54 protein-coding genes and 1 pseudogene (1 of these 55 running past the window's edge) are annotated in these 55,294 nt (G+C 72.5%); 24 read left to right on the forward strand and 31 right to left on the reverse strand.

From position 1 onward, the window contains the following. Window positions 1-519 carry the 5' portion of a hypothetical protein gene (locus AB0I79_RS42135; protein WP_357885760.1) on the reverse strand. 432 nt of this gene lie to the left of the window's left edge, so 519 of the gene's 951 nt are visible here — the first part of the coding sequence; the start codon lies at window positions 517-519; the stop codon falls past the left edge of the window. A 112-nt stretch (window positions 520-631) separates the two neighbouring features. On the opposite strand from AB0I79_RS42135, the gene AB0I79_RS42140 reads away from it, so the two are divergent. Next, window positions 632-1,096 carry a VOC family protein gene (locus tag AB0I79_RS42140; protein ID WP_357885762.1) on the forward strand — a complete coding sequence of 155 codons (465 nt, stop codon included), beginning with the start codon at window positions 632-634 and terminating at the stop codon, window positions 1,094-1,096. 117 nt (window positions 1,097-1,213) lie between these two features. Here AB0I79_RS42140 and AB0I79_RS42145 read toward each other — a convergent pair whose 3' ends face one another. Both AB0I79_RS42145 and AB0I79_RS42150 read right to left on the reverse strand, forming a co-directional pair. Next, on the reverse strand, window positions 1,214-1,867 hold the full coding sequence (locus AB0I79_RS42145; protein WP_357885764.1) for a DNA starvation/stationary phase protection protein: 654 nt from the start codon (window positions 1,865-1,867) through the stop codon (window positions 1,214-1,216). A 247-nt stretch (window positions 1,868-2,114) separates the two neighbouring features. Beyond that, window positions 2,115-2,891 (reverse strand): SDR family oxidoreductase, encoded by a 777-nt coding sequence (locus tag AB0I79_RS42150; protein WP_357885766.1) that lies wholly within the window; start codon window positions 2,889-2,891, stop codon window positions 2,115-2,117. Between the two features lie 57 nt (window positions 2,892-2,948). Here AB0I79_RS42150 and AB0I79_RS42155 point away from each other — a divergent pair, with 57 nt between their 5' ends. Continuing rightward, a complete protein-coding gene (locus AB0I79_RS42155) occupies window positions 2,949-3,818 on the forward strand; it encodes an MBL fold metallo-hydrolase (RefSeq protein WP_357885768.1) in 870 nt (289 codons plus the stop codon). A gap of 179 nt (window positions 3,819-3,997) precedes the next feature. Here the strand turns inward: AB0I79_RS42155 and AB0I79_RS42160 are convergent, their stop codons facing one another. From AB0I79_RS42160 to AB0I79_RS42170, 3 genes are read right to left on the reverse strand one after another with little or no spacing between them, the layout of a single operon-like run. Next, a complete protein-coding gene (locus AB0I79_RS42160) occupies window positions 3,998-4,855 on the reverse strand; it encodes a geranyl diphosphate 2-C-methyltransferase (protein WP_357885770.1) in 858 nt (285 codons plus the stop codon). A 40-nt stretch (window positions 4,856-4,895) separates the two neighbouring features. Then, window positions 4,896-6,041 carry a family 2 encapsulin nanocompartment cargo protein terpene cyclase gene (locus AB0I79_RS42165; protein ID WP_357885772.1) on the reverse strand — a complete coding sequence of 382 codons (1,146 nt, stop codon included), beginning with the start codon at window positions 6,039-6,041 and terminating at the stop codon, window positions 4,896-4,898. 27 nt (window positions 6,042-6,068) lie between these two features. Beyond that, on the reverse strand, window positions 6,069-7,463 hold the full coding sequence (locus AB0I79_RS42170; RefSeq protein ID WP_357885774.1) for a family 2B encapsulin nanocompartment shell protein: 1,395 nt from the start codon (window positions 7,461-7,463) through the stop codon (window positions 6,069-6,071). Between the two features lie 147 nt (window positions 7,464-7,610). Here AB0I79_RS42170 and AB0I79_RS42175 point away from each other — a divergent pair, with 147 nt between their 5' ends. The 3 genes from AB0I79_RS42175 (at window position 7,611) to AB0I79_RS42185 (ending at window position 9,984) form a co-directional block, all read left to right on the forward strand. Beyond that, window positions 7,611-8,411, forward strand: a complete 801-nt coding sequence (locus AB0I79_RS42175; protein WP_357885776.1) for an SDR family oxidoreductase — start codon at window positions 7,611-7,613, stop codon at window positions 8,409-8,411. Continuing rightward, on the forward strand, window positions 8,396-8,683 hold the full coding sequence (locus tag AB0I79_RS42180) for a hypothetical protein (protein ID WP_357885778.1): 288 nt from the start codon (window positions 8,396-8,398) through the stop codon (window positions 8,681-8,683). Before AB0I79_RS42175 ends, AB0I79_RS42180 begins: the two co-directional genes overlap by 16 nt. A 131-nt stretch (window positions 8,684-8,814) precedes the next feature. Continuing rightward, on the forward strand, window positions 8,815-9,984 hold the full coding sequence (locus tag AB0I79_RS42185; RefSeq protein WP_357885780.1) for a phospholipase D-like domain-containing protein: 1,170 nt from the start codon (window positions 8,815-8,817) through the stop codon (window positions 9,982-9,984). Between the two features lie 124 nt (window positions 9,985-10,108). Here the strand turns inward: AB0I79_RS42185 and AB0I79_RS42190 are convergent, their stop codons facing one another. The 3 genes from AB0I79_RS42190 to AB0I79_RS42200 form a co-directional block, all read right to left on the reverse strand. Continuing rightward, on the reverse strand, window positions 10,109-10,876 hold the full coding sequence (locus AB0I79_RS42190) for an alpha/beta hydrolase (protein ID WP_357885782.1): 768 nt from the start codon (window positions 10,874-10,876) through the stop codon (window positions 10,109-10,111). Between the two features lie 180 nt (window positions 10,877-11,056). Further along, window positions 11,057-11,848 carry a maleylpyruvate isomerase family mycothiol-dependent enzyme gene (locus AB0I79_RS42195; RefSeq protein WP_357885784.1) on the reverse strand — a complete coding sequence of 264 codons (792 nt, stop codon included), beginning with the start codon at window positions 11,846-11,848 and terminating at the stop codon, window positions 11,057-11,059. Between the two features lie 62 nt (window positions 11,849-11,910). Next, complete coding sequence (locus tag AB0I79_RS42200) at window positions 11,911-12,876, reverse strand: MBL fold metallo-hydrolase (protein ID WP_357885786.1); 966 nt, start codon at window positions 12,874-12,876, stop codon at window positions 11,911-11,913. Between the two features lie 76 nt (window positions 12,877-12,952). On the opposite strand from AB0I79_RS42200, the gene AB0I79_RS42205 reads away from it, so the two are divergent. Next, a complete protein-coding gene (locus tag AB0I79_RS42205) occupies window positions 12,953-13,621 on the forward strand; it encodes a TetR/AcrR family transcriptional regulator (RefSeq protein ID WP_357885788.1) in 669 nt (222 codons plus the stop codon). A 14-nt stretch (window positions 13,622-13,635) separates the two neighbouring features. On the opposite strand, the gene AB0I79_RS42210 is transcribed toward AB0I79_RS42205, so the two are convergent. Together AB0I79_RS42210 and AB0I79_RS42215 are read right to left on the reverse strand one after the other, a co-directional pair. Next, entirely contained in the window at window positions 13,636-14,232 is a 597-nt protein-coding gene (locus AB0I79_RS42210; RefSeq protein ID WP_357885790.1) for a TetR/AcrR family transcriptional regulator, read from the reverse strand. Between the two features lie 61 nt (window positions 14,233-14,293). After that, the gene (locus AB0I79_RS42215) at window positions 14,294-15,517 is read right to left on the reverse strand and encodes an MFS transporter (protein ID WP_357885792.1); all 1,224 of its coding nucleotides are present in this window, start codon (window positions 15,515-15,517) and stop codon (window positions 14,294-14,296) included. A 74-nt stretch (window positions 15,518-15,591) separates the two neighbouring features. Here AB0I79_RS42215 and AB0I79_RS42220 point away from each other — a divergent pair, with 74 nt between their 5' ends. The 3 genes from AB0I79_RS42220 to sigJ all read left to right on the forward strand — a co-directional run bounded on the left by AB0I79_RS42220 (window position 15,592) and on the right by sigJ (window position 18,645). Continuing rightward, a complete protein-coding gene (locus tag AB0I79_RS42220) occupies window positions 15,592-16,164 on the forward strand; it encodes a CGNR zinc finger domain-containing protein (RefSeq protein ID WP_357885794.1) in 573 nt (190 codons plus the stop codon). Between the two features lie 139 nt (window positions 16,165-16,303). After that, complete coding sequence (locus AB0I79_RS42225; RefSeq protein WP_357885795.1) at window positions 16,304-17,692, forward strand: amino acid permease; 1,389 nt, start codon at window positions 16,304-16,306, stop codon at window positions 17,690-17,692. A gap of 68 nt (window positions 17,693-17,760) precedes the next feature. Then, the gene (gene sigJ, locus AB0I79_RS42230) at window positions 17,761-18,645 is read left to right on the forward strand and encodes an RNA polymerase sigma factor SigJ (protein ID WP_357885797.1); all 885 of its coding nucleotides are present in this window, start codon (window positions 17,761-17,763) and stop codon (window positions 18,643-18,645) included. A gap of 9 nt (window positions 18,646-18,654) precedes the next feature. Here the strand turns inward: sigJ and AB0I79_RS42235 are convergent, their stop codons facing one another. Further along, window positions 18,655-19,233 (reverse strand): XRE family transcriptional regulator, encoded by a 579-nt coding sequence (locus AB0I79_RS42235; RefSeq protein ID WP_357885799.1) that lies wholly within the window; start codon window positions 19,231-19,233, stop codon window positions 18,655-18,657. 94 nt (window positions 19,234-19,327) lie between these two features. On the opposite strand from AB0I79_RS42235, the gene AB0I79_RS42240 reads away from it, so the two are divergent. Then, a complete protein-coding gene (locus AB0I79_RS42240; protein WP_357885801.1) occupies window positions 19,328-20,932 on the forward strand; it encodes a bifunctional NAD(P)/FAD-dependent oxidoreductase/class I SAM-dependent methyltransferase in 1,605 nt (534 codons plus the stop codon). On the opposite strand, the gene AB0I79_RS42245 is transcribed toward AB0I79_RS42240, so the two are convergent. Both AB0I79_RS42245 and manA read right to left on the reverse strand, forming a co-directional pair. Beyond that, a complete protein-coding gene (locus AB0I79_RS42245; RefSeq protein WP_357885803.1) occupies window positions 20,913-21,602 on the reverse strand; it encodes a flavin reductase family protein in 690 nt (229 codons plus the stop codon). The genes AB0I79_RS42240 and AB0I79_RS42245 overlap by 20 nt on opposite strands. Before the next feature lie 61 nt (window positions 21,603-21,663). Continuing rightward, window positions 21,664-22,836: a mannose-6-phosphate isomerase, class I gene (gene manA, locus AB0I79_RS42250; protein WP_357885805.1), complete on the reverse strand. Its 1,173-nt coding sequence runs from the start codon at window positions 22,834-22,836 to the stop codon at window positions 21,664-21,666. A gap of 144 nt (window positions 22,837-22,980) precedes the next feature. Here manA and AB0I79_RS42255 point away from each other — a divergent pair, with 144 nt between their 5' ends. Together AB0I79_RS42255 and AB0I79_RS42260 are read left to right on the forward strand one after the other, a co-directional pair. After that, complete coding sequence (locus AB0I79_RS42255; RefSeq protein WP_357885807.1) at window positions 22,981-23,610, forward strand: helix-turn-helix domain-containing protein; 630 nt, start codon at window positions 22,981-22,983, stop codon at window positions 23,608-23,610. Next, a complete protein-coding gene (locus AB0I79_RS42260) occupies window positions 23,607-24,509 on the forward strand; it encodes an ABC transporter ATP-binding protein (RefSeq protein ID WP_357885809.1) in 903 nt (300 codons plus the stop codon). Before AB0I79_RS42255 ends, AB0I79_RS42260 begins: the two co-directional genes overlap by 4 nt. A gap of 80 nt (window positions 24,510-24,589) precedes the next feature. Here the strand turns inward: AB0I79_RS42260 and AB0I79_RS42265 are convergent, their stop codons facing one another. The 5 genes from AB0I79_RS42265 to AB0I79_RS42285 all read right to left on the reverse strand — a co-directional run bounded on the left by AB0I79_RS42265 (window position 24,590) and on the right by AB0I79_RS42285 (window position 32,011). After that, the gene (locus AB0I79_RS42265; protein WP_357885811.1) at window positions 24,590-25,918 is read right to left on the reverse strand and encodes a cytochrome P450; all 1,329 of its coding nucleotides are present in this window, start codon (window positions 25,916-25,918) and stop codon (window positions 24,590-24,592) included. Then, the gene (locus tag AB0I79_RS42270; protein WP_357885813.1) at window positions 25,915-27,015 is read right to left on the reverse strand and encodes an FAD-dependent oxidoreductase; all 1,101 of its coding nucleotides are present in this window, start codon (window positions 27,013-27,015) and stop codon (window positions 25,915-25,917) included. The genes AB0I79_RS42265 and AB0I79_RS42270 overlap by 4 nt, the downstream gene beginning before the upstream one ends. Continuing rightward, window positions 27,012-27,938: a hypothetical protein gene (locus tag AB0I79_RS42275; protein ID WP_357885815.1), complete on the reverse strand. Its 927-nt coding sequence runs from the start codon at window positions 27,936-27,938 to the stop codon at window positions 27,012-27,014. Before AB0I79_RS42275 ends, AB0I79_RS42270 begins: the two co-directional genes overlap by 4 nt. 72 nt (window positions 27,939-28,010) lie before the next feature. Further along, complete coding sequence (locus AB0I79_RS42280; protein WP_357885816.1) at window positions 28,011-28,991, reverse strand: hypothetical protein; 981 nt, start codon at window positions 28,989-28,991, stop codon at window positions 28,011-28,013. 164 nt (window positions 28,992-29,155) lie between these two features. Beyond that, on the reverse strand, window positions 29,156-32,011 hold the full coding sequence (locus AB0I79_RS42285; RefSeq protein WP_357885818.1) for a BTAD domain-containing putative transcriptional regulator: 2,856 nt from the start codon (window positions 32,009-32,011) through the stop codon (window positions 29,156-29,158). A 267-nt stretch (window positions 32,012-32,278) separates the two neighbouring features. Here AB0I79_RS42285 and AB0I79_RS42290 point away from each other — a divergent pair, with 267 nt between their 5' ends. Beyond that, window positions 32,279-33,379, forward strand: coding sequence for a ThiF family adenylyltransferase (locus AB0I79_RS42290; RefSeq protein ID WP_357885820.1), 1,101 nt, complete (start codon window positions 32,279-32,281; stop codon window positions 33,377-33,379). Next, complete coding sequence (locus AB0I79_RS42295) at window positions 33,376-34,650, forward strand: hypothetical protein (RefSeq protein ID WP_357885822.1); 1,275 nt, start codon at window positions 33,376-33,378, stop codon at window positions 34,648-34,650. Before AB0I79_RS42290 ends, AB0I79_RS42295 begins: the two co-directional genes overlap by 4 nt. A 312-nt stretch (window positions 34,651-34,962) precedes the next feature. Here AB0I79_RS42295 and AB0I79_RS42300 read toward each other — a convergent pair whose 3' ends face one another. Continuing rightward, window positions 34,963-35,541, reverse strand: coding sequence for a hypothetical protein (locus AB0I79_RS42300; protein WP_357885824.1), 579 nt, complete (start codon window positions 35,539-35,541; stop codon window positions 34,963-34,965). A gap of 138 nt (window positions 35,542-35,679) precedes the next feature. On the opposite strand from AB0I79_RS42300, the gene AB0I79_RS42305 reads away from it, so the two are divergent. Beyond that, window positions 35,680-36,378, forward strand: coding sequence for a MarR family transcriptional regulator (locus tag AB0I79_RS42305; RefSeq protein ID WP_357885826.1), 699 nt, complete (start codon window positions 35,680-35,682; stop codon window positions 36,376-36,378). Between the two features lie 369 nt (window positions 36,379-36,747). After that, window positions 36,748-37,224 (forward strand): hypothetical protein, encoded by a 477-nt coding sequence (locus tag AB0I79_RS42310; protein WP_357885828.1) that lies wholly within the window; start codon window positions 36,748-36,750, stop codon window positions 37,222-37,224. A gap of 275 nt (window positions 37,225-37,499) precedes the next feature. Here the strand turns inward: AB0I79_RS42310 and AB0I79_RS42315 are convergent, their stop codons facing one another. Further along, window positions 37,500-40,370 (reverse strand): BTAD domain-containing putative transcriptional regulator, encoded by a 2,871-nt coding sequence (locus tag AB0I79_RS42315; RefSeq protein WP_357885830.1) that lies wholly within the window; start codon window positions 40,368-40,370, stop codon window positions 37,500-37,502. Between the two features lie 144 nt (window positions 40,371-40,514). Between AB0I79_RS42315 and AB0I79_RS42320 the strand changes: the two genes are divergently transcribed. The 3 genes from AB0I79_RS42320 to AB0I79_RS42330 are packed head-to-tail and all read left to right on the forward strand — an operon-like array spanning window position 40,515 to window position 42,992. Next, window positions 40,515-40,967: a carboxymuconolactone decarboxylase family protein gene (locus tag AB0I79_RS42320; protein ID WP_357885832.1), complete on the forward strand. Its 453-nt coding sequence runs from the start codon at window positions 40,515-40,517 to the stop codon at window positions 40,965-40,967. Continuing rightward, window positions 40,961-41,665 (forward strand): SDR family oxidoreductase, encoded by a 705-nt coding sequence (locus tag AB0I79_RS42325; protein ID WP_357885834.1) that lies wholly within the window; start codon window positions 40,961-40,963, stop codon window positions 41,663-41,665. Before AB0I79_RS42320 ends, AB0I79_RS42325 begins: the two co-directional genes overlap by 7 nt. Window positions 41,666-41,687: 22 nt before the next feature. Beyond that, the gene (locus AB0I79_RS42330; protein ID WP_357885836.1) at window positions 41,688-42,992 is read left to right on the forward strand and encodes an FAD-binding protein; all 1,305 of its coding nucleotides are present in this window, start codon (window positions 41,688-41,690) and stop codon (window positions 42,990-42,992) included. Window positions 42,993-43,071: 79 nt separating this feature from the next. On the opposite strand, the gene AB0I79_RS42335 is transcribed toward AB0I79_RS42330, so the two are convergent. The 4 genes from AB0I79_RS42335 to AB0I79_RS42350 form a co-directional block, all read right to left on the reverse strand. Continuing rightward, window positions 43,072-45,999 carry an NEW3 domain-containing protein gene (locus AB0I79_RS42335; RefSeq protein ID WP_357885838.1) on the reverse strand — a complete coding sequence of 976 codons (2,928 nt, stop codon included), beginning with the start codon at window positions 45,997-45,999 and terminating at the stop codon, window positions 43,072-43,074. A gap of 179 nt (window positions 46,000-46,178) precedes the next feature. After that, on the reverse strand, window positions 46,179-46,505 hold the full coding sequence (locus tag AB0I79_RS42340) for a DUF1048 domain-containing protein (protein ID WP_357885840.1): 327 nt from the start codon (window positions 46,503-46,505) through the stop codon (window positions 46,179-46,181). Between the two features lies 1 nt (window position 46,506). Next, window positions 46,507-46,863, reverse strand: coding sequence for a DUF1048 domain-containing protein (locus AB0I79_RS42345; RefSeq protein ID WP_357885842.1), 357 nt, complete (start codon window positions 46,861-46,863; stop codon window positions 46,507-46,509). Continuing rightward, window positions 46,860-47,186, reverse strand: coding sequence for a PadR family transcriptional regulator (locus AB0I79_RS42350; protein WP_357885844.1), 327 nt, complete (start codon window positions 47,184-47,186; stop codon window positions 46,860-46,862). The genes AB0I79_RS42345 and AB0I79_RS42350 overlap by 4 nt, the downstream gene beginning before the upstream one ends. Window positions 47,187-47,353: 167 nt before the next feature. Between AB0I79_RS42350 and AB0I79_RS42355 the strand changes: the two genes are divergently transcribed. The 3 genes and pseudogenes from AB0I79_RS42355 to AB0I79_RS42365 all read left to right on the forward strand — a co-directional run bounded on the left by AB0I79_RS42355 (window position 47,354) and on the right by AB0I79_RS42365 (window position 48,877). Further along, the gene (locus AB0I79_RS42355; RefSeq protein WP_357885846.1) at window positions 47,354-47,812 is read left to right on the forward strand and encodes a GNAT family N-acetyltransferase; all 459 of its coding nucleotides are present in this window, start codon (window positions 47,354-47,356) and stop codon (window positions 47,810-47,812) included. Window positions 47,813-47,852: 40 nt separating this feature from the next. Then, window positions 47,853-48,227: pseudogene (locus AB0I79_RS42360) on the forward strand (hypothetical protein); the annotation flags it as partial. Window positions 48,228-48,544: 317 nt separating this feature from the next. Beyond that, a complete protein-coding gene (locus tag AB0I79_RS42365) occupies window positions 48,545-48,877 on the forward strand; it encodes an STAS domain-containing protein (RefSeq protein ID WP_357885848.1) in 333 nt (110 codons plus the stop codon). Window positions 48,878-49,022: 145 nt separating this feature from the next. Here the strand turns inward: AB0I79_RS42365 and AB0I79_RS42370 are convergent, their stop codons facing one another. The 4 genes from AB0I79_RS42370 to AB0I79_RS42385 form a co-directional block, all read right to left on the reverse strand. Then, window positions 49,023-49,706 carry a CBS domain-containing protein gene (locus tag AB0I79_RS42370; protein ID WP_357885850.1) on the reverse strand — a complete coding sequence of 228 codons (684 nt, stop codon included), beginning with the start codon at window positions 49,704-49,706 and terminating at the stop codon, window positions 49,023-49,025. Between the two features lie 9 nt (window positions 49,707-49,715). Continuing rightward, window positions 49,716-49,976, reverse strand: coding sequence for a BON domain-containing protein (locus tag AB0I79_RS42375; RefSeq protein ID WP_357885852.1), 261 nt, complete (start codon window positions 49,974-49,976; stop codon window positions 49,716-49,718). 60 nt (window positions 49,977-50,036) lie between these two features. Then, window positions 50,037-50,969 carry a hypothetical protein gene (locus tag AB0I79_RS42380; RefSeq protein WP_357885854.1) on the reverse strand — a complete coding sequence of 311 codons (933 nt, stop codon included), beginning with the start codon at window positions 50,967-50,969 and terminating at the stop codon, window positions 50,037-50,039. Window positions 50,970-51,087: 118 nt separating this feature from the next. Beyond that, a complete protein-coding gene (locus AB0I79_RS42385) occupies window positions 51,088-51,375 on the reverse strand; it encodes a Fe-S cluster assembly protein HesB (RefSeq protein WP_357885856.1) in 288 nt (95 codons plus the stop codon). A gap of 369 nt (window positions 51,376-51,744) precedes the next feature. On the opposite strand from AB0I79_RS42385, the gene AB0I79_RS42390 reads away from it, so the two are divergent. Continuing rightward, a complete protein-coding gene (locus AB0I79_RS42390; protein WP_357885858.1) occupies window positions 51,745-52,101 on the forward strand; it encodes an STAS domain-containing protein in 357 nt (118 codons plus the stop codon). A 102-nt stretch (window positions 52,102-52,203) separates the two neighbouring features. Here AB0I79_RS42390 and AB0I79_RS42395 read toward each other — a convergent pair whose 3' ends face one another. Next, entirely contained in the window at window positions 52,204-53,139 is a 936-nt protein-coding gene (locus AB0I79_RS42395) for a LysR family transcriptional regulator (RefSeq protein ID WP_357885860.1), read from the reverse strand. 166 nt (window positions 53,140-53,305) lie between these two features. On the opposite strand from AB0I79_RS42395, the gene AB0I79_RS42400 reads away from it, so the two are divergent. Further along, complete coding sequence (locus AB0I79_RS42400) at window positions 53,306-54,394, forward strand: tartrate dehydrogenase (RefSeq protein ID WP_357885862.1); 1,089 nt, start codon at window positions 53,306-53,308, stop codon at window positions 54,392-54,394. 98 nt (window positions 54,395-54,492) lie between these two features. Here AB0I79_RS42400 and AB0I79_RS42405 read toward each other — a convergent pair whose 3' ends face one another. Then, on the reverse strand, window positions 54,493-55,236 hold the full coding sequence (locus tag AB0I79_RS42405) for a GntR family transcriptional regulator (RefSeq protein ID WP_357885864.1): 744 nt from the start codon (window positions 55,234-55,236) through the stop codon (window positions 54,493-54,495). Window positions 55,237-55,294 lie beyond the last annotated feature (58 nt).

Genomic DNA, 55,294 nt, shown 5'->3' on the forward strand with positions numbered 1-55,294 from the left:
GACCGTGATCAGGGCGTTCTCGATGCGGACGAACCGCGCCTTCAGCGAGGGCACGTCGATCAGGACGATGCCTTCGGAGCGCGGCTCGTCGCCCGGCTCGAAGACGTTGACCAGCAGGTGCCGGCCGTCGGGGGACCAGGTGGGCCAGAGGGTGTTGAGATGGCTGCCGGCGCGCTCGGGGTCTTCGGGGACGGGCAGCTTCACCTCGCTCTCGCGGCCGGTCCGCCGGTCCGCGAAGCGCACGGAGGGAGGGCCGGGCGTGGGGCGCCTGAGAAGCGTGGCCTCCCACCGCTCGCCGGGGGAGACCGTCAGCGGGCCGTCCGTCTCGACGAACGCCTTCTTGGCCGGGTCCCAGGCCCACCGCTTGTCGGGGACGACACCGGCGTAGTAGCTGAGCTGGACGGGGCGGCCCGCGAGATCGGCCACGATCTTCGCGTCGGTGCCCGGCAGTTCCGTGCCGGCGGGCGGGGCGCCGAGCACGGCGGTCAGGGCCAGCGCGGCGGTCAGGTTCGTGAGCACTTCGTCCTCCAGGGCGCGGCAAGAATTCCAAGATCATAGCCGTGGGGATGAAGTGACAGGGCCGCCCGGTTGTTACGGGAGAAAGCGCAAGCCCGTGAAGGAGAGCCCGCCCATGACCACGCACCCCACCACCCCGGACGGCCCGGTCCGCCAGCTCAGGCTGGTCGTCGAGGCGGAGGACTACGAGGCCGCGCTGGCCTTCTACCGCGACGTGCTGGGCCTGCCCGAGCAGGCCGCGTTCTCCGGCGGGGACGGCGCCCGCGTGACGATCCTCGACGCGGGCCGCGCCACGCTGGAGATCGCCAACCCGGCGCAGAAGGTCATGATCGACGAGGTCGAGGTGGGGAGGCAGGTGGCGCCCAAGATCCGGGTCGCGTTCGAGGTGGACGACGCCAGGGGCACCACGCAGCGGCTGGTCTCGGCGGGCGCGACCGAGGTGGCGCCGCCCACGGTCACGCCGTGGGAGTCGCTGAACGCCCGGCTCGACGCGCCCGCGGGGCTGCACATCACGGTCTTCCAGGAGCTGCGTACGCAGGAGGAACGCGAGTCGCTCGACGGGTTCGGCGTGGAGAGCTGACCCCCGTGGCCGAGCCCGGCGGCCGCCGCCTGCCGAACCCGGTCAGTGAGCGCGTCTTCCGCCCCCGGGGCGGCGAGGCGGTCGTCATCCGGCTGGAGGCCGCCGCGAGGGCTGAGGCTATTTGGAGGAGCGGGCGGCGCGGCGTGGCGCGCGCCCATGCCCGTTGTGCGGCGTCTCCACGAGCGGCGTGTCCACCAGGTGCTCGACCAGGAACCAGGTCTGCAGTTCCCCGGTCCTGATCACGTCGGAGACCAGCAGGTCGTTGGTGCCGTCGTCGCCCAGCTCCTGGGCGCGGGTGGCGGCGTCGTGCGAGGCGATGAGGATCGTCTCGTGCGCCTCGATCAGCCGCGACAACATCGCCGGCACCTCCTCGGCGCCGTTCGGCGGGCGCGGCACCACGGTGATCTCCGCGACGTGCCGCGGGTCGCCCACCGCGATGCCGCCCAGCGTCTGTACCCGCTCGGCGATCAGGTCGACCAGCTTGAGCTGCTCCTCGGCGTGCTTGTCCAGCAGCAGGTGGAGCTGGTAGAAGGTGGGGCCGCGCATCAGCCAGTGGTGCTTCTTGTAAAGCGCGTAGAGGATCTGCGTGTCGGCCAGGATCTGGTTCAGCCGCTCGCAGGAGTACTCGCGGGCCTCGTCCGACAGGCCCAGCGGCCACGTCCTGACGGTGCCGAACTCCTGGATCTCGGTGCCGTCCACGTGCAGCCACGGCTGGCTGCTCGACTGCTTCTTCGTCGTCGCTCTGGTGCTGCTTCTGGGTTTGGCGGGCACGATCATCTCCGGTCCGGTGAGGTTTGAGCCGATCCGACCTCGAACCTTCCCGTACGCCCGCCGAACGACCCTCGGCCCGGACCACGGCATGGCAAAGGTTCGCACAGCTCAGATACTCGATTGCCCGCCTGGCCCACCACCCCTCCGGCGAAGCGAAGGCGACGGCGACCCGCTGATCCGCCTGCCGGGGACCGGGCCCGTGCAGACCGCCGCTGGACCGGACGTCGTGGTCCCTGCCTCGGGCCCGCTAGCCGAGGCCGCCGTTGCTCATCAGGAGCTGCCCGTTGATCCACTGGCCCTGCGGCGAGCACAGGAACGACACGAGGTTCGCGGTGTCGTGCGGCGTGCCGAGGCGGCCGAGCGGGGTGAGGCGCAGCATCTGCTCGCGGACCTCCTCCGACATCCAGCCGGTGTCCACCGGCCCCGGGTTGACGGCGTTGGCGGTGACGCCCAGGTGGGCGAGCTCGTGCGCGGCGGCCAGAGTGATGCGGTCCAGGGCGCCCTTGCTGGCGCCGTAGGGCAGGTTGCCGACCGTGTGGTCGCTGGTGAGCGCGACGATCCGGCCGGTGCCGTGCGCGCCGGTGAAGCGGCGGCCGAACTCGCGGATCAGCAGCCACGTGGCCCGCGCGTTGACCGCGAAGTGCCGGTCGAAGCTCTCCACGGTGGTGTCGAGCAGGCCGGAGTCGACCGACTCGCAGTGGCACATCACCAGGGCCGTGACCGTGCCGAGGCGGCGTTCGACCTCGTCGAAGACGGACGCCGGGGCGTCCGGGTCCGACAGGTCCGCCTCGACGGCGGCGGTGGCCGCGCCGTGGGCGGCCAGGGCTTCGGTGATGGCGCCGGTCGCGCCGGGCTCGACGCCCCAGGTCATGCGCTCGTCGTACGGGGTCCAGAAGGTGAAGGCGACGTTCCAGCCGTCCGCCGCGAGCCGTTCGGCGATGCCCGCGCCGATGCCGACCGTGCGGCCGACACCGGTCACCAGCGCCAGCGGGCGGGGGACGTCGCTCTCATGTGCAGTCGTCACACGGCATGATCCTGGAAGGCGTGGCGCCCCCTTGGCAACCGGATTTCAGGAGACACGATGATCCACCGCTTCACGGTCGGCGACCTGTCGTGCGCCGTCATCAGCGACGGCCAGCCCGAGCCGCCCTGGGAGCCGCCGCTGGCCGAGTTCTACACCCCCGGCACGGGGGTGCCGGAGCACGAGCTGCGGGCCGCCACGGCGGAGGAAGGGCTCGGCAGGACCACGCTGACCTGCGGGTACAACTGCCTGTGCGTGGAGACCTCCGGCGGCCTGGCGGTGATCGACACCGGGCTCGGCCAGGGCTTCCCCGGGTACGGGCCCGCCATCGAGCCGCTGGTCGGCCGGTTCGGCGCGGGCCTGGCGGAGGCCGGGTTCAAGCCGTCCGACCTCGCCGCCGTCGTCTTCACCCACCTGCACGAGGACCACGTCAGGGGCGCCACCTGGCCGGGCGAGCTCGCGTTCCCCGAGGCGGTCGGGTACGCGCACTCCGCCGAGGTGGCGTTCTGGTCCGGCCGGAGCGGTGAGCTCCCCGACGAGCAGCGACGGCCCGCGCAGGAGGTGATCAGGCTCTTCGGCGAGCGGCTGCGCCCCGTCGAGTACGGCATCGAGCTCCTGCCCGGCGTGCACACCGTCGACGCCGCCGGCCACACCCCGGGACACACGGCGGTCCTGCTGCGCTCGCGCGGGGAACGGCTGCTCTGCCTCGGCGACACCTTCTACGACCCGCTCCAGCTCGCCCACCCCGCGTGGCGCACGCCCTGGGACCACGACGCCGCCCGCTCGGTCGGCAGCCGCCGCCGGCTGCTGGCCTGGGCCGCCGACGAGAGCCTGCTGGTGCACGCCTACCACCTGCCCTTCCCCGGCCTGGGCCGGATCGAGCGCCGGGCGGACGCCTTCGCCTGGAGACCGCTCGCCGCCGGATCATGACATCGACGTGAAAGATCTCTCACCGCAGGCCGCCCTCATGGCCTCCATCCGGAGACCACGGGCCGTCGTGCGGTCGCCGCGTTCCTGCCGGCACACCGATGGCCCGGCAGGGGCGCGTCGCCGCGTGGAGGGCTGCCGGGTGAAGGGGGAAGGCCAGGGGAGGGGGGCAGGCCGGGGCGTCAGACCCGGTCGGCCGCGATCAGCAGGTACTGGAAGCTGCCGCTCTTGTACGCCTCCAGGAAGGCGTCCTCGATCCCGGTGGCCAGATGCGTCCTGGCCCGCAGCTCCCAGTACGGGATGGTCGCCGCCGTGAGGTCCACCACGCTCACCGGCACGAGGCGGTGGGCGGCCAGCTCCTTGAAGTAGGTGCTGCGCGAATGGATGTCGCAGATGTAGTGGGCGTTGATCTGGCTGATGGCGCGCGAGGGCAGGCCGTAGGCGTCGTTGTAGCAGCCGGTGATGCAGACGTAGCGGCCGCCGCGGCGCAGCAGCCTGGAGTGCTCGGCGAACAGCAGCGACAGCTCGACGTACATCGTGCTCTCGTTGTTCCAGATGGCCTGGAAGTCACCGGTGGGGAAGCCGGTGTCGAGCATGTTGCGGAAGTGGAAGCGCACCTTGTCGTCCACGCCGCGCTCCTTGGCCTGCTGGTTGGCGAAGGCGACCTGGGACTCGGAGATCGACACGCCGTCCACCTGGCAGCCGGTGCGCAGGTTGGCCAGGAAGCTGGAGCCGCCGCGGCCCGACCCGGCGTCCATGACGCGGTGCTCGGGGCGGAGCGGGCCGAGATGCGCGATGAGCGTCTCCGCCTGCGCGCTCTCCAGCCGGTGCAGCTCGTTGACGACGCGTCTCTCCCTGGTCTCGGCGGGGCCGTCGAGCACCGACCAGTCCACCTCACCGATGCCGTAGTGGTGGTGGTACAGGCCGTCCACCTCTCCCAGGCGCAGGTTGACCGGATTCTCCTCGGCATTCCAGTAGTCGGCGACGGATTGCTGGTAGAGGCTGCTCAGAACGGGGACAGCGTTCGGGGTGACGGTCACCTCGGGCTCCTTCCTGGTTGTGATCAACGGGGTCGTCGGGTCAGGACTGGTAGCGGCTCGTACTGCCGTGCCACTCGATGCCCCCGGCCATCCACGCCTGCGCGCCGCGCAGGAAGCGCTTCAGCTCGGGGGAGGGCAGGGCGGACAGCTCCCGCTGGCTCTGCTCGAACCCGCGGACGAACTCGTTGTGCAGGTGGACCGTGCGCTCGACGGCCTCGCGGGTCGAGCAGCCCTCCTCGGCGGCCATGAGCAGCACCACGTTGGAGTCGGGCAGCTCGTCGGCCGCCTCCTTGGCCGCCGAGTGCAGGTCGTTGACCAGCACGGCGGCGGTGCCCGCCTGCATGAGGGCGGTGTGGAAGCGCCGTTCCGCGAACAGGTGCGGCGACAGCTCGTAGCCGCCGACGATGTCGATGAGCACCATGGAGGTGTAGAAGCTGTCGTGCTGGCGGGCCGCCAGATAACGCCACACCGGTGGCGGCGTCTCCAGGAAGCGCCAGGCGGCGTAGGCCGTCCAGCTCACGTACATCTGGCTGGTGATGTTGCACAGCCGCATGACCTGCGCCGACGTGGCGTGGCGGGCGGCGTGGCTGGTGGCCGAGCGCAGCGCGACCAGCACGGGGTCGCTCCTGATCGCCTCCTCGAGCTGCTCGGTGTAGCCGCCGGCGTCCGGCGGCGGGTCCATGGCCGACATGACCAGCGCCAGCCTCGGCGGCAGCTCGGTGGGCGTGGCGCCCAGATCGGTCTCGTCGGCGTAGTAGTCGTCGGCCGCCCACCAGGCGCTGTTCATCTGCGCCGCGATCAGCAGCATGTCGGGGTCGTCGGTGTCGGTGTGGGTGAGCATGGCCAGCCGCCCGAACCCCGTCGAGGCGAACTCCGCCATCCGCCCCTCGTGCAGCCCGATCCGCTCCGCCCACGCCACCAGCCGCCGGTCCACCTCCGCGCCCAGCACGTCGTCCACGCGGTCGGCCTCGGGACAGTAGAGCGGCGGGTACGTGCCGTCCCCCCAGTCGCGCTCCCGGTAGGGCAGCGGCGACAGGCTGAGGCCGCCGAGCCTGCCGGAGCCGCCGCTGGAGGGCGGCTGGTGCCCGTCCCCCTCCTCGAACGTGTGCCGGTACGGCCGCAGCGCCGAGCGCAGGCTGAGCGTGTACGAGCCCAGGCCCGTCGGCCCGGCTGGGATGTCAGACATAACGCGCCTCTTCCTGGGGCGGGCGGGTCACGAGCGCGGGGCGGCGACGTCGACGTCCTCGAGGATCCCGATCGCGTCGGGCACCAGGATCGCCACCGAGTAGTAGGCGCTGACCAGGTACGACATCACGGCCTGCGCGTTGATGCCCATGAAGCGCACGTTCAGCCCCGGCTCGAACTCCTCGGGGATGCCCGTCTGGTAGAGCCCGACCACACCCTGGTCGTCCTCGCCCGTCCGCAGGGCCAGGATCGACGTGGTGCGATGCGGCGAGATCGGGATCTTGCCGCAGGGGAAGATCGGGATGCCCCGCCACGCCGGCACCTCGTGCCCGTTCACCTCGGTGCTGCCCACGACCAGCCCGCGCTTGTTGCACTCGCGGAAGAACGCGGCGATCGCCTTGGGATGGGCCAGCAGCAGCCGGGTCTTGCGCCGCATGCTGATCAGCTCGTCGAGGTCGTCGGGGGTGGGCGGGCCCGACCAGGTGTAGATGCGCTGGTCGTAGTCGGTGTTGTGGAGCAGCCCGAACTCGCGGTTGTTGAGCAGCTCCGACTCCTGGCGCTCGCGCAGCTCGTGGATGGTCAGGCGGAGCTGCTGCTCGATCTGGTTCATCGGGTCGTTGAACAGGTCGGCGACCCGGGTATGGACCCGCAGGATGGTCTGGGCGACGCTCAGCTCGTACTCGCGGGGGTGCAGGTCGTAGTCCACGAACGTGCCGTCGATGACCGGCTCGCCGGTGTGACCGGCCGACAGGCGCACGGCCGCCTCGCCGCGGCGGTTGACCGGCCTGCGCAGCGTGTCGAGGTATCCGGCGAGGTGCTCGCGCAGCGCGGCCGAGCGATCCGCCACGCGCCGCAGGCCGTCGCGCGGGGCGAACAGGACCGTGCACGGCGTGGCGGCCCTGAACGTGCACGGCCAGCGGGCCTCGTCCTCGACGAGGACCTCGTCGCCGAACTGGTCGCCGTCGGCGATGACGCCGAGGAACTGCGTGGCGCCGTACCGGCCGGTGGACAGGCGCTCGACCCGGCCGTGCGCGATCACCCAGGCGCCGGTGACGGGATCGCCCTCCTCGGCGACGACGTCTCCGGGCCGCAGCTCGCGCACCGCGAACTCGCCGGCGATGGCCGTCAGCACGCCGTCGTCGCCGAAGCCGCGCAGTGCGGGGATCTCCGTCAGCGTCCCCGGCACGATCCGCACGTCGCCGGCTCCGCCCGGCACCACGCCGACGCGCCCGCGCCCCGGCCGGTGCGTCAGCCGCCGGTTGACCCGGTACGTCCCGCCGCGCACGTCGACCCAGGGCAGCATGCGCAGCAGCCAGCGGGAGCTGACGGCCTGCATCTGCGGGCGGGTCTTGGTGGTCGTGGCCAGGTTGCGCGCGGCCCGGGTGTCCAGGCTGAGCCGGGTTTCCGTCGGGTCCGTGGGCATTCTTCCTCCGGGGGGTCGGGCAGGCAGTCGCTACTAAAAGTAGTTATATGGCCACGCAGCGTAGAGTCTCTTGATCGATAGGAATGCTGTCGGGCAGGTGAGCCCGATCTGGCTTGCAGGTCAGTACCTGCGACAACCGGAGGGAACATGAACGACGCGTACGACACAGTGGCCATCGTCACGGGAGCCGACTCCGGCATCGGCAAGGCCACCGCGGTGGCGCTGGCCGAGCAGGGCTTCGACGTCGGCATCACCTACCGCTCCGACCGCGACGGCGCGGAGGAGACCGCCCGCCTCGTCCGCGACCACGGGCGGGCGCCCGCGATCCGGCAGCACGACCTGACCGACCCCGTACGGGCCGCCGCGGTCGTGGACGAGCTGGCCGGCGAGCTGGGCGGGCTCGGCGTGCTGGTGAACAACGCGGGCACCGGCAGCCACGAGCCGCTGCTGGAGATGGCGTACGAGCGCTGGCGGGAGGTCCTGGCCGTGGACCTCGACGGCGCGTTCCTGTGCGCCCAGCGGGCGGCCAGGCGCATGGTGGCCACCGGGCGGGGCGGCCGGATCGTCAACGTCACCAGCGTGCACGAGGAGTACCCGAAGATGGGCTCGGGCCCGTACTGCGCCGCCAAGGGCGGGCTGCGCATGCTCACCCGGGTGCTGGCGCTGGAGCTGGCCGCCCACGGCATCACCGTCAACACGGTGGCGCCGGGCGAGATCGCCACCCCCATGACGGGGCAGGAGGACCTGCCGCCGCAGGAGGGCAGCCGGCCGGGCAACCCGATCCCCAGGCCGGGCGACGCCCGCGAGGTCGCGGCCGTCGTGGCCTTCCTGGCCGGGCCGGCCGCCTCGTACGTCACGGGCGCGACGGTGTTCGTGGACGGCGGCATGACGCTGATGGGCCCGCAGGGCGCCTCGGCCCTGGGTTCCGGCGAGTGGCGCAAGCTCTAGCCTCCAGCGTCTTCGCGTACGCGGGCGGTGAGCGGGCCTTCCGCGCCCTCGCCGCCGCCCACGGCCGGCGATGCCTGCTCGACCCGGTGCTGAAGCACCCGTTCTCGCGCGGCACGCGCGCCGACCACGTCGAGCGGCTGGCCGGCCTGCGCGCGTACATGGAGTGGGCCGTCCAGGAGGTGCTCTCCTGCTCGCCGCCCGGGGCGCGGGTGCCCTCAGGGCTGCCGGTGCCGCGCTGGTCCTGGGACGGCCCGGCGGGGCTCGCGGGGTAGATGATGTTCATCGACCGTTCAGTGCGCTGACCGCGGCCCGTCACCGTGATCGCAACCGGGCGCTCCACCCTCGTTTCGGACCAGTCCCGAAGCACCGATCAAGGCTGGCCGTAACGCTGGAGGAGCCCCGCATGCCGAGCACGTCCCTGTCCGTCCTGGCCGCCGGAGTCGCCGTGGCCGCCGCCGCGCTCGCCGGAGCGGGGCCGGCCACCGCCGAGTCGTCCGGGTCGTCCGCCTGCGCCGGCGCTCCCACCGGACCGGTGACGACCGGCGCGGTGTTCAGCGAGCCTGTCGGCGGGGACCCGGTCGCGATCGTGCGGACCCTCTGCGGTCTGGTCAAGCAGACGCCCGCGGGGGCGAGCATCCAGATCGCCCACTTCGTCATGTCCGGCACGGCCGGCGCCGAGTTCGCCGCCGAGCTGCTCGAAGCCCACCGGCGCGGCGTCAAGGTCCGGGTCGTGCTCGACGGCGACCAGCGGGGCGCGGCCGTGGCCGCCCAGCTCGCGGCCGGGCTCGGCACCGACCTCACGGGCGACTCGTGGCTGCACGTGTGCACCGGCCCGATGTCGGGCGGCACCGCCGCCTGCATCGGCGACAAGGGGCAGCACAACAAGTTCTACCTGTTCTCGCGGGCCGGCCGGGCCTCCGACGTGGTGGTGCAGTCCTCGGCCAACCTGACCGACCTGAACTCCACCACGTACTGGAACAACGCCCTCGTCCTCACCGGCGACAGGCGCCTGTACGCCGCCTACGACTCCTACTTCGCCGACCTGGCCGCCGAGCGGAAGAACCTCGACTACTACCGCGTCGTGCAGACGCGCAGCGCCCGCGCGCACTTCTTCCCCACGGCGGACGGCGACCCGATCGTGGACCACCTCGGCAAGGTCTCCTGCCGGCGCGGCACCACGATCAGGGTCGGCATGTCCGAGTGGGACGCCTACCGCGTCGCCATCGCCGAGCGGCTGCGCGACCTGGCCGGCAACGGGTGCCGCGTGCAGGTCGTGTACGGGATCGCCGCCGACGAGGTCAAGGCCGTCCTGGAAGCGCAGCCGCGCATCGAGCTGAGCACCCTCGGCTCCGGCAGTGCGCTGCCCGGCCGCATCCACTCCAAGTACCTGCTCATCGAGGGCTCCTACGACGGCGACCGCGACGCGCGCTGGGTCCTGACCGGCAGCCACAACTACAACGAGACCTCGCTGCGCCGCAACGACGAGACGCTGCTGCGGCTCAACGACAGGAACGTCTACCGGCAGTACGTGGCCAACTTCGAGCGCATGCGGGCCGCCGCCTCCCAGACCTGACAGCCGCCCGGGCCCGGCGGCCGGCACGATCCAGGCGGCCGGCACGATACCGGCGGCCGGCACGATCCAGGCGGCCGGCACGATCCAGGCGGGATCTGCCGGCCGCCTGCCGAGGGAACCTGGCTCACCAGCCCCGGCCGCGCAGGAAGGCGGCGCACCGCGCGGTCCAGTCGCCCACGACCGGGTCCTCCTCCGCCAGCCCGAGGCCGTGCCTGCCGCTGGGGTACACGTGCACCTCCTGCGCGACGCCGTGCCGGGCCAGCGCCTGGGAGAGCGACAGGGTGTTCTCGACGGGCACGGACTCGTCGTCGGCGGTGTGCCACAGGAACACGGGCGGCGTGTCCCCGGTCACCCGGTTCGCCAGCGAGAGCTCCTCGCGTACGGACTCGGGGGCGTCCGCGCCGAGCAGGTTCTCGGCCGACCCCCGGTGCGCGGCCGGGCCGGTCAGCGTGGTGACGGGGTAGCACAGCACCGCCAGCCCGGGCCGGGGATCGGCCTCGTCCACGGCGTCGTGCGGGCCCTCCGCCAGCATCGGGCCGGTCCCGGTGGCGAGCAGCCCCGCCAGGTGGCCGCCCGCCGAGAACCCCAGCACCCCCACCCTGGCCGGATCCACGCCGGCGCCCTCCGCGTGGTGCCGCACCCAGCGCACCGCCCTGGCGGCGTCGAGGAGGGGGAGCGGGTGGCGGTGCGGCGCGATCCGGTAACGCAGCACGAACGCCGCCACACCGAGCGAGTTCAGCCACCGCGCGACCGGGGCGCCCTCGTGGTCGGCCAGGTGGTGGTAGGCGCCGCCGGGCAACACCACGACCGCCGGCGCGGGGCCGCCGCCCGGCGCAGGGAAGGCGGTGATGGTGACCTCGCCGGTCGTGGGCCACAGGGGGTGCTCGCTCATGTTCCGTGCCTTTCGTGTCGATCGAGGACGGATAGTAGCGAGTGCGACCGGCCGGCACGTTGCCCGCCATGCTGGACGGTCGCGACGGGGATCGGCTGGGCCGTCGCCGCGTCACGCCTGCGGCCCGGCGACCGGCCTGCCCGGCCCGCACCGGGCGGGGGCGGGACGGTCTCGGCTCGGCTAGTAGCCGGGGAAGACGCGGCGCAGCAGGTCGAGGTCGGCGGCGCCGGTCGTGGCGACGCCCTCGGGCGTGTGGCGCGGCGCCAGGCGGCCCGCCACGAGTCGCAGCCACGACTCCGCAGGCAGCAGCAGCGTGCCGTCGGCCGTGCCGGGAACGTCGAAGTCCACGCTGACGCGCTCGCCCAGCCGTAGCGCGAAGTCCGACGCCGGGTCCGTCGTGGTGACGTGCACGACCGCGCGCCGGCCTTCGAGCCATTCCGGCTTGGCGGCCCAGCCAAGGAGGTCGGGCGCCCCGTGCAGGAGCTCGCGGGTGGCGTCCGGCGCCAGGGTGGCGTGCTCGTCGAAGGCGACCTGTACGTCCCACGCGTGCAGGGTCAGCTCGCTGAGCCGCATCCGCCCGGCCGTGGCCACGTCGACCGGCTCCGGCAGGAAGCCCAGGTCGATGCGCAGGCTCGTCCGCGTGTCCTGGTCGAGCGACTCGTAGAGCTCGGTCAGGGCCTGGCTCGACCGGAGGAAGCCGTCGGCGCGCTGCCGGCGCGTCATGGCGTTCCACCGGTCCCAGACCGGCTGCATGAAGTCGCGGCCGGGACCCGGCTCGCCGTCGAGGGCGGCGCGGAGGGTGGCACGCGTGATCTCGGCGCCGCTCCCGAGGTGGCTGAGCACCTCCGAGACGTCCCATTCGGCCGAGCCCGAGCGCCGGGCCAGGTCGTCGTCGGCGAACGAGGACACGGTCGCGGCCAGGGAGTCATGTCCGGTACGAAGTGCGGTGATCACCGCGTCAGGGCTGGTCATCTGGTCTCCAAGGGGTGAGTACGGAGCCCGTCTCCGCCGGGGCTCTCGGTAGGGCGGTGCGCTCAGGCCGTGGCGACGGCCTCGTAGAAGCTCCTGGCGGTGAGCGCGATCCACTCGGGCCGCTCCCAAGTGTCCCAGCGGTCACGGGCCTCCCGGTCGATCTGCGCCGCCGCCTCGCCGGCGGAGAGACCGGCCGCGCGCAGGCGCCCGGCCTCGTCGCGTACGTAGGCCAGGTAGTCGCGGACCTCCGTGATCAGCGAGGCGCCGGTCACCTCCCCGTGCCCCGGGACGACGATCTCGGGGCCGAGCCCGGCGAGCCGGTCGAGCACGCCGATCCAGCCGGCGCCGTCCACGTCGGCGTCGTGCGGCGGGAAGTACGGGGTGATCGGGAAGATCCGGGTCTCGAACAGGTCGCCCCCGAACAGGACGCGATCATCGACGAGCACCACCTGGTCGGAGGCGGTGTGCGCCGGGCCGACGGGACGCAGCCGCGCCAGCCGGCCGCCGAGGTCGAGCTCGGCCTCGCCGTCGTGGACGAGGTCCGGGCCGGTGAGTTCCACGCCTTCGAGCTCGGCAGCCACGCTCGCGCCCAGCCCCCGGAACATGTCCAGGTAGGCGCGGCCCTTGCGGCGCAGCTCGTCGCGCTGGCCCCGGTTGTAGACGATGGTCGCGGCGCCCTTGAAGGCCTGCGCGCCGAAGCCGTGCTCGGGATGGAAGTGGGTGACGGTCAGGTACAGGCGGCGGTCGCCGGCCAGGCGGCGGGCCTGCTCCAGGACGTACGCGCCGTTGCGCGGGCCCAGTCCGGTGTCGATGACCAGCGCGGCCTCGTCCCCGACCACGATGCCGACGTTCGGCACCAGCTCCACGCGCCGGTCGGGGATCACGAAGACGCCGTCGGCGACCTGCACCGGCTCGCCCGCCACGACCGGTGGCGGCGCGCCGGTCAGGCCGGGCGCGCCCGGCGCGGTGTTCGGCGTGGTGTTCGGCGTGGTGTTCGGCGTGCCGGGCGGGTGTTCGGTGGGGCACATCCCAGGCTCCGATCTGATCAGCGTTCAGATTGCATCGCGAGCCTAACATCGATCTGAGCACTGTTAAGATCCGGGCATGGGCAAGCGGCGGTACCACCACGGAGAGCTGCGCGGCGCGCTGCTGGACGCCGCCGAGGCGCTGGTGCGCGAGCGCGGAGCCGACGGCTGGTCGCTGCGGGAGGCCTCGGCGCGGGTCGGAGTCAGCCCGAGCGCCGCCTACCACCACTTCTCCTCGCGCGACGCGCTCGTCCACGCCCTGTCGGAGTGCGTCCTCGCCCGGCTGGGGGAGCGGATGGCCGCCGCCACGGCCGCCGCCGGGCGCGGTTCCGATCCGCTGCGGCGCCTGGTCGCCCTGGGGTGCGGCTACGTGCGCTGGGCCGTGGAGGATCCTGCGGTCGCCCGCCTCGCCTTCGGGGCCGGCGCGACCGGCCCCGCACCCGCGATCACACCCCACCCGCACGACGTCCTCGACGCGGAGCTGGACCGGCTCGTCGAGGCGGGCACCCTGCCCGCCCCGTCGCGCGCCGGCGCGGAGTTCGTCGTCTGGGCGGCGCTGCACGGGCTCGCCGTCCTGCTCATCGACGGGCTCGTGCACCTCGACGGCCCTCAGGCCGTGGACCAGGAGGCGGACCGGGTCGTCCGGGCCGTGCTGAACGGCCTGGCCCAGGAGCCGCCACCGCCGCGGGAGCGACCGGCTCCCCGCTCCGCCCACACGGAGCGCCGCGCCGGGCGCTCCGCCACCTGACGCTCAGCGCGCCGTCACGGCGCCGTCACGGCGCCGTCGAGCACCGAGGCGACGACCGAGCGGACGTCCTCGGGCCAGAGCGGCAGGCCGTCCAGGCCGGCGAACAGCAGGTGCGCGGCCCCCACCAGCGTGGGAGCGAGCCGGTCGACCTCGGCGCCGGCCGCGATGCGGCCGAGGTCCTGCTCGGCGGTGAGGTAGTCGGACAGGATGATCCCCATCTCCGTCAAGACCGGGACGCCCCCGACCGGTCTGGCCTCGCGCAGCCGGACGCGCACCTGGTTGTGGAAGGTGACCAGGGCGACGATCGACACGGCGACCGGGTCGAAGAGCTTGATCAAGGCGTCGGAGAGGTTGTCGACCACGGTGCCCGTCCCGGCGGAATCCCGCAGGACGGCGCCCTGGGCCTGCATCAGGCCGATGCGGTCGAGCACGAACTCGGCGAGAAAGGCGTCGAAGGACTCGAAGTGCCGGTGCAGGACCCCCTTGGCGCAGCCGGCCTGCGTGGTCACCGCCCGGCTGGTCAGCGCGTCCGGGCCGCCCTGCCGCAGGACCTGCTCGGCCGCGGCGAAGAGCTGGTCCCGCGGGTCGCGCAGGTGCACCCCTGTCGGCATGGTCGATCCTCTTCCGGCCCCTGGACGACGCCGCCCGCCTTGACGAACGGGCGCATGCCCACTATTGTGGGCCTACGCCCACTATAGCGCAGGAGTCCTGCGCGCTGCCCTGCCTGCGCAGCAAGGGCCTGATCACGGTGAGCTGCGCCGCGGCCAGCAGCAGGCACGCGAGAGCCAGCCCGCCCCACAGACCTCCCGGTCCGGCGCGCTCCAGCAGTTGCGTGCCGCAAAGAGGCGCCAGGACGGTGGCGAAACCCCAGCAGGTGCCGAAGACCGACAGGTAACGCCCCCGCGCGTCCCGGGGCGCGATATCGACGACGAGGGCGTAGCTGCGCCCGAACATCAGCACGTCACCGGCGCTCCACACCACCGTGGCGGCGAGGTGGCCCGGCAGCCCGTCCGCGGCGGCGTAGCCGGCCAGCCCCGTGGCGAGCAGCAGGTAGCCGGACGTCATCGCCGCATGGTGGGACAGCCCGGCCGTCCACCGCAGCAGCGGCTGGCAGAGCACCATCACGACGGCCGAGACGGCCGACAGCAGCCCGGCGTCGGCCGCCTCCAGCCCGCGCCGTACCAGGGCCAGCGGCATCGCCATCCCGACCTGCATGAAGATCACCGCGAAGAGCGTGCCGGAGAGCAGGAGCGCGAGGAGCCTGCGGTCGCGCCAGGCCGACCCCCTGCCGGCCGCCTGCCCCCCGGCCGGGCGGGCGGCAGGCGGCGGATCGGCGGGCAGCACGAGGCGGATCACGGCCGCGCAGATCAGGCAGCTCACGGCGTCCGCGACGAACAGCCAGCGCAGGTCCCACCGGCCCAGGCCCGCGGCGATCAGGCCGGCGCCCATGCCGCCCACCGCCAGAGCCGTGTTGAACAGGCTGAACGCCTGCGCCTGCTGGGCGGGCCGTACCGCGTCGGCGATCATCGCCTGCGACGGCGGCTCGTAGATCTCGAAGACCAGCCCGAGCAGGACGGCGAACACCGCGACCATCGCCACGGAGCCGGAGACCGCGATGCCCGCCTGCGCCAGCGCGCACCCCGCCAGCCCGGCGACGATCGTGCGGCGGCGGCCGAACCGGTCGGCCAGTACGCCGCCCAGCAGCCGCGAGGGGATCGTGGCCAGGCCGAAGGCGGCGGAGATCGCCCCGGCGGCGACCACGCCCACCCCGAAGTCGCTGGTGATCAGGACGGTGAGGAACCCGATGGAGAAGGCTCCCAGCCGGTTGACCGCCCGTGCCAGGACGAGCCACCACACCGTACGCGGCAAGCGCCCCGCACCCCTGGTGATCGGCACGTTCACCTCCCATGTGACCGACGAACCTGATAACGTCAGTCACGGACACTAGGGCGGAAGGAGTGACCAGTCAAGTGTTGTTCGATAGTCACGTGGCGATCCTGCTCGACACCGCGGTATCGCTCGTGAACGTGCTGACCGACGGCGGCGACCGCGGCAAGCCCTACGTCGCGCCCAAGGGCGACTCGCTGCCGGACATGATCCGCGCCGTGCTGCCGGGCAACGTGACGGTGTCCATGGAGGAGGCTCTCTACCTGGCCGGGACCACGCTCAAGGTCCGGCGCGTGTTCGAGGCCATGGACGCCCGGCGGGAGGACGACGCCGCCGCCGTCGTCAACGCGCTCGTCATCAGCACCGGCGCGCGGCCCCAGCTCGACCGCGCTCCCGGCGAGCCGTGGCAGGTCCACTTCCACGGCGCCGACGACAGCCTCGCCGTGGGGTGGAGCGCGGGCATCGCCTCCGCGCTGACGCTGGCCATCGGCAGCGACCTCGGCGGGCGCCTCGGGGTCTGCCAGGCCAGGCAGTGCGACCGCGTGTACGTGGACGCCTCCCGCAACGGGGTGCGCCAGTTCTGCTCCCGCTCCTGCCAGAGCCGGATGAAGGCGGCGGCCTTCCGCGCCCGCTCGACCGCCCGCCACTCCGGCTGAGGCGGTCGTCTTCCGGAGCGCTGCCCAAGACCTTCACCGGCAAGATCCAAAGAACGTCCTCGGGCAGCGCGCCGCAGGTTAACCGCCGTCCGGAAGGGAAGGTCGCACCCACGGAGCGGACATCGGCAGTGGGGGCGTCATGGTCACTTCGCGCAGCGTCTTCCGGCGCAAGCCGGTGGCGCAGATCGCCACGGAGCACGAGGGGGAGCTGTCCAGGTCGCTCGGGCTGTGGCAGCTCACCGCCATCGGCGTGGGCGGCATCATCGGCGCGGGCATCTTCGCCCTGGCCGGCGCGGTCGCCCACGAGAGCGCGGGCCCGGCCGTGCTCGTGTCGTTCCTCATCGCGGGCATCGCCAGCGCCGCCGCCGCGCTCTCCTACGCCGAGTTCGCCGGCCTGATCCCGAAGGCCGGCTCGGCCTACACCTACGGGTACGCGGTGCTGGGGGAGATCGTCGGCTGGTTCATCGGCTGGGACCTGCTTCTGGAGTACACCGCGATCGTCGCGGTCGTGGCCATCGGCATCTCCGGCTACTTCGGTTTCCTGCTCCAGCACCTCGGCATCACGCTGCCCGCCTGGTCGCTCGGCGCGCCCGGCACCGGGCCCGGGCACGTGGTGGACCTGTTCGCGGCGGTGCTGTGCCTGCTCATCGCGGCGCTGCTGAACCTCGGGATCCGCGCGGCGGCCAGGTTCGAGACGTTCGTGGTGGCGATCAAGGTCGCGGTCGTGCTGCTGGTCATCGTGGTCGGCTTCTTCTACATCAACACCGCCAACTACACGCCGTTCTTCCCGTTCGGGGTCGGCGGCGCCATCACCGGCGCCGCCACCGTGTTCTTCGCGGTGTTCGGCTACGACGCGATGAGCACCGCGGCCGAGGAGTCGCGCGACGCGACGCGGCACATGCCCAAGGCGATCATCTACTCGCTGGTCATCTCCATGGTCCTGTACGTGCTGGCCTGCCTCGTCCTGACCGGCATGCAGAACTACCGGGAGATCGACCCGGAGAGCGGCTTCTCCTCGGCCTTCGCCGCCGCCGGGCTGTCGGGCCTGGCGACGGTCATCGCGGTGGGCGCCATCGTCGGCATCCTCACCGTCATGTTCACGTTCATGCTCGGCGTCACCCGGGTCTGGTTCTCGATGAGCAGGGACGGGCTGCTGCCGGCCTGGTTCGCCAGGCTGCACCCCGTGCGCAGGGTGCCCACGCGCGTCACCTGGATCGTGGGCGTCGCCTCGGCGCTGATCGCCGGGTTCCTGCCCATCCAGGAGGCGGCCGAGCTGACGAACATCGGCATCCTGCTGGCGTTCGTGGTGGTGTGCGTGGCGGTGATCGTGCTGCGCTACCGGCAGCCGGACCTGCCGCGCTCGTTCCGCACGCCGTGGATGCCCGTGGTGCCGGCCGTGGGGGTGCTGTTCTCGATCTGGCTGATCACCTTCCTCGCGCCGGTGACGTGGCTGCGCTTCGCCGCCTGGTTCCTGCTCGGGCTGATCGTCTACTTCGCCTACAGCAAGCGGCACTCCGCGCTGGAGTGAGCGCGTCACATCGGGCCGCCCGCGAACGTCAGTGTGGTGACGGACGGACGACAGCGAGACGAGGCCCGATGAACGATCGTGAATTCCTGGCAGGCCGGTTCGAGGCGCACCGGGGGCACCTGAAGGCGGTGGCGTACCGGATGCTGGGCTCGCTCAGCGAGGCCGAGGACGCCGTTCAGGAGGCGTGGCTGCGGCTGAGCCGCACCGGCCCCGGCGACGTGGAGAACCTGGCCGGCTGGCTGACCACGGTCGTCGGCCGGGTGTGCCTCGACATGCTGCGCGCCCGCACCTCGCGCCGCGAGGAGTCGCTGGAGGCGCGCATGCCCGACCCCGTGGTGAGCCCCGCCTCCGGGCCCGACCCCGAGCAGGCGGCGCTGCTGGCCGACTCCGTCGGGCTGGCGCTGCTGGTGGTGCTGGAGTCGCTCACCCCGGCCGAGCGGCTGGCGTTCGTGCTGCACGACATGTTCGCGGTGCCGTTCGAGGAGATCGCGCCGCTCGTCGGGCGCTCCCCGGCCACGGCCAGGCAGCTCGCCAGCAGGGCCAGGCGGCGGGTACGCGGCGCCGCGCCGGTGCCCGACCCCGACCTGTCCAGGCAGCGGGAGATCGTCGAGGCGTTCATCGCGGCCGCGCACCGCGGCGACTTCGCGGCGCTGGTGGCCGTGCTCGACCCCGACGTGGTGCTGCGTGCCGACGCCGGCGCGCTGACCGGCGGCCTGGCGGAGGTCCGCGGCGCGGCGAACGTCGCCGGCCAGGCGCTGACGTTCCGCCGCTACTCGCCGTCCACCGCGCACTCGGCGCTGGTCAACGGACTGGCCGGGGTGGTCAACACCGTGGACGGCAGGCCGTCGGCGGTCATGAGCTTCACGATCACGGACGGCCGCATCGTCGAGATCGACATCCTCGCCGACCCGGAGCGGCTGGCCGAGCTCGACCTGGCGGTGCTCGGCGACTGAGCCGGGGCGTCACTTGGCGGCGGGGCGGGCCCGCACGTGCATGCGCTCGCCCTGCGGGCCGAAAAGCGCCAGCACCTCGGTGGGCTCGTCGGCCTCGTTGACGAACGCGTGCGGCGTGCGGGTGTCGAACTCGGCCACCTCGCCCGCCCCCAGCACCACGTGATGCTTGCCGAGCAGCAGGCGCAACCGCCCTGAGAGCACGTACAGCCACTCGTAACCCTCGTGGACCTGCTGCTCCGGCTCGTAGCCCGGCCACCCCGGCGGGTAGATCTGCTTGAACGCCTGCAGCCCGCCGGGCCGTCGGCTCAGCGGGACGTACGTCATGCCGTGCCGCTTGAGCGGCCGCATGTGCACCCGCGGGTCACCCGTCACCGGGGCGTCGATCAGCTCGTCGAGCTGCACCTGAAAGGCGTCGGCCAGCAGCAGCATCAGCTCCAGCGTGGGCTTGCGCCCGCCGGACTCCAGCCGCGACAGGGTGCTGACCGAGATGCCGGTGCTCTTCGACAGCTCCGCCAGCGTCGTGCCCCGCTCCTGGCGCATCGCCCGCAGCCGCGGGCCGACCGCCTGCAGCACCACCTCGAGTTCCACCCGCCCTACTTTGCCATTTCAGCAAGGAAGTTTGTCAACCGGGGCGCGGCTGGCGCACAGTGGCGCTGCAGTGAACGAGCGAGAGGAGCCGCGCATGGACGCGACATACGACGTAGTGGTGATCGGCGGCGGGGCCGCCGGGCTGAGCGGGGCCCTCGCGCTGTCCCGGGCGCGCCGCAAGGTGCTGGTGATCGACTCGGGACAGCCCAGGAACGCCCCGGCGCAGGGCGTGCACGTGCTCCTGGGCCACGAGGGCGTGCCGCCCCGCGAGCTGCTGGCCACCGGCCGCGCGGAGGTGACCGGGTACGGCGGGCAGATCGTGACGGGCACCGTCACCGCCGCGGAGCGGCTCGGCGACGGGCGCTTCCGCGTGGGCCTGGCGGACGGCTCCGCGGTCGAGGCGGACCGGCTGCTGGTGGCCACCGGCCTGGTGGACGAGCTGCCGCCGGTGCCGGGGCTGGCAGAGCGGTGGGGCCGCGAGGTGCTGCACTGCCCGTACTGCCACGGCTGGGAGGCCCGCGACCAGGCCATCGGCGTCGTGGCCACCAGCCCGCTGGCCACGCACCAGGCCCTGCTGTGGCGGCAGTGGAGCGACGACGTGATCCTCTTCCTGCACACGGCCCCCGAGCCGGGGGAGGAGGCCCGCGAGCAGCTCGCCGCCAGGGGCGTCACCGTGGTCGAGGGCGAGGTGACCGGGGTCGTGGTGACCGGTGACCGCCTGGCGGGCGTGCGGCTGGCCGGCGGCAGGGAGGTGCCGCGGCAGGCGCTGGCCGTCGGCACCCGCCTGAACGCCCGGCTGGACGGGCTCGAAGGGCTCGGGCTGGAGACGGCCGACCAGGAGATGAACGGGTTCGTCATCGGCACGTACATCCCGGCCGACCCCATGGGCAAGACCGGCGTGCCGGGCGTGTACGTGGCGGGCAACGTGAACAACGTGGTCGACCAGGTCGTCAGCGCCTCGGCGGCGGGCGTGCGGGCCGGCGCGGCCATCAACGCCGACCTGGTCGCCGAGGAGGCCCGCGCCGCCGTGGCCGCCCGCCGCGCCGCGATCGCGGCGGCCCCGCCGGGGCACATCCCCGGCGAGGTGACGGACGAGGAGTTCTGGGACGGCCGCTACCGCCAGAGCGAGAAGATCTGGAGCGGCGAGCCCAACGCCGCGCTCGTCCGCGAGGTCTCCGCCCTGCCGCCGGGCACCGCGCTCGACCTGGGCAGCGGCGAGGGCGGCGACGCCATCTGGCTGGCCCGCAAGGGCTGGCGGGTCACCGCCGCCGACATCTCCGGCGTCGCGCTGCGCCGCGCCGCCCGCCACGCCGAGGAGGCGGGCGTGGCCAAGCAGATCGACTGGCAGCGGCACGACCTCGCGCAGTCGTTCCCCGAAGGCGCCTACGACCTCGTCACCGCCTGCTACCTGCACTCCAGCAAGGACATGCCGCGCGAGCAGATCCTGCGCAGGGCCGCCGCCGCGGTCGCGCCCGGCGGGGTGCTGCTGGTCGCCGGGCACGCCGGCTGGCCGGCCTGGCAGCAGCACGACCACCCGGACATGCACTTCCCCACGCCGCAGGAGGTGTTCGACTCCCTGGAGCCGGCGGAGGGGGAGTGGGAGGTGCTGCGCAGCGAGGAGTTCGAGCGCACCCAGAACGGCCCCGACGGCCGGCCGACGACCCGCACGGACAACGTGCTCATGATCCGGCGGTGTTGAGCGCTGTGTCGGGTGCTGTGTCGGGTGCTGTGTCTAGTGCCGTGTCGAGTGCTGGCGCAGGGGTCTGGCTGCGGTAGGAGTGGCCGAGCTGGGGGCCGAGGCCGAAGTAGTGGCGGAAGTTGTAGATGAGCGGGCTCCACGCGGCCGGGTCCACGTGCTGGGTCCCCGGCACGACGAGGCGGGGGTCGGCGTGCACCCGGGTGACGACGGCCTCGACGATGACGAACGAGGCGGAGACGTCCTGGCGCACGCGCTGCGCCCGCGCCTCGAACTGCAGGGGGCACTCGGCCACCCGCGGCGGCCGCACCCCGTCGGACGGTTCGGGACGCAGGCCGGCGGCGCCGAACTTGTCGGGCTCGAAGCGGCACCCGGCGTGCTTCGTGGCCGGTACGGGGTGGCGGCCGGTCAGCGGAGCCAGGCGCTCCACCGCCTCCCACTGGTGCGGGGCGGGCAGGTTGATCACCAGCTCGGGCCGTTCGGCGAGGTTGCGGGCGCTCTGTCCCTCCTCGCCCAGCCCGAGCACGATCACCTTGTCCAGGGCCCAGGCCGACGACATGGGGGCGAGGTTGAAGGTGCCGTCCGGGTTCTCGGTCGAGAGCAGCGCGACAGGGGTGCCGAAGTACAGGACGCTGGGCTCGATGGTCACGTGGTCGATCGCGGGGTCAGTCACGGCCGCAGCCTAGGGACGGGACGTTCAACCGGCGGTCGAAACGTTCCCGCCCCTCGGTGATCTACTTTGTAAAGGCGCCGGGCTGGGCGAGATAAACCGTGCCCTTTCCGGAAACCCGCGTCGAAGGGACGGCGGCCGGGACGAAGGCGGACTGTCCCGGCCGTAGCGTCAGGTCGTCGCCGAGCCTGGCCTCGCCCTCGACGCAGAGCACGATCCCCGGCACACCGCCCGGCAGGGTGTGGGCGCCGGCCCCGGTCAGCTCGTACCGGGTGAGGGCGAACTCGGGGGCGGGCGGCCGGTAGCCGTAGGCGCCCGAGCCGTCGGCCACCGGCTCGACGCGGTGCGGGTCGGACGGGGTGAAGTCCACGACGCGCATGAGCTCCGGCACGTCCACGTGCTTGGAGGTGAGCCCGCAGCGCAGCACGTTGTCGGAGTTGGCCATGATCTCCACCCCGATGCCGCCGAGGTAGGCGTGCGGCACGCCGGCGCCCAGGTAGAGCGCCTCGCCGGGCCGCAGCGTGACGTGGTGCAGGAGGAGCGCGGCCACGATGCCGGGGTCGCCGGGGTAGGCGCGGGCGATGCCGGCGTAGGCGGCCAGGCCGGGGTCCGGCGACTCCAGCAGGGCCGCCTCGGCCTCGGCGCGCAGCGGTCGCGCGGCGTCGTCCAGCATCGCGGCGAACACGGTGCGCAGCGCCTGGGCCGGCTCCCCGGCGCGCAGGGTCTCGCTCCAGGGGTTGAGGCCGGGCACGCCGAGCCGGTCGAGCAGGCCGGCGGCGGCCTCGGGGGAGCGGAAGCCGCACAACCCGTGGAACGGGGTGAGGGCGCAGACCATCTCGGGCTTGTGCGAGGCGTCCTTGTAGGTGCGGGCGAAGTCGTCCAGCGGGATCCCGCGGGCGTTCTCGTCGGCGTACCCGGCCTCGGCCTGCGCGGTCGTGGGGTGGACCTGGAGGGAGAGCGGCCGCTCGATGGCCAGCACCTTCAGCAGGTAGGGCAGGACGGGGCCGAACCGCCCGGCGCAGCGCTCGCCGAGGGTGGCGGCGGGGTCGCGGGCGATGAGCTCGTTCAGCGGGACGCCGCCGGCGGTGGAGGGGGCTCCGGGATGGGCGCCCATCCAGAGCTCGGCCTGCGGCTCGCCGGTCGGCTCGGTGCCGAACAGTTCGGGCAGGGCGGTGACCGACCCCCAGTCGTAGGGGCGGATGGTGGTGGCCAGGCGCATGGGCGTGGCGTGTGGCACGGCGGTGGCTCCAATCGTCGTCGTGTGGAGCGTAGAACGTGGCGGTGACGTGCGTGTGGCCGGGTGCTGGACGGGCGACTATACGTGGGTATAGTTTGCTTTTCGTCAGAACAGTTCACTGTACGAGCGAACAGGAGGGGCGGGGTGACGACGACCGCGCCGGATCCCGAGGACCTCACGGCCCGCGCCCGCATCAGGGACGCGGCGCTGCGCCACTTCGGCGAGCACGGCTTCGAGCGGGCCACGATCCGCGGCATCGCCGAGACCGCGGGCGTGTCCCTGGGCCTGGTGCGCCACCACTTCGGCTCCAAGCAGGCGCTGCGCGAGGCGTGCGACGAGCACCTGATGAAGATCATGCACCGGCTGCACGAGGAGGCCGCGAGCCGGCCGCTGGGCGGGCTCAATCCCGTCGCGGCCATGGGCCCCTACCGCGACTACCTGGCGCGGGCGCTGACCGAGGGGTCGGCGGCGCCGTTCTTCGACGAGATGGTGCGCATCGGCGTGCAGTGGCTCGAAGAGGCCGACCGGCGCCTGCCGGATCCGCCCGGCGTCGGCCCGCGGGCGCGCGCGACGGTGATCGCCGCGATGGCGCTGTCGTTCAGCGTGCTGACGAAGCACGTCGAGCGCGGCCTGGGCGTGTCGCTGGAGAGCACAGAAGGACAGCACGAGCTGCTGCGGGCCCTGCTGTACGTCTACTCCCATCCGCTGCTCACCCCCGAAGAGGCCGCGGAGGCCCGCGCCGCCCTCGATCGACGCGAACGGAGCACCTCATGACCGACGCCATCACCGTCTCCGGGCTGCGCAAGCGGTTCGGGCGCACCAGCGCGCTCGACGGGCTCGACCTCACCGTGCGGGCGGGCGAGGTGCACGGCTTCCTGGGGCCGAACGGCGCGGGCAAGAGCACCACGATCCGGATCCTGCTCGGCATGATGCGCGCCGACGGCGGCACCGCCAGGCTGCTCGGCGGCGACCCGTGGAGGGAGGCGGCCGAGCTGCACCGGCGCCTGGCGTACGTGCCCGGCGACGTGACGCTGTGGCCGGGCCTGACCGGCGGCGAGACCATCGACCTGCTCGGCCGGCTGCGCGGCGGGCTGGACCGGCGGCGCAGGGCCGAGCTGCTGGAGCGCTTCGACCTCGACCCGCGCAAGAAGGCGCGCACCTACTCCAAGGGCAACCGGCAGAAGGTGGCGCTGGTGGCGGCGCTGGCCTGCGACGCGGAGCTGCTGATCCTGGACGAGCCCACCTCCGGTCTCGACCCGCTGATGGAGGAGGTGTTCCGGGACTGCGTCAGGCAGGAGCAGCGCCGCGGCGACCGTACGGTGCTGCTGTCGAGCCACATCCTGGCCGAGGTCGAGGCGCTGTGCGACCGGGTGACGATCGTCCGCGACGGCCGCACGGTGGAGACCGGCACGCTGGCCGGGCTGCGCCACCTGACCCGCACCTCGATCGAGGCCGACCTGGCAGGGCCGGCCGACGGGCTGGCGGGCCTGCCGGGCGTGCACGACCTGAGCACCGCGGGCAGCCGGGTCCGGTTCACCGTGGACACGGCGGAGCTGGACCCGGTGCTGCGCCGGCTCACGGCCGCGGGCGTGCGCGGCCTGGTGAGCCGGCCGCCGACGCTGGAGGAGCTGTTCCTGCGTCACTACGACAGGACCGCCGCGCGGGCAGGCTGAGACCGGCGGCTCAGCGGGCGCGCGCACGGGCCGGGACCCGATGGCTCAGCGGTTGCGCGGGCGGGCCGGGACCCGATCGCTCAGCGGGCGCGCGGGCCGAGCACGACCGGCATCGTCCGCGTGCTGTTGCCCAGCAGCGTGTCCAGCGGCGGCAGCTCCTCCACCGGCCGGGCCAGCGCCATGTCGGGGAACGCCTCGAACAGCGCCTTGATCGCGATCTCGCCCTCCAGCCTGGCCAGCGGCGCGCCCAGGCAGAAGTGCGGCCCGTGCCCGAAGGCCAGGTGCGTGAACTGCGGCCGGGTGATGTCGAAGACGTGGGCGTCGTCGCCGTACTGCTGCGGGTCCCGCCCGGCGGAGGCGAAGCAGGCCAGCACGGGCTCGCCGGTGCGCAGGCGCACCCCGTCGATCTCGGTGTCGCGCACGGCGTACCGCATCGGGAAGTAGGCGATCGGCGAGTCCCAGCGCAGCGTCTCCTCCACCGCGGCGCTGTAGGGGCACTGCCCGGAGCGCAGCAGGTCGAGCTGCCCCCGCTCGGTGAGCAGCGCGCCGATGGCGTTGGTGATCAGGTTGACGGTGGTGACGTGGCCGGCGATGAACAGCAGCTCGATGGTGGCGAACAGCTCGTCCTCCGACAGCCGCCCGCCGTCCTTCTCGTGCAGCGCGAACAGGTCGCTGATGAGGTCCTCTCCGGGCGTGTCGCGGCGCTCGTCGATGATCTGGTCGAGCAGCTCGCGCAGCTCCTTGCGCAGCCCCGGCGAGTCCTCCAGGCCGCCGACCTGGGCGACGGCGTCGGTGAGCCGGTGCAGCTCGTCCTGGTGCGCGGCCGGGATGCCGATCAGCTCGGAGATGACCTCGCGCGGCAGCGGGTAGGCGAACTCCAGCCTCAGGTCCACCGGCTGGTCGGGCGGCATCGTGGCGAGCCGGTCGATCAGGCGGGCGGTGAGCTCCTCGATGCGCGGGCGCAGCCCGTTCAGCCGCCGCTGCGAGAACGCGGTGGTCAGCGGCATGCGCAGCCGGCGGTGGCGCTCTCCTTCGGCGTTGAGCAGGGAGGTGTCGGTGACGATGCGGTCGATGGCCGTGCCGGGCGGCATGGCGTGCCGCGCGGTCCAGTGGTGCAGCTCCCTGGACAGGTCCGGGTGGGTCAGGACGGTCAGCAGCGTGGCGTACTGGGTGGCGGCCCAGGCGGGCACGCCCTCGGCGGTGACGGGCACGAGCGGGCCCGCCTGCCGCAGCCGGTCGTTGTCGGCGTGCATGTCGGCGGTGGCCGGGTCGAGCACGAAACGATCCCCCTGCTCGACGCGGCCGGCGCCGTCGGGGCCGTCGGGGCCGGTGGCGCCGGTGGCGCCGTCCGGGTGGCGCGGCTGGTCTGAGCGCTGGCCTGAGCGCTGGTCTGCGCGTTGGTCGGTCATCGCGTCAGCCCCGTCCGTGTGGGGCCGACCGCCAGCGCGGTCACGTCCATGCCCGGGTCCCGGTCGAGGTAGAGGTCGCGGACCAGCTCGCCGGCGGCCGGCGCGTTGCACAGGCCGTGGCCGGAGAAGCCGGTGGCGTACAGGAACGCCGGCGGTCCCGGCTGGTGGCCGATGAACGCGGTCTTGTCCGGGCTGGCGTCGCGCAGGCCGGTGACGGCGGTGTGCAGGCCGAGCCCGGCCAGGCTCGGGTACGTCTCGGCGAGCCGCGCGGCCACGTCCCGGCGCCAGGACTCCCGGTCGGGGCCCGGATAGCCCATGCCGATGAGCAGCCGGTCGCCGCGATTGCGGATCAGCAGGCCGCTGGCGGCGTGCAGCGTGACCGGGACCTCCGGAGTGCCGGGCGGCAGCGGGTCGGTGGTGAGCAGCTCCTGCTCGATCGGCTCGGTGAGCGGCATGTCCACGCCCGCGCACCGCACCAGCGAGGCCGACCAGGCGCCGGCCGCGCACACGATCGCGTCGGCGGACAGCTCCCCGTCGGCGGTCTGCACGCGCCCGGCCTCCGGGTCGATGGCGGTGACGGGGCAGCCGGTACGCAGCGCCGCCCCCGCCTGCTCGGCGGCCCGCGCGTAGGCGGTGACGATGGCGGCGGTGTCGGAGATGTAGGCGTCGGGCGAGTACGCGGCGCCCAGCAGCGGCAGGTCGCCGATGAGCGGGTTGCGCTCTCTGGCCTCCTCGGCGCTGATCAGCTCGACGTCCACGCCGGCGGCGCGCTGGGCCGCCAGGTCGGCGTTGAACGCGGCGAGCTGGTCGGGCTCGGTGAACAGCACCAGGTAGCCGACCTGCCGCAGCGGCAGCTCGGTGCCCGGCCTGGTGGGAAAGGCCCGGTACGCCTCCAGGCTGCGGACGGCCAGCGACGAGCTGACCGGGTTGCCGGCGAAGTACGAGCGGACCACGTCGGCGGTGGCGCGGGAGGCGCCGGAGCCGAGCGTGCCACGCTCCAGGAGCGTCACGTCGACCCCGGCCTCGGCCAGGTGGAAGGCGATCGACAGCCCGATGACGCCGCCGCCGATCACCACCACCCGCGAGCCCGCGCTCATGTGGCCGCCACCGTTCTGCGCAGGTGGGCGCCCGCCTGCCACGGGAACAGGTGCAGGTTCCAGCCGCCGAGGCAGTTGCAGTAGAGCGCCATGTGGGCCATGATCGCGACGAAGTCCTCGTGGTCGTCGAGCCGCTCCAGCCCCGACAGCAGCCGCTGCGTGAAGTCCCACAGGCGGTCGAGGCCGCAGTAGCCGAGGAACTCGGCGGGCGTGTGGGCGAGCTGCCTGGTCATCTGGCGCAGCCACGGCATCGGCATGCCGTCCAGGGCGGCGCGCACGAGGCCGCCGTAGCAGCTGTAGCCGAGCGGGCGGGTCTCGCCGTTGACGAACAGCAGCGTGGTCAGGACCGTCTCGTAGCTGCCCGCGCCCGACGGGATGCGGCCCTGGTGCAGGTCGAGCAGCTCCTGCGGCGGGTCCAGCCAGATGCGCTCGGTCTCGGCGTGCACCTCGGTGGCGAGCCGGTTGAGCTCCGGGTCGCCGATGGGCAGGCGGGGCAGCACGTGGCCGCCCCGCTCGCCGGCGCGCCGCACCTCGGCGATGACGGGCTGCTTGGTCTCGTAGACCGAGCGCCACACCTCGCGGCCGGCCTGGACGAGGGCGTCGAGGTCGGAGTCGACGACCTTGCCGATCGGGGTGGCCTGCATGGGCTCGGTCAGCTCGCCGTACTTGATGCCCAGGTGCTGCAGCCGGGAGCAGAACAGGGTGCCGTCGGGCACCGTGCGCCGGTCCACCTTGTACTCGGCCGGGGTGTGCAGCAACGAGTGCACCGGAGCGACGTGGTACAGGTGGTATCCGGCCACGAGGGCGTGTCCCTGGAGGCTCTGGTAGGGCAGCCCGTCCCACAGGGCCTGGGCCAGGGAGGGGTTGCGCTGGTCGAGTTCGGCGGCCACGGTGATGCCGATGCCGGGCCAGGTGATTTCCACATGCTTAGTATCGTTCACAGTACGTCACTCTAACGTCACGCTTTGTGGCGATAGTGTGCAGGGCTGGGGTATTTACCGGGAAATGACTTCGCCGGGAATCAGCAGGTCGCGGCTGCGTTCGTCGCCCCAGATCGACGCGGGGTCGACGTACGGCCGGATCAGCGCGGTCAGCGCGGGATCGCCCCTCCCGGCGAGCTCGTCCAGCGCGATCCTGCGGGCCACGCCCGCCATCACGTCGGCGACCTGCACCCGCTCGTCCAGTTCGGAGTCGACCAGCCACAGCCCGGCCATCCGGCCGCCGAGGATCTCCCGCATCTGGGCGATCCGCTCGTCGGTCAGCGTGGTCTGCCTGTCGTGCACCACGGTCACCGGCCCGCCCGCGCCCCAGAACGTGACGGCTCGGACGATGGCGGGGATGAGCGGGTCGAGGGCGGGGAAGACGTACGGGTCGTCCAGCAGCCGCTCGCGGAAGGCCGCCACGCGCGGCCTGGCCCGCCACAGCTCCTCCATGATCTCGCCCGCCGGCCCGCCCGCTCCGCGCAACACGTCCACCAGATCGAACGTCTCCTCGACCGAGGTGGTGACGCCCTGGCCGTTCTTGGCGCGCAGCAGGTAGTTGAACGAGTCGAGCAGGGCGGTCCACCGCTCCGCCCCGAACGCCCGCCGCCCCTCCCGGTACAGCGCCGCGGCCGTGGCCCAGGCCCGCGGGTCGAGGCCGAGGCGCGGCGCGTGGTCCTCCTGGAGCAGGCCGGCGACCTTGCCGGCCACATAGAAGATCTTGTCGGTGAGGAACACCCGCACGTTGCCGAGCACGGGGCCCTCGGGGCCGAGCAGCCACAGCAGCGCCGCGCGGTGCTTGTCGCGCAGCACGTGCCCCGCGCGGTACTCCGTGGCGGGTGTGGGCGCCCGCAGCCGCAGCTCCCCGACGCAGGCGGCGGCGGCTCCGGCGTCCATCAGCACGCTGGCGTGCGCGAAGACGTCGCTGTTGCCGCCGACGAGCTTCTCGCCCTCCGCGCCGGACTCGTCGCACGCGATGTCGAGGGGGTCTGGCACATGTTCGAATCTAGCCGGGGCCGCCGCCCGCTCGCGAGGAGGTTTTTCCTCGGTGGGCGGTACGGATGAACTGCCGGACCTCAGCCCTCGACCCTGTCGCCGGGCGGCGGGAGGATCGGCAGGTCGCCGCTCCACTCGGAAGGGCAGGAGCCGAGACGGTCTCATCAGCCGAGGCCGTGGATCCTGGCGCGGAGGGCGTCGGCGTCACCCGGGGCGAGCTCGGCGACGAGGTCGAGGGCGCGGCCCAGGGTCTGCCGCCCTTCCGTCACCCGGCCCGCCGCCACCTGGGCCTCTCCCAGCCGCTGCAACGTCCGGGCACCCAGCGCGCGGTTGCCGCCCCGCCACGACAGCGACCGCAGGTAGTAGGCGATCGCCTCCTCGTACTGGCCGAGCAGGTGGTGGATGTAGCCCATGCTGTCGAGGGTGGCCGACTCGCCCGCCCTGTCGTCCAGCTCGCGCTGGATGAGCAGGGCCTCCTCGCAGCGGCGCAGCGCCTCCCCGTACGCGCCGAGCCGGGCGTGGAACCAGCCGATGTTGTTGAGCACCCGGCCCTCGCCCGCGCGGTCGCCGGCCGACCGGTGCAGCCGCAGCGCCTCCTCGCTCAGCGCCAGGCCCTCGGCGTACCGGCCCTGGCGGTCCTCCAGCACGCTGAGGTAGGTGAGGCAGATGCCCTGCCCGACCGGGTCGCCGAGCGTGCGGAACAGGGTGAGGGCCTGTCGCAGGTGAGAGCCGCTCGTGTCGTCCTCGCCGAGGCGGATGAGGGCCTGGGCGAGCCCGACGCGGACGTGGGCCTGGGCGGCCGGGTCGTCCAGCCGCACGGCGGCCTCCAGCGCGATCCGGTACATGGCCGCCTGGTCGTCCGAACGGGCCTCCTGCGACAGGAAACCCCAGCAGGCGCAGGCGAGCTGCCAGGCGTGCGCGTCGAAACCGGCGCGCGCGGCATGCCTGATCGCCGCCAGCAGCGTCCGGTGCTCGCGGCCGAACCAGGCCAGGCTCTGCGCCCGGTCGGTGATACGGGCCACGACCACGCCTGGCCGCGGCTCCGCCAGGTTCAACGGCACGCGGTGCAGCATCTCCAGCAGCCCGTCGCCGAGGTGGGCGCTGTGCAGGTAGTGGTCGAGCAGCCGGTGCAGGGCCTCGCGGCGCTCGCTCTCGCAGTCGTGCAGCAGCGTGAGCTCCTCGGCGTACGCGCGGAGCAGGTCGTGCCAGCCGTACCGCCCGGGTGCGGGCTCGGCCGCCAGGTTCGCGCGGGTCAGCTCGGTCAGCAGGCGGCGCGCCTGCCGCACGTCGATCCCGGCCAGGCTGGCGGCGGCCGAGGTGGAGATCTCCGGCCCGGGCAGCAGGCCGCGCAGCCGGAACAGGCGCGCGGCCTCCGGGCTGAGCGCCCGGTAGGACCAGGAGAACACGGTACGCATGTTCGTCCCGGTGTCGCCGCCGTCGAAGACGTCGAGGTTGCCCGGCTCGTCCGGGCCGTCCGGCTCGTCGAGCCCCGTGATCAGCGCGCGGAGCGGGAAGGCCGGGCGGGCGTGGGCACGGGCGGCCACGATGGACAGGGCCAGCGGCAGCCCGGCGCACCGGGAGACGATGTCGTCCACCGCCTGCGGCTCGGCGCCCACCTTGGCCACGCCGAGCCGGCGCGCCAGCAACTCGCGGGATTCAGCGGGCGAGAACAGCCCCAGCGACAGCGTACGGGCCCCCTCCGCCGCGACCAGGCCGGTCAGCTCGGCCCGGCTGGTGATCAGCGCCAGGCAGCCGGGCGCGTTGGGCAGCAGCGGGCGTACCTGGTCGGAGTCGAGGGCGTTGTCGAGCAGGATGAGCATGCGCCGCCCGGCCAGCAGGCTGCGGTAGAGCCCGGCCTGCGCCTCCAGCGTGGCGGGGATCAGCTCGGGCGGCACCTGCAGGGCGTCCAGGAACAGCCGCACCGCCTCGGCGGGGGATCGGGCGGCGTGCGTGGGCCCGTAGCCCTGGAGGTTGACGTAGAGCTGGCCGTCGGGGAAGCGGTCGCGTGCGCGGTGTGCCCAGTGCACGGCCAGGGTGGTCTTGCCGACGCCTCCCGTGCCGGTGACGACGCACGGCGGCGGCGCCTGCTCCGGCCTGGGCGCGGTCAGCTGGTCCAGGGCGGCCAGTTCGTCCTCGCGGGCGGTGAACGGCTCGGTGTCCGGCGGCAGGTGGCGGGGCACGGCGAGGCTCGCCGGAGCGGTCGTGCCGTTCGCCGCCGTTTCGTCCCGGCCGGCCAGGATCGCCTGGTGCAGGCGCTGCAGCTCCTCGCCCGGCTCGATGCCGAGCTCCTCGGCGAAGCGGCGCCGGACGCCGCGGAAGACGGCCAGCGCCTCCGTCCGGTGGTCGCCACGGGACAGCGCTGTCATCAGCAAGGAGACCAGCCGTTCCCGCAGCGGGTTCTCCCCGACCAGGGGCGCCAGCTCCGCGGCGACCTCATGGTGCCGTCCCTGCCGCAGGTCGAGCGCGGCCCGCCGTTCCAGCGCCGCCAGCCGTTCCTCCTCCAGGCCGGGCACCACGACGTCGGCCAGCCACCGTCCCGCCACGTCCGTCAGGGGCGGGCCCTGCCAGAGCGCCAGGGCCGCGCGCAGCAGGCCGGCGGCGCGTTCCGGATCCGGCTCGCCGCCGGCGCCGCGGACCAGCTCCCGGAAGCGGTGCAGGTCGATCCGGTCGCGCCCGATCGCCAGGCAGTAGCCGCGCGCCGAGGTCGTCAGCGCCGCCTCGGGGAACGGGGCCAGCAGGCGGCGGAGCCGGGAGATATGGCCCTGGACGGCGTTCCGGGAGGACTCGGGTGGTTCGGTGGCCCACAGCGCGGTCTCCAGCCGGGCCACCGGCACCGGCCGTCCCGGCTCGAGCAGCAACATCGCCAGAATGGTCCGCTGCTGCGGCGTGGACGGGCCCAGCCGCCGCCCGGCGTGCCACGCTCCCACCGGCCCCAGCAGACGGAACTCCACGCCCTCGCCGGTCACGTCGTCCCAAGCCTCCAGCCGCTGACTCCCTCGGTGATCGTCATATTTGATCACCGCTGGCAGCCTAACTGCGCAGTCAGCGGAAAATCAGCGCTATTTCAGTACCAGGCGGCACTCTGGTCCCAGTCGGCATCTGCCGCCACACGAGCCATGAGGAGGCACATCATGGAGATCAAGGTCAAGAAGGTCGAGTCCGTCAAGGCTACTCAGAACCCCGCCACGTGAGGCGCTGACACCGCCTGACTGTTTTCCCCGCGGGCAGGGGCGCCACGCTCCTGCCCGCGGGGCCTGGCATGCGTACTGGCTGGCGTGGGAGGCACGATGCGTGTGGCGTTGAAGGAATGCGAGTGGGAGACGATCGGTGAGGATCTCCTGGTGGTCTTCGACGCTCGCGAGGCGATCACCCTGGACGACCCCGACGGGCACGTGGCCGCGCTCCTGGCCGAGCTGCGCCGGGCCCCGCAGACCGCGGCCGAGCTGAGCGTCTCGCTCCAGCGGCGCGGCATCCCGCTCTCGGAGGAGGACGTCAGCGGCGGCCTGAGCGGGCTCGACTCCCTCGGCCTGGTGGAGGACGCCGACGGCCGGACCCTCGACGACCCGGACGAGAACGAACGCCACTTCTCCAACCTCAGCTTCTACGGCACCTACGCCAGTCTGGAGCGGCGGCGGGCCGGATTCCACCGGCCGCTGAGCCAGGCCCACGTCCTCGTGCTCGGGGTCGGCGGCGGCGGCTCCTCCCTCGTCCAGTGCCTGGCCGGCCTCGGTGTCGGCGAGCTGACCCTGGTCGACCAGGACCGCGTCGAATCGCGCAACTTCGCCCGGCAGTTCCTCTACCACCACGCCGACATCGGCCTGTCGAAGGCCGAGCGGGCCGCCGCGTGGGTACGCGACTACGACCCCCGCATCAAGGTGCACGCCGCCGACCGCTGGGTCTCCGCCCCCGAGGACCTCGAGGACCTCATCCAGGGCGTGGACCTCGTCGCGGGCGGCCTCGACGGCCATCCGCACGCCAATCTCTGGGCGAACGAGGCCGCGGTCCGCAACGGCGTCCCGTACGTGCTGGGGGGAGCCAACCGCAGCCAGCTCATGTACCTCTCCGTGGACCCCGGCCGCACGGCCTGCCTGGCCTGTGACTACGCCGACCGGCCGACCGGGGGCGGCCCGGACGCGGTCGCGTACCGGATCGTGGAGAACATGAAGCTGAGCAACCCGCTCACCGGGCCGATGGCGATGCAGGTCGGCTCGCTGCTCGCCCTTGAGGCGCAGCGCTACCTCACCGGGTACGAGCCGCCCCGCGCGGCCGGCCATCGCGTCACCCTGGACCTGCGCAACGGGCTAGTGCCCGAGTGGCAGCCCCTGCCCAAGAACCCGGACTGCCAGGTCTGCGCGCTGGCCCCGGCACGCGAAGGTGAGCGCGGATGAGCGCCTCCGGCACCGCTCCGGTCAGGCTCAAGCCTCTCAGCGTCGTCCCCGAGGGGGACGACGAGGTCCTGGTGGGCGACCCCGCCAGCGGCACGTTCGTGACGATCCCGGCGGTGGGCGGAGTGGTGATCGCCGCTCTCCAGCGCGGCGCGAGCGTCGAGGAGGCGGCGGCCGAGGCCGAGGCGTTCGCCGGCGAGCCGGTCAACGTCCCGTCCTTCGTGGAGACCCTCGGCGAGCTCGGCTTCCTGGCCTCCGACGACGCTGAGGGCGCTGACCCCGGGGACGCCGGGGACGCCGGGGACGCCGTGGAGCCCGTCCGCACCGCGCCCATCCAGGCCCGCCGCTGGATGACCGGCGTCCGCCCGGAGATCGTACGCCCGTTCTTCGGCCGGGTGGCCTGGACCTTCTACGCCGCCTGCCTGCTCTACGCGCTGGCCGTCTTCGTCCTGCGGCCCGGCCTGCTCCCCGATCCCGCGGTGGACGCGTTCCCCTTCGACGACATCGGGCTGAGTGCCCTGGCCTTCCTGCCGTTCGTGTGGTTCGCGGCGGCCAGCCACGAGTGCGGCCACTGGCTGGGCGCGCGGGCCCTCGGCATCCAGACCCGCTTCGGCGTCGACCGCCGCCTGTGGATGCTGGTCTTCGAGACGGACCTCACCCAGCTCTGGACGCTGCCTCGCCGCCAGCGCTACGGCCCGCTGCTGGCGGGCCTGGCGGTGGACTCCGTCCTGCTGGCCGTGCTGCTCACCGGGCGGCTGCTGATCGACACCGGCGCCTGGCAGGCGCCGGAGCTGGTCGGGTCGCTGCTGGCCGCCTGGGTGTTCATCAAGGTCATGCAGATGCTCTGGCAGAGCCTGGTCTTCCTGCGCACCGACCTCTACGCGGTGCTGGTCAACGCCCTGGGCTGCCGCAACCTGTGGCGCGTGAAGTCGCTGATGCTCAAGCGTGCCTTCTCGCGGCTGACGGCCGAGGAGAAGGCGGAGCTGGCCGACGCGACGGACACCGACCTGCGCGTGGGCCGCTGGTTCCGCTGGCTCTGGCTGGCGGGCTTCGCCGGCGTGGTCGTCTGGTTCTGCGTCCTGCTGCTGCCGGTCTTCGCGGAGACGCTGAGCTGGGCCGCCGAGGGACTCGCCGAGGGCCCGCTGACGGCTGCCTTCTGGTACCGCCTGCTCTGCGTCACCCTGCTCCTGGGCCCCGAGACCCTGGCCCTCGTCCTGGCAGTCAAGGAGTATGCGGCCCGGCTCACGGCCCGCCGTGCGGCGAGAGCACACTGAGTGTCCCAAGGGGACACCAGCGGCGGGCACGTGCCCCCGCGCCGGTGGCGGGTGCCGCGTAGAACAGGCTGAACCAGCAGCCGACCGTCGCGCGCCCGCCCGGCTGAGCGTCGTCGCCGGCCCCGCCCCCGGCAGGATCACGACGGCGGCCTTCGGCGCCGGCGGCAAGACGCTCGCGATCGGCGGCCCGTACGACGTGAGCGCCGTGTGCGACATCAGCGACCCGGCACGCCCCGGCCCGTCATGATGCGGCTGATCGGCCCCAAGAGGTCCCCGCAGCGTGAGCGCCCAGGTTCAGCGGCGTGGTGATCATCAAGGCCCAGTCGCCGCCGGACAACGCGCGAACGCGATCACGCCCAGCACCGCGGTGGCCGCCCACTGCCGTCCGGTGGCGACCAGCACGCCGAACCCGGCGGCCACGGCCGCCGCGAACGCCAGCGCGCCGGCCAGCAGCAGGACGAGCAGGGCCGGCAGCCGCCGCGCCGTCGCCCGCAGCGCCTCGACGGGCGGCACGTGCCGGTCGACCAGGTGGCCTCGGGCGATGATCACTGTCGCGGGAAACACCACGATCTCCCCGGCGACCGCGACCGCCGCGGGCACGAGCGTCCAGATCACGAGCGCGGCATCGGACGTCCCGATCAGCTGGAACCCGCCGTTGACCAGCGCTGCCGAGTCGTGGGTCGCCACCGTCAGCGCGAGCAGGGACAGCGCGGCCAGGGGCACGAGCACCAGCATGCCGGGCAGCGCGAGCCGCACCACGTGCCGGCCGGCGTCCCGATAGCCGCGGACCAGCACGCCGTGGGTGCGCAGGCCAGCGGACGATGCGGTGGCGGGCAGGGCCCTGGTGGCCAGGGGCGCCGCGAGGGGCGACACCTGGCGTTTGCCATGCACGGGAAGCGATCTTGCATTCGTAAAACTGTCAACCGCAAAGGCGCTGTTCGGCAGGCACGTATCCTCACTTGCAATGAGGTGAGCGCGACTGCGAGACTGCAGCCGTCCGCGTCGCGCATGACCAGGAAGGTGCCGCCCATGCCCGGAGGCAGGCTGACCCACGAAGACCGCCGGCTGATCGCCGAGGGGCTGGCCGAAGGACTGACCCGGACCGAGATCGCCGCTCGCCTGAACCGGCCGCTGTCCACCGTCACGCGAGAGGTGGCCCGCAACGGCGGCCCCGATGGCTACCAGGCCGACCAGGCGCACCAGGCCACCCGGGACCGCGCCCGCAGGCGTTCGCCGGCCTCCGGGAGACCCGACCGTAAGGCGGTCACGGACCTGGAGGAGCAGTTCACCGCAGTCATGATCAACACCGGGCTGTCGCGGATGACCGCCCGCGTCCTCGCCAGCCTTTACCTCACCGACAGCGGCAGCCTCACCGCAGCCGAGCTCACCCGCAAGCTGCAGGTCAGCCCAGCCTCCATCTCCAAGGCCATCGGCGAGCTCGAACGGCAGGAACTGATCCGCCGCGAACGCGACCCCCGCCGGCGGCGCGACCGGTACGTCATCGACGCCGACGCCTGGTTCCGCGGCTGGATGGCCAGCGCCCGCCAGAACACGCAGCTGGCCACCTTCGCCCGCCAGGGAGCAGCCACGCTGGGAACCACCACACCCGCCGGAATCCGGCTGCGGGACATCGGCGACTTCTTCGACCACGTCAGCAACACCATGCTGCAAGCAGCAGAGCAGTGGCGCGAGGCATACGCCGCCAGGCAGACACCCGGCCGCACCTGAACAGCCTGCATGGGCAGCCCTATGTGCCGGCCCGCGCCCGCACGCGCTGGGCGCCCTCGCCGCAGCCGCCCGATGATCACCTTGGGCGTCCTCGGAGTCGCCGCCCGGTCCGCCCGCACCGCCGGCGGACCGCTGGTCACAACGGACCAGGCTGATCAGACGAGACCGCCGGCGAGCGGGCCGGGCACGGACGTGCTGACCTTGCCGCCGTGCAGCCCCAGCCGCGGGCGAGCGCCTTGGCGGCCCCTCCGCTCGGGTCGCCGCGACCGGACGCAAGGCATGGTGAGGCCCTTGTCGAGGTGGAGCCGGTCCTCATGCACACAAGGATGGCTTCGCCGGGCCGGCACCGGTCTCCGGCATGATGAGGCGGTGACAGATCTGCTGTGGGAGGAGGTCAAGGACCTCTTCGATGCCGAGGCGAACGGCGTACTGCCGGACGTGTGCGTCCCGAACACCTCGATCGAGGACTGGCAGGCGGTCTTCGACCTCGTACGCTCGAAGGGCTGGCGATACGAATACTCAGTCGATGGGGTCGCCCTCCGGCTGCCCGCCGCCGAGCTGACGCTGGCCCTACGTGATGAGGCCAGTCCACGGCTGAATGTCTGGCCGCACCCCGACGTGCTGGTGATCTTCCGTCCGTACGCGGAGGAAACCGTCGACTTCGACGTCGATCTCCGGCATCTGCAGGGCCAGGAACGCTGGGACGTGCTCTGCGGTTTCCTGCGGGCAGTCGGCCGCCGCCTGGGCAAACCCGTGGTGATGACCCCGGAGGGAGAACCGGAGCGTCCTGTGCTCGGCTTCGACGTCACGACCGGCCGCGTGGCGCTGATGGCCGAGCTGCGTTGACTGCGCTTCCCCCGCCCGCCCACCGATTCACTCCCTCCATCCCTCACGGACGCTGCGGGAGGAGACGACATGGCTAGGCTCGGGCCGGGCAGGAAAGCGCGTTCCCGGTCGTCGGCCTCACGGCTGCGGTGGTTGCAGGTACATCGCGGAGCTCAGGCTCAGGGCCGTCCGGGGTGCTCACGCCGGGCGACGGGTGGAGGTTTCGCGAAGCCGCGCAAACTCGGGGGTGGGCAGCCCGGCCAGGTGGCCGCCGTCGCCGCCGCCACCACCACCTGCTACGCCCCCGAGCGGGACGCCCGTGCGAAGGTCTCCGGCGTGGACAGGAGCCGGGCGATGGCCTGGCGGGCACGCCCTTCCTCGCTGCGGTTGCTCAGCTCCACCGCCAGATGGAGAGCGGCGGTGTGCAGGCGTACGGCCTGGCCGGGGTCGCCCATGGTCGCCGCGATCTCGGCCAGGCTGTTGAGTGCCTTGGCCTCGCCTCGCCGGTAGCCGAAGCGCCGATACAGCTCCAGCGCCTGCTCGTGGCGGTCGCGGGCCTCTTCGTACAGGCCCAGGCGGGTGCAGGCCACCCCGAGATTGTCCAGGGCGTCGGCCTCGCCGCCCCGGCTGCCGATCTCCCGGGACAGCTCCAGCGCCTGGCGATGCAGGTCGGCCGCCTGCGCGTACTGGCCGAGCCGCTCGTGGACGATGCCGAGGTAGTCCAGCGTCACGGCCTCGCCGAACCGGTCGCCGAAGTGGCGGAACAGCTCAAGGGCGCGCAGGTTCGCCTGCTTGGCCCGGTCGTGGTCGCCTTCGTCCGTGCTCACCCGGCCCAGGCCGATCAGCGCCCGGGCCTGGCCTCGCAGGTCTTCAGCCTCAAGGCAAGCGGCCAGCGCCCGCTCGAAGTGCTCGCGGGCGGCGTCATGGCTGCCCTGCACCTGGTGCACCCAGCCGAGATCGGTCAACGCCCGCGCTTCGCCGGCCGGATCCTCGCGGCACCGGGCGGCGTCCAGTGCCTTGCCGTACAGGGTGAGAGCATCGTCGTGGTGGGCGTGGTCGTAGAGGTAGCGGTACAGCGTGGTGGCCAGCAGGCCGGTGTGTGCTGGGTCGCGGTCGGCGGCCAGGACGAGATTGGCTCGTTCGGCGTCCAGCCAGGCCAGCGCCCGCGACGCGTCATGGAGAGGCACCGGCGGGCACGCCGGTCGCTCGATGCGTGGCCGCCGGTGGGCGCTGTCGGGGTAGAGCAGGTCCATGGCGTCCGACGCCGTGGTCAGCTGATGGCCGAGCAGCCGGGTCATCGCTGCATGGGTGAGGTCCGGCGGCTCCTGATCGGCCGCGAGCTGCGCGGCGTACCGGCGCAGCAGGTCGTGGAAGACGTAACGGCCGAAGGCGCGCTGCTGGAGCATGTGCGCGTCCAGCAGCTCCTCCAGCAGCTCCTCGGCGCGCTCCACGGGGAGATCAGCGAGCGCGGCGGCCGCGTGGGGTTCGATGTCGCGGCCGGGATGCAGCCCGAGCAGGCGGAACACCTGCTGCTGGCCGGCGGTGAGCTGACGATACGACAGGGTGAACGCCGCCGCCACGCCGCGTTCCGAGGTGGCCAGCTCGGTGAGTCTGCGGCGCTCGTCACGCAGGCGTTCGGCCAGGTGGGCCACGCTCCAGCGCGGGCGGTGCCGCAGGCGGGTGGCGGCGATGCGTACGGCCAGCGGCAGGAACCCGCACAGCAGCAGGACCTCGGCGACCGCCTCCGGCTCGGCTGACGCGCGCTCGCCCACGATGCCGGTGAAAAGCGCGACGGCGTCGGGTAGCGGCAGCACGTCCATGGACACGGACCGCGCGCCGTCCAGATCGGTGAGCCGCTGGCGGCTGGTGATGAGCACCAGGCTGTTCGAGACGCCCGGCAGCAGGGGCCGGACCTGGGCGGCGTCGGCGGCGTTGTCCAGCACCAGCAGCACCCGGCGGCCGGCCAGCTCGGCTCGCCACAGCGCGGCCCTTTCGGTCATGGACGCGGGGACGCGCTCGGTCGGCACGCCGAGCTGCCGCAGCAGCACCTCCAGTGCCTCCGCGGCCTCGAGCGGCAGCTGGCCCGCTGTGTGGGCGTGCAGGTCGAGGAAGAGCTGACCGTCGGGATAGCGTTCGGCGAGGCGGTGCGCGGCATGGACGGCCAGTGCCGTCTTGCCGATGCCGGCCATGCCGTCGATCACGGAGATCGTCACCGTCGGGGAGGCGGGCCGGCACAGCTCCTCCACCTGGACGGCGCGGCCGGCGAAGTCGGCGACGTCGTAGGGCAGGAAGGCCGCCACCGGCCTGGCCGCGGCGGCGGGCGGCTCGGTCTCCGCGGGCTGGATCCGGGCAGCCGCGGGCGGCTCGGCCTCCGTGGGCTGCATCCGGACAACTACGGGCGATCCGGTCTCCGCGGGCCGGATCCGGGTAGCAGCGGGCGGCTCGCCGCGCAGGACGGTCTCCTCCACGGACAGGAAGGCATGGCCGGGGTCCAGCCCCTGCTCGTCGGCCAGCCTGCGGCGGTAGTCACGGCCGACGGCCAGCGCGTTCGCCTGGCGCCCGGCGCGATGCAGGGCCAGCATCAGCTGCCCGGCCAGCTTTTCCCGCAAGGGATGCGCGGTCAGCTCGGCAGTCAACGGGTCAAGGAGCTCGGCGTGCCTTCCTGCGGCGAGTTCGAGCTCCATCAGTCGTTCGACCGCGCCCAGCCGCCGATCCTCCAGCCGTGCCCTGGCGCTCTCGACGAAATGGGCCTGGACGCCGGCGAAGGCCGGTCCGCGCCACAGGGCGAGCGCCTGGCGCAGCGGCTGTACGGCGGCGGCCGGCCCGGACTCCGCCTCGGCCACGAGCGTCGCGAACTCCTGCAGATCGAGCTGCCCAGCCGCCGGGGTGATCACGTATCCGGCCGGCCGGGTCTGGACCAGGTGGGCCGCGTCCGCCGCACGCAGCGTGCGCCGCATCGCCGTCAACGCGGCGTGCACCTGCGCACGGGCGGTATCCGGCGGCGTCGGCCCCCACATCGCGTCGGTCAGCCGCTCGACGCTCAGCACGACGCCGGCGTGCAACAGGAAGTAGGCCAGGAACGCGCGGTGACGAGGCGCCAGACCAGGGAGCGATCGGCCGCCGGCGGACACCTCGACCGGACCCAGGATCGCAAACCGCACATTCACCTACGAATCCTACATTTATCTCAATGGCACCAAAGGCAACAGCCGACACATCGACCATGCATTGCAAGCGCATCGCGAACGTATCAACGGTCCTCCCCATGCTGGTCACATCAAGCGATCACCGCTCATGAGGAGAGAACCCCCATGCAGGCACGAATGAAGAACCCCGCTCTGGTCCTGACCGGCGCCATGAAGGCGCTCATGGATCTCGCCAAGGCCACCGAGCAGGCCGGGCTGTCCAAAATCACCACGGATCTGGTGCTGCTGCGGGCCAGCCAGATCAACGGCTGCAGCGTCTGTGTCGACATGCACGCCAAGGACCTGCGCAAGGCGGGCGAGAGTGACGAACGGCTGTTCACCGTGGCGGCGTGGCGCGAGGCGCCGTACTTCACCGAGGCCGAGCGCGCCGCGCTGGCGCTGACCGAGGAGGTCACCCGGCTCGCCGACGGAGGCCAGGTCAGCGACGAGTTGTGGGACGAGGTCGCCGGCCACTACTCCGAGACCGAGCTCGCCGCGCTGATCATGAGTATCTCCACCATCAATCTGTGGAACCGCCTCAACGCCAGCACCCAGCAGATCGCGGGTGCGGCATGGTAGCGGTCGCGCTGGTCACGGGCGCGAACAAGGGCATCGGTTTCGAGATCGCCCGCCAGCTCGCCGGCCAGGGCATCACCGCGATCGTCGGTGCCCGTGACGAGGAGCGGGGACGGGCCGCCGCCGAGCGGCTCGGCCTGCCGTACGTGCGGCTCGACGTCACCGACGCTGAGAGCGTCGGTGCCGCGGCAAAGTGGATCGAGCAGGAGTACGGCACGCTCGACATCCTGATCAATAATGCCGGGATCATGATCCCGGACGGACCGCCGAGCCGGAGCACGGCCGCGGAGGCCCGCCAGGTCTACGAGACGAACGTGTTCGGCGTCATCGAGGTCACCAACGCGATGCTGCCGTTGCTGCGCCGCTCGCCGTCGGGTCGCATCGTGAACGTCTCCAGCGAGCGCGGCTCGATCGGGGGCTCTCTGGACCAGGGCCATCCGCTGTGGCCGAGGCTCAACCTGGCCTACTGCTCCTCCAAGGCCGCCCTGAACATGATCACCGCGTCCTACGCCAAGGAGCTGTGGGACAGCCCGATCAAGGTCAACGCGGTCGACCCGGGCTGGGTCAAGACCGACATCAACCACAACGAAGGCATCAAGACCCCCGAAGAGGGCGCCGCGCCCATCGTGGCCATGGCTCTGCTGGACGCCGACGGCCCCACCGCCACCTTCGTCCGGCACGAAGGCCCCCTTCCCTGGTGAAATCCCGAAGGAGACAACAGTCATGGATCTGCGTAACGCCGTCCGGGGGCGCGTGCTGCTCCCCGGCGAGGACGGGTTCGACCAGGCGGCCGGCCCGTGGGCGGTGGGCGTCCACCAGCCGGTGGCGGCCGTGGTGGAGGCCGAGGACGCTGCCGACGTGGCTGCGCTGGTGCGGTACGCCCGCGAAGCGGGGCTGACGGTCGCCGCCCAGCCGTCGGGCCATGGCGCGTCGGGCGACGTGCAAGGTGTGATCCTCCTGCGCACCGGCCGCCTGGACCGGGTGGAAATCGACGCGCGGGCGCGCATCGCCCGGGTCGGCGCCGGGGTGCGGTGGGGCCGGCTGCTGGCCGAGACCGGCGCGTACGGGCTCATGGGGCCGGCCGGCAGCAGCCCGGCGGTGACGGTGGCCGGGTTCGTCGCCGGTGGCGGGATCTCGTGGTTCAGCCGCAGCCAAGGCTGGGCCGCCGACTCGGTACGTGCCTTCGAGATCGTCGACGCCGACGGCAGGCAGGTGCGGGTCACCGGCGACTCTGACAGCGAGCTGTTCTGGGCGTTGCGCGGCGGCGGCGGCGACTACGCGCTGATCACCTCGATCGAGCTGGCTCTGTACCCGGCGCCCAGCGTGTACGGCGGCCGGATCATCTGGCCCGCGGCCCGCGCAGGCGCGGTGTTCGACGCCTTCCGCCAGATCACCGCGGACGCTCCGCGCGAGCTGTCGGTGTGGATCAACCGGACGGCCCCGCCGCCGCCCGCCCCGCCGATGGTCTCCGTGGACGTGACCTACCTCGGCGACGAGGCCGAGGCCAAGGCGCTCCTGGCCGCCTTCGACGAGATCGGCGGCAGCCTCTCCGACAGCCGCGGCCTGATGGACCTCGCCGACCTGGGCACGATCGCGGCCGAGCCGGTCGAGCCCAGCCCCATGTTGGCCCGCACCGAGTTGCTGACCGGCCTGGACGCGGCGACGCTGGAGACGCTCAGCGGCGCCGACCTCGCGCCCTTGCTGAACCTGCAGGTCCGGCATCTGGGCGGGGCGCTGGCCGAGGCCGATCCCGCCGGCGGCGCGGGCGGGCCGCTGGCCGAGCGGTACCTGCTCTACCTGCTCGGCCTGCGGCTGCCCCACCTGGCCGACGCCGTGCAGGGCAAGCAGGCCGCCCTGGTCGAGGCGTTGGGCCAGGCGGTCAGCGGGCGCAAGCCGTACACGTTCCTCGCGCCGGGGGAGAACGCCGCCCAGGCCTTCCCCGCCGGCACCCTGGCCCGGCTGCGCCAGACCAAGCGCCACCACGACCCCAACGGCACGTTCCGCGCCAACTTCCCTGTCCTGGACTGAAGGAGCGCGATCAGCCGACGTGCCGCAGGCGCCCGCGCACGGGGCGCGGGCGCCTGCGAGTTCAGCTTCCGCCGGTACGTCACCGGTCGTAGCGCGGGCTGACGTTGAGGTTGATCGAGGTCAGCAGGACGTGTGCCGTGGTGTAGCGCAGCAGGTTGGCCGGGGTCGCCGGCAGTTCCAGCGTCGCCTGCGCGTGCCTGGCGGCGGCGCCCACGGTCCTGGTCCCCAGTTGCTCGGCGGTCAGCGACTCGATCCTGGTCGAGGCGTTGAAGCGGCGATCGCCCAGGTTCAGGTAGACCGCCAGCAGTTCGGCTCGCAGCAGGGCGGACGGCGCCACCGGCAGCAGGAGCACCCTGCGGACCTCGGCCGCCGACAACACCCCGTCGGGGGCCGAGCCGTCGGCGCCGTCGAAGCGGGTGTCGGTGGCCTGCACCCGGGCCAGCAGCTCGGCCGGCCACTGGCCGCTGTGCAGCAGCCACACCGTGGGCGGGCGGGGGTCGCGGCTGGGTGGCTGCTCGGTGACCGTGGTGGTGGCCGTGGTGGTGGCGGCGGGGTAGACGCAGCCGCCCGCGCCGCCGTACCCGGCCGAGGCCCGTACCGTGACCGCGGTCCCGCCGACGGTCAGCAGGCTCGTGCGGACGGTGAACCGCGCGGTTCCCGACGCGCCGGGGGCGACGGTTCCCACGTCGTGGCGCAGTGTGCGCGGCGAGACCCCGTCGGGTGCCTCGAGCTCGACGGCCACCCCTGTGGCCGGGGCGGAGCCGGTGTTGCGGTAGGTGACGGTGTAGGTGAGCGCCTCGCCCGCGCCGGCCTCGCTCGTCGCGTCCACCTCGACGTCCATGCCGGGCACGTGGGCGGTGGTGGTGGCGGTGGCGGCGTTGTTCCCCAGCATCCATTCGGGTTCGGCCCTGCCGGAGGAGTCGCGGCCGGTGACCGTCACGCGGTTGGTCAGCACCTGTCCGTCGGTGACGGTGCACGGGACCGTGGCCGTGAGGCTCTCCTGCGCGCGTTGCCCGGCGGGCAGGTCGGGGAGGTCGCGCGTGACGTCCGGGCCCGTGGGCGGGTTGTCCGTGAGGGAGACGGCCGTGGCGGTGCCGGGTCCGGCGTTCTCCGCGGTGATCGTGTAGGTGAGCTCGTCTCCCGGCACGGCGTCACGCTTGTCCACGGTCTTGGCCACGCTGAGGTCGGCCGCCGCCAGCCCGCGCAGGTCCACGGCGTCGATCTCGTCGGGGGCGAGCCCGTGCACGCCGTCGGAGAAGTAGGGGCTGTTGCTGAAGTTGTAGACCAGCCGGTCCCAGTCGGGGTTGCTGACCAGCATCTGCCCGGGTGAGGGGTCGTCGCATCCGTCGAAGTTGGTCAGGTGGTTGAGGTCGACCGCGACCGACGGCTCCAGCTTCGCCTTGCCGTCGGGCAGGAAGTCCACCTTCCAGTTGAGGCGCTCGTTGGCGGGGGCGTGGACCCAGCGGCCGGCGCCGTTGCCGCCCCAGATGATGCGCCGCGAGCCCGCGCCGGACACGCCCGGCGCCGTGGTCTCGTCCAGCGCCGCCTCGTTGAGCGTCTGGACGTTGCTCAGCCGCTGGAAGTCCAGCGGACGGTTCGGGTCGAGGTGCTGGTCGGCGGGAAGCGAGGCCGCGGTGGCGAACTGATGCGGATAGTTCATGACGCTCAGGTAGTGGGGCTTGCAGTTGACGTTGTCCACGCTGCCGTTGTCGGTACGCCCCCCGTGCCCGAGCCCGAAGGTGTGCCCCAGCTCGTGCAGGAGCGTGGCCTGCTCGGCGTCGTCCCGGCCGCCGAACCTGTTCAGGTCCTCCGCCGCGGCGAGCCGGCCGAGCGAGACGACGAAGTCGTTGCCGCCCCGGTCGTGCAGCTCGGCCCGGCCGGAGACGGTGTTGGGCACCATGGTGCCGCCGGGCCCCGGCACACTCGCCGGGCCCAGGCCGTTGATGAAGATGCCGTAGCGGAAGTGCAGCCGCTTGAACAGCAGGATCTGGTCGCACTGCGGGCCGGCGCGGTCGGCGGGGGTGCCGAAGTGACCGTCCTCGCCGCCGTGCGTGCAGGTCCGGTCGGCCCTGCCCAGCTTGAGATCGTCGAAGTCGTCGGCGGCCCCGGGGAAGCGCTGGTCCTCGAACCACAACGACTCGCTGTACGCCAGCTCCTCGTCCTCGATCAGGTGCAACGCCAGGCCCTGCGCTCCCGTCGCCTGGTTCGTGACCAGGGCCTTGTCGAACACGCCCTCGACGGCGGCCAGCACGCCCGGCTGGGGCTTGAGGCCGGCCATCCAGTCGATCTCGACGAAGAGGTCGCGCCGCCGCGGATCGGCCCACTGCTCGAGGTGCAGGTCAATGGTGCCGTCGTCGTCGAAATCCAGGCCGCGGTGCTCGGCGTAGTCGGTGAAGCCGTCGTTGTCGCTGTCCTGGAAGGAGTAGGGCTGGACGTTGTAGCAGACCTGGACGGGATGCCCGTCCCCGCCGCCCGTCGTGCATCCCACCGGGTCGGTGAGGTCGCCCGACAGCGACCCGTCGACCAGGTCGAGCGTGAAGCGGGCCGCGGTGTCGCCGCTCCTGCGTGAGGCGTCGGCCTCGTCGTCACCGTTGGGATCCGAGGACGGATCGTCCTCCAGGATGCGGACGGCGAGGTCGACCGAGGGTAAGGAGGTCGGTACCTGGGCCTTCAACGTCCAGCCCTCCGGGACGAACACCTGCGCCGTGTCCTCCACGATGGGGGTGGTCATCGACTTGTCGCCGATGTACAGGGCGGCGAAGAAGTCGGGCTTGCCCATCCCCGAGCTCTCGATGCCCGTGCCGTCGCAGGCCGACGCGCACTCGACCGACATGATGCGCAGGACCACCTCCTGCGTGGCCGGAGCGCCGGTGCGCGCCTCGGCCGCCGGTGCTCCGCCGTACTCGGCGGGCAGGGTCAGCGCGCCCGCCACCGTGCCCATCGCCGTGCCCGCCACCACCAGCGCGGCGGCGACCACCGCCCTGCCCCATCGTGCCCGGTTGCCCATCTTCCGCTCCCTGCGTCGGTGCTGCTGGGCCTACAGGGTGGAGCGCGGGTGGGGGCGGCGCATGAGTAGGGCGTACTCAATCGCCGGCCGCCGGTCGGGATGGACGGGGCGAGCTTGATGGCCAGCGTGCTCACCGTTCATCGAGCCCTTGCAGCGGTACAGGCCGGATCGAACGGGTGCTATTTCCCTGCCGTGCTGGGCTTCCCGCTGATGGACTCCTGATAGATGTCCGCGTAGGTGCGCGAGTCCTTGATCAGGTCGTCGGCGAAGGCCGCGACGTCGTCGCCGATGAGTTCCAGGACGCCCTTGCCGGCCGCCGCGCCCCCCTCGAAGAATTCGAGGAGCTCCGTAAGCAGGGAGCCGTCAGTCAGCCCGACCGGCCCGATCTTGAAGAAGTACCTCTGCATCTCCTTGTAGACGATCTCGTAGTCCGGCGGGAGCGCCTTGACCCGTGCCAGGTGCGCCCGCCACTGCTTCTTGCCCTCGATGATGTCCCGGATGCCCACGTCAGCCTCCTAGCCGGCTCAATTTCCTGGCGACGTTCCTGTTCAACTGCTCGCGCCACCGGTCGCGGAAGCTCCGGGCCCCTTCTCCGCCGGCCAGCGCCGCGCAGAAGCCCGGGATGTCGTCACCCAGCACCTCGTGAATGCTCTGCCCATCGGCCGCCGTCTCCTCGAGCAGCCCCAGAGCACCGTCCAGGATCGGCATCAGATTCCGGCCGGTGAAATCCCCGTAGAGGAAGAGATGCGCCTTGATCTGTTCCCACGCCGCCCGGTGGTCGGCCGGCAATTCCTGGGCCCGGGCTTCGAACGCCTTCCATTCCCTGGTGAGATCGTTGCCTGTGATGGTGTCCCAGAAGTTCATCTCCCGCCCTCCTTGAGCTTGTCGATCCGTGATGAGACGTACTCCCATTTCGCCCAGAACGTCGCGAGACGGTCGCGCCCCGCGTCGTTGAGCGTGTAGAACTTGCGTGGCGGGCCCTGCTCGGAGGGTCGCTTCGTCACCTGGACGAGCCCGTTCTTCTCCAGTCGCAGCAGGATGGTGTACACCGTCCCCTCGACGACATCGGCGAAGCCGAGTTCGTTCAGCCGGCGCGTGATGGCGTACCCGTAGGTCTCCTCGCTGCCGATGATCTCGAGCACGCAGCCTTCGAGCGTGCCCTTCAGCATCTCCGTCAGGTCGTCCATCGTGGGTCCTCTTCGGTTTCTCCTAGTACTCTGTAGCACCGAGTACTGCTACACGGTATCACACAGTAGTGGTCCACAACATGGCCGGCGAGCGCAGACGGACCGCCCGGCGGGGACGTCCGTGCCGGGTCGAACGCAGTGACGATGGCGCCCGCCATACTGGTGCGATGCTGATCACCGAAGTCTCCCCGGCCGAGGATCCGCTCGGCTCGCAGTTGCTCGCCTTGCAGCGTGCCTCCTACGCGATCGAGGCCGAGCTCATCAAGGACGACCGGATCCCGCCTCTGCACGAGAGCCTGGACGACCTGCGCGCCCAACCGCTGTCGTGGCTGGGCGCGATGGTCGAGGGTGACCGGCTGGCGGGGGCGGTGGCATGGGAGGAGACGCCCGCCGAGGTGGACATCAATCGCCTGATCGTCCACCCTGCTGTGCTGCGGCGCGGGATCGGCCGGACTCTGGTCGAGGAGGTCATGGCCAGAGCGGGGGAGCGCCGGATCGTGGTGTCCACCGGGCGGGACAACGCGCCGGCCCGTGCGCTGTACGAGCGGCTCGGGTTCGGCCTGCGCGCCGAGGTCGAGGTGATCCCCGGTCTGTGGATCGCGCAATACGGCTACCCGGCAGGTTAGGGACGAAAGTCCTGTGACGACCGCCGATCGCCCTCGCTCGGTGGCCGGAGACGGTCTCCCGGAGCACAAGACCCCGGCCGACTACGTCTGGGCCGTCGCCCGGATCTCGATCGGCTGGGTCTTCCTCTGGGCCTTCCTGGACAAGACCTTCGGCTTCGGCTTCGCCACCCCGGCGGCCAAGGCCTGGATCAACGGCGGCAGCCCGACGACCGGCTTCCTCAAGGGCACCGGCGAGCACGCCCTCGGCGGCTTCTTCACCGGCCTGGCCGGGCAGGCGTGGGTGGACTGGCTGTTCATGGCCGGCCTGGCCGGCGTCGGCCTGGCCCTGCTCCTCGGCATCGGCACCCGCATCGCCGCCGGCGCCGGAACCGCGATGCTGCTCCTGATGTGGGCGGCCGAGCTGCCCCTGACCACGCCGCCCCGGCCACCCGCCCGCCCAGCCCCCAGGGCGGGCGGGTTTCGTTCGTCCGGGATCAGCCCGATGGACGCGGGTCATCGGCCGTGCAGGGGGTGGCGGAGAAAGTCTCGCGGCCGGAGCCCTCGCGTACGGTTATGCGAAAAAATCTTCCGGTATCATAATTCCGGCAACATGCTTCAGAAGAGGAGAAGTCCGCCAAGCCCTCCGTGCCCGAGAAGGACGCCATGCACGTTCACACCACTTACCGACCTGGCGACAAGCTGGAGCCCGCCTCGACGCCCCTCACCCTTGAACGCAAACGTCTGGACGGCGGAGTGCTGATCAGCGTGATCGGCGAGGTGGACATGACCAACGCGGGTCACCTGGAGAGCTACGTCGCCCGGCAGATGTCGCCGGGCGAACCGGTGGTGCTCGACCTCGGCTTGCTGACCTTCATGGACAGCAACGGCCTGCGTGCCTTGGAGAACCTCCACGCCGCCTTGCGCGAAGGCGGCACGGCCCTGCACCTGGCGGGCGTTCACGGCATCTCGGCACGGCTGCTCCAGGTCACCGGCGTGTGGCCGCTGCTGAACATCCATCCCAGCGTGGCCGAGGCCGTTCACCGTGTCCTCGGCCACGACTGGGCACCCCCTGCACAGCCGGCCTGAGCAGCCAGGTTCCTCGACGCGGACAGGACGCCGGCCGCCGGGCGTGGTGCCGCAGCTCGGAGAGGCTCCCACAGCCGCGGCATGTCCGTCCTGACGCAGTGAGCCGACCAAGGGACCGGGCACTTCCCGGGCGACCGGCCCCAGGTCATGCGCCACCCCAGACGGGCAGGTCGGCGATGTCGTCGTGCTTCCAGCCGAGCTCGTCGTGCACGGCCACGACGCCGTCGATGTTCTCCGCCAGGCGGACGGCGGTGACGGCCTGGCTGCGCTCGGCGTACGTGCCGCTCAGCGTGACGACGGCGTCGGCCACGGCGACGTCGGCCTTGCCGTGCAGGGCCTCGCGCACCTCCCGCTCGATCTCCTCGTCCAGGCGCAGGAAGACCTTGATGAGGTCGCGGCGGCTGACGATGCCGGCCAGGCGGCCGTCGGCGTCGACCACGGGCAGGCGCTTGACGCCGTAGCGGTCCATCAGCCGGGCGGCCGACACGACCGAAGCGCCGGGGGTGGTGACGTGGGCGGGGCTGGTCATGAGCGCGCCGGCGGTCTCGCCGTGGGACTTGCGGTAGCCGCTGCCCTCGCTGCCGGCGGTGTGGCGGATGCGGGCGCGCAGCGGCGGCCGGTAGCCGTCGCCGTAGTAGCGCTCCTTGAACTCCTCCTTGGCCAGCAGGTCGGCCTCGGACACGACGCCCAGCACGCGGTTGTCGTCGTCCAGCACGGGAACCCCGCTGACGCCCCGGCTGATGAGCAGCTCGGCCACGGTGTGGAAGGACGCCTTCTCGTTGACGGCGGCCACGTCGGTGGTCATCACGTTCTCGACGACGGCTCTCATGGTGATCTCCTACAGGTGCTCGACCCGGACGACGCCGGGCACGGTACGGGCGAGCACGTCGGCGATGTGGTCGGCATGCTCGTGGGGCGGCCCGCTCAGCTCGGCGACACCGTCACGCACGGTGACCTCCCAGCTCGGGCCGGACGGGTACGGCTCGCGCAACGCGGCCATGACCGCCTGGCGCAGCTCGTGGTCGGGACGGGCCGGCATCGCCATCAGATCACGGCGACCGGCCATGCCGGCGGTCCGCTCGCCGTGCGGCACGGGCAAGCTTTTGATCCCCTTGCCCACCTGGAGGCCGCATCCCCGGCTCGGCGACCCTCGGGGAACTCAGCGGACCGGACGCGTTTCGCCGGTCCGCTGGACCCAGCCCAGGAACACGCCGTCGGGGGCGTGCGTCGCCAGCGCTGCCGCGATCGAGCCGTGCAGGATGGCGTCGCCGGGCAGAGCGAGGTGGTGCTCGTCCGGCTCGTCGTAGAGGGACAGGTCGAGCCGCGCTCCCGGGTACCTGTGGACGCCGTCCACGATCACTGCTTCGCCGACGTAGGACAGGGCGACCGAGCGGAGCCTCGACCAGGGGTGGTTGTTGAGGCCCCGTTCGGTGACGGCCAGGACGCCCATTTCCTTCGCTCGCAGATTTATCCAGATATGTCCGGCGATGCCGATGACCACCACCAGCACCACGCCGACCATGAAGGCGATGTAATCCGGGGCGTTCACCCCCCGGTCCTCGGGCAGCATCGCGCCGATGACGCCGACCACGATCAGGACGACCGCGGCTACGATGATCAGCAGGCAGCCGAACATGCCCCTGCTCTGCCTGAGCGAGGCGGCCCGCAGGTCGAAGGCGGTTCCGTCGGGCGGCTGGCGGAGCACCTTCGCCGCGGCAGCGGACTGGCTCCACCGCTTGACCTCCTCGCGGCCGAGCAGTACCCCGCCGGCGACCCCGCACAGCGCGGCCGCAACCCCGATCAGCTGCGAAGGGTACACCTCGCCACCGCTGATCCCGATGGCCAGGGCGGAGCCGGCGATCAGGATCGGGCAGATCGCGAGGAGCGCCTTGCGCATCAGCCCGATGGCCATCGGCCCGCCCAACCAGACCCGGGCAAGCCAGAAATACCAGACCGAACTCCAGAACACCCCCGCGAAGATCTCGAAGGGGGCTGTATCGCTCCCCCAGACGAGCACGATGCCACCGACGAGACCGAGCCAGAGGACGGCGAGCAGGCCGACGGCCGCCTGGTGGGCGAGGGGACGACGCATGCGCGGCATCCTAGCCACGCGCGGGCACGCGCAACGGCACCGGAGTGTGGCCGGCCCGAGGATGACGTGGGATCGGCGGCTCAGCCGTCCGTCGTAACCCCGCCGGAGAGCCGTGACTTCAGGGCGGGGAAATGATCCGGAAGGACGGCCGGTCGTCATCGATCTCCGCGTCGAGCATCTTGTCGTCCAGGAATGAGGCGGCGGTCGATTCGAGGTACACCCGTACGCCTTCCGCCTCGATTATCTGATCGTTGGGGTGCGGGCCACCCGAGACCGACAGCTCGAGAGATCTGCCGGAGCCGTTGGTGGAGGAGGCTGCGATGCGCAGCCCGGTGTCCGGCGGGGTTTCCGGTTGTGTGGTCAGATCGCGTATCGCCGCGACCGCGTCGGCGGTCAGCGTGAGCACGGCAACTCCTCGAGCTTGGCGGACTCCTTGGCCGGCACGGAGTGGTCGCCCGCTCCGATGCCCGATGAGAGGCGTGCCCGCGCTGGGCCAGCCAATAACCCCAATAAGGGGCAAATGGTGTCAATTACGGCGTACTGTCCGCGTTGCCGCCCGCTGAATCCCGGCGCATGCGTCACCACGTGGAGTGCTGATCACAAGCGCAACATCACGGTCACCGGCGCACGCCCGGGCGGGCCGGAGCTCACGCGGCTACCGGCCTCACTGCGGGAGCGGTGAGAAGTGAGAAGACGGTTCAGGCGGCTTGCCGAGGGTACGGGAGGGGACTCGGCGCACCAGAGCGCTGGGCGTGCACCCAGCTAGGAACCCTTCATGAGACTGGATCTCAGTGTCAGCCTGTCCGCAGGCGCACCCGTCGTCTGCGTAGGCGGCGAGGTCGATCTGCTCACCGCTGATGATCTGTACGAATTCCTCGCCACGGTGATCCGGCAGCGCGGCCCGCGGCTGAGCGTGGACCTGCGGCGCGTGACCTTCATGGACTCGCGCGGCGCCGCCGCCGTGCTGCGGGCGCGCAGGCTGGCCCGCTCGCTCGGCGGGAACCTCACGCTGGTCGGTCCCAGCGCTCCGGCGGCGCTGGTGCTGCGGGCCGTCCTGCCCGACCAGGACCTGGCACCACCAGGCCGGACCGCGGCGGCTCCCCGGTCCCGGCATCCGCATCCACTCGGCTGAACGGGATGCGGAGAGGGCTCCAGAACCGTGAGTGATCGGCAGGTCGTGCGTGTCGATGCCGTGGGGCACGACGCCCGGAACTGGGTGTCCACGGCAGGCAACCTAGGAACCGGGTGGCCGTGCGACCATGCCGTCCACGGCAAGGCGGGCGCCGGCGATCCGGTCCGGCAGGTGTGCGGCCAGATGGTCGACCAGATCGCCGACCCGACGGGGCACGTGGACATCGTCCGGCAGGAGTGCGTAGATGTCGGCAGGCGGTGTCGGTACCCCGGGCAGCACGCGCACCAGGGCGCCGCTCTCCAGGTGCGGCCGGACCTGCCATTCCGAGCGCATGATCACGCCGCGGCCCTGCAGCGCCCAGTCGGTCACGATGTCCCCGTCGTTGCTGGACAGGCGGCCGTGCACGCGTATCTGGCGCGGGTTCCCGGCGTCGCCGAAGCGCCACAGGGCGAAGTCGCCCTCGTTCTCGCGGAGCACGATGCAGTCGTGCTCGGCCAGGTCCTCCACCCGTTCGGGCGCTCCGCTCCGTTCCAGATAGGACGGCGCGGCGCAGGGAACTCGACGGTTCTGCGCCAGCCGGCGCATCCGCAGCGAGGAGTCCGGCGGCGTTCCGACGTGGACGGCCACGTCGAACTCGCGCCGGTGCGGCCGCAGGGGCAGCGCCGTCGTGCGGAGCTGGATGCCGAGCCGGGGATGCCGGGCGGCGAACTCGCCGAGCAGCGGCGCCACGTGCGCGCGTCCGAGACCCAGGGTCGCCTGGACCACGACGGAGCCCCGCAGATCGCCGGAACGATGGGTGACCAGGTCCTCGAGCTCGCGGACCTGGTCGAGGATCGTCTCCAGGCGCGCGGCGTAGACCTCCCCCTCGGAGGTCAGCGCGAGCCGGCGCGTGCCCCGGTGCACCAGGCGCACGTCGAGCCGGCGTTCCAGGGCGCTGAGGCGCTTGCTGACGACAGGCAGGGAGCAGTCCAGCTCGCGGGCGGCCGCCGTGAGCGTTTCGCTGGAGGCGACCACCCGGAAGAAGTGGAGGTCGTCCATCGAGGTGGTCATCGCGTCGCGGCGCGGGGGGCGCGAAGCGGACGTCTTTCCATGAGCGAAAGGATAGGTTGCCCCGGTCATCCTTGTCGTGGCGTGCCCCGCCGACGAGGGTGGAGGCGCGCCCGCACCGGGCGCGTGCACTGTCGACGAGGCCGGAGGAGCGCCTGTGTCCCACCGTTACCGCATCGCTGTCATCCCGGGCGACGGCATCGGGCGTGAGGTCGTCCCGGAAGGGCTGCGGTGCCTGCGGGCCGCCGCGGAGATCCACGGGTTCGAGCTGGAGACCGTCGAGTTCGGGTTCGCCTGCGCCGACTACTGGGTGCGGCACGGCGAGATGCTGCCGCCGGACTGGAAGGAGGTGCTCGGCGGCTTCGACGCGATCTTCTTCGGCGCGGTCGGGTGGCCCGAGACCGTGCCCGACCACGTGTCGCTGTGGGGCAGCCTCCTGAAGTTCCGCCGTGAGTTCGACCAGTACGTCAACCTGCGGCCGGTCCGGCTGCTGCGCGGGGTGCGCAGCCCGCTGCGTGATCGCGGGCCGGGCGACATCGACTTCCTGGTCGTCCGCGAGAACACCGAGGGCGAGTACTCGAGCATCGGGGGCCGGATCTTCGAGGGCACCGACCGCGAGACGGTCGTGCAGGAGACCGTGATGACCCGGACCGGGGTGGACCGGGTGCTGCGGTACGCGTTCGAGCTGGCCGGCTCGCGGCCACGCAAGCACCTGACGTGGGCGACCAAGAGCAATGGCATCTCCATCACGATGCCGTACTGGGACGAGCGCGCGGCCTTGATGGCGGAGCGGTACCCGGACGTGACCGCGGACAAGGACCACATCGACATCCTCGCGGCCAAGTTCGTCCTGCGTCCCGAGCAGTACGACGTCGTCGTCGCCAGCAACCTCTTCGGGGACATCCTCTCCGACCTCGGGCCGGCGTGCGCGGGGACGATCGGGATCGCCCCCAGCGCCAACATCAACCCCGACCGCACCTGGCCTAGCCTGTTCGAGCCGGTGCACGGCTCGGCCCCCGACATCGCCGGACGCGGCATCGCCAACCCGGTCGGCCAGATCTGGAGCGGCGCCATGATGCTCGACCACCTGGGGGAGCCCGCCGCGGCGGCGCGGATCGTGGGCGCGATCGAGAGCGTGCTCGACGAGCGACCGGAGGTGCTCACCCCCGACCTCGGCGGCTCCGGGACGACCCCGGCTCTCGGCGCGGCGATCGCCGCCGGGATCGCGGCCGGGGTGTCCGCGTGACGCGGCCGGCAGCCGAAGGTCACCACGGCGTCATGACACCGTCCTGACACTCCTCGTCGATCACGCGCCCTGACCCCCGGGGAGCCGGGCATGGCCCTTCAGGACGGGGCGATGGATGCCGTCGCCGGTGTCGTGGGCGCGGCGAGCAGGTCCCCGAGCCCGCCGCGGGCGTCCTCGATCACGAGCGCCTCGGCCGCTGCCGAGTCACGCACCCGCAACGCCCGGACGAGCGCACGATGGCTCGTGTAGCGGTGCAGGCCGAACTCGGCGTCGCGGCCGATCCGTTCGATCAGCCTGGCCCGGCGCTCCGGCCACGAGAACACCCGGGTCTGGTCGAGCAGCCGCACGAGGACCGGGTTGCCGGCGCAGGACTCGACGACCTCGTTGAAGCGCTGCATGGCGTCGAGCAGCCGGCCGAGGTGCCGCGACGGCTCCTGGCCGGCCTTCTGCCGCTGCTTGATGAGGATCAGCAGGTCGTCGGCCTCGTCGAGGATGGCGTCGAGCTGGTCCAGTTGCTCCGGGGACGCGTGCCGGGCGGCGAAGCGAGCCACCATCCCGCGCAGGGCCACCTCGACCTCCGCGAGGTCCTGGATCGCGACGTCGCCGAACGTGGCCACCTGCACCGTCCTCGGTCCGGTCCGTTCGAGCAGGCCGTCCTGCTCCAGGCGCCGGATGGCCTCGCGCACCGGCGTCGGGCTGACCGACAGCCGCTCGGCGAGCCCCCGTTCGGTGACCTTCTGGCCGGGACGCAGCTCTCCGATCGTGATCGCGTCCCGTATGGCGCGGTACGCGCGGTCGGCCAGGGTGCTGGCCGCCAGGCCCTTCAACGTCTCATCCACCATACGAGCAGCCTATCTGCCATGGCAAAAATAGGTTGCGACGCTTGACCGATTTGCTATA

The sequence above is a fragment of the Nonomuraea sp. NPDC050202 genome (assembly GCF_040656115.1).
GTDB lineage: Bacteria > Actinomycetota > Actinomycetes > Streptosporangiales > Streptosporangiaceae > Nonomuraea.

Bases quoted from the DNA above. Each gene is read 5' to 3' on its own strand.
- AB0I79_RS42140 (WP_357885762.1), top strand. From the start codon at position 632: ATGACCACGCACCCCACCACCCCGGACGGCCCGGTCCGCCAGCTCAGG.
- AB0I79_RS42155 (WP_357885768.1), top strand. From the start codon at position 2,949: ATGATCCACCGCTTCACGGTCGGCGACCTGTCGTGCGCCGTCATCAGC.
- AB0I79_RS42165 (WP_357885772.1), bottom strand. From the start codon at position 6,041: ATGTCTGACATCCCAGCCGGGCCGACGGGCCTGGGCTCGTACACGCTC.
- AB0I79_RS42170 (WP_357885774.1), bottom strand. From the start codon at position 7,463: ATGCCCACGGACCCGACGGAAACCCGGCTCAGCCTGGACACCCGGGCC.
- AB0I79_RS42175 (WP_357885776.1), top strand. From the start codon at position 7,611: ATGAACGACGCGTACGACACAGTGGCCATCGTCACGGGAGCCGACTCC.
- AB0I79_RS42185 (WP_357885780.1), top strand. From the start codon at position 8,815: ATGCCGAGCACGTCCCTGTCCGTCCTGGCCGCCGGAGTCGCCGTGGCC.
- AB0I79_RS42190 (WP_357885782.1), bottom strand. From the start codon at position 10,876: ATGAGCGAGCACCCCCTGTGGCCCACGACCGGCGAGGTCACCATCACC.
- AB0I79_RS42195 (WP_357885784.1), bottom strand. From the start codon at position 11,848: ATGACCAGCCCTGACGCGGTGATCACCGCACTTCGTACCGGACATGAC.
- AB0I79_RS42200 (WP_357885786.1), bottom strand. From the start codon at position 12,876: ATGTGCCCCACCGAACACCCGCCCGGCACGCCGAACACCACGCCGAAC.
- AB0I79_RS42205 (WP_357885788.1), top strand. From the start codon at position 12,953: ATGGGCAAGCGGCGGTACCACCACGGAGAGCTGCGCGGCGCGCTGCTG.
- AB0I79_RS42210 (WP_357885790.1), bottom strand. From the start codon at position 14,232: ATGCCGACAGGGGTGCACCTGCGCGACCCGCGGGACCAGCTCTTCGCC.
- AB0I79_RS42225 (WP_357885795.1), top strand. From the start codon at position 16,304: ATGGTCACTTCGCGCAGCGTCTTCCGGCGCAAGCCGGTGGCGCAGATC.
- sigJ (WP_357885797.1), top strand. From the start codon at position 17,761: ATGAACGATCGTGAATTCCTGGCAGGCCGGTTCGAGGCGCACCGGGGG.
- AB0I79_RS42240 (WP_357885801.1), top strand. From the start codon at position 19,328: ATGGACGCGACATACGACGTAGTGGTGATCGGCGGCGGGGCCGCCGGG.
- AB0I79_RS42260 (WP_357885809.1), top strand. From the start codon at position 23,607: ATGACCGACGCCATCACCGTCTCCGGGCTGCGCAAGCGGTTCGGGCGC.
- AB0I79_RS42265 (WP_357885811.1), bottom strand. From the start codon at position 25,918: ATGACCGACCAACGCGCAGACCAGCGCTCAGGCCAGCGCTCAGACCAG.
- AB0I79_RS42270 (WP_357885813.1), bottom strand. From the start codon at position 27,015: ATGAGCGCGGGCTCGCGGGTGGTGGTGATCGGCGGCGGCGTCATCGGG.
- AB0I79_RS42290 (WP_357885820.1), top strand. From the start codon at position 32,279: ATGCGTGTGGCGTTGAAGGAATGCGAGTGGGAGACGATCGGTGAGGAT.
- AB0I79_RS42295 (WP_357885822.1), top strand. From the start codon at position 33,376: ATGAGCGCCTCCGGCACCGCTCCGGTCAGGCTCAAGCCTCTCAGCGTC.
- AB0I79_RS42305 (WP_357885826.1), top strand. From the start codon at position 35,680: ATGCCCGGAGGCAGGCTGACCCACGAAGACCGCCGGCTGATCGCCGAG.
- AB0I79_RS42320 (WP_357885832.1), top strand. From the start codon at position 40,515: ATGCAGGCACGAATGAAGAACCCCGCTCTGGTCCTGACCGGCGCCATG.
- AB0I79_RS42325 (WP_357885834.1), top strand. From the start codon at position 40,961: ATGGTAGCGGTCGCGCTGGTCACGGGCGCGAACAAGGGCATCGGTTTC.
- AB0I79_RS42330 (WP_357885836.1), top strand. From the start codon at position 41,688: ATGGATCTGCGTAACGCCGTCCGGGGGCGCGTGCTGCTCCCCGGCGAG.
- AB0I79_RS42335 (WP_357885838.1), bottom strand. From the start codon at position 45,999: ATGGGCAACCGGGCACGATGGGGCAGGGCGGTGGTCGCCGCCGCGCTG.
- AB0I79_RS42345 (WP_357885842.1), bottom strand. From the start codon at position 46,863: ATGAACTTCTGGGACACCATCACAGGCAACGATCTCACCAGGGAATGG.
- AB0I79_RS42350 (WP_357885844.1), bottom strand. From the start codon at position 47,186: ATGGACGACCTGACGGAGATGCTGAAGGGCACGCTCGAAGGCTGCGTG.
- AB0I79_RS42355 (WP_357885846.1), top strand. From the start codon at position 47,354: ATGCTGATCACCGAAGTCTCCCCGGCCGAGGATCCGCTCGGCTCGCAG.
- AB0I79_RS42370 (WP_357885850.1), bottom strand. From the start codon at position 49,706: ATGAGAGCCGTCGTCGAGAACGTGATGACCACCGACGTGGCCGCCGTC.
- AB0I79_RS42380 (WP_357885854.1), bottom strand. From the start codon at position 50,969: ATGCGTCGTCCCCTCGCCCACCAGGCGGCCGTCGGCCTGCTCGCCGTC.
- AB0I79_RS42390 (WP_357885858.1), top strand. From the start codon at position 51,745: ATGAGACTGGATCTCAGTGTCAGCCTGTCCGCAGGCGCACCCGTCGTC.
- AB0I79_RS42395 (WP_357885860.1), bottom strand. From the start codon at position 53,139: ATGGACGACCTCCACTTCTTCCGGGTGGTCGCCTCCAGCGAAACGCTC.
- AB0I79_RS42405 (WP_357885864.1), bottom strand. From the start codon at position 55,236: ATGGTGGATGAGACGTTGAAGGGCCTGGCGGCCAGCACCCTGGCCGAC.